The organism is Parasediminibacterium paludis (assembly GCF_042651445.1).
Lineage (GTDB): Bacteria > Bacteroidota > Bacteroidia > Chitinophagales > Chitinophagaceae > Parasediminibacterium > Parasediminibacterium paludis.
On sequence record NZ_JBHSDC010000029.1, the window covers coordinates 230,686 to 288,356 of the forward strand.

A 57,671-nucleotide genomic window follows, 5' to 3' on the forward strand; every position below is an offset into this window, starting at 1 on the left:
CAAGCAATTGTAAACCCAGTTGCAAGTGTAGCTGCTGGATGGCTAATTTTATTGATCACTGGTGATGTAATTTTAAATAGTAGGCTTATACAAAGAGGCTTGATAGGGGGTGTAGTTGGTTTGTTCTTAATTGGGTCTTTTTCAGATTTGTCAACAGCAATATTAATTCAAAGAGCCAATCGTGATAACAATACTGTTGAAGAAAAGATTACAGCAACTTTCAATACTTTTTTAGATAAGAAAGCAATAGATGAATATTTGAAAGAACAATCAGTATCTACTTCATTAGTTGTAAATACAAATGAGTGGCAAGAAAATTATATGCGAAACCCATTTCTAATTCGTTTTGTACAAATAAAATTTGATGATAACTTATTCATGCGCTTAGGTGGGTATGATGATTTGGCAAAGAATAAATTACGACAGGCTACATATGATAAAATATTAGCTACTTTTCCAACACCTGTTTTAAAATTATTTGGTTCTACAATAGATAAAGATTACGTGAATTCATTTTCAATAGCCGATTTAATGACTGTATTAAGTGGCGATGGCTTTCTCGGCGGTTTTTTAACAGGTTCAATAACAGCAGCTTCCTATGCTATATTTGGGTGGAATTATGTGTTTGTACTTTTTTTTATTTATCTGCTTTTATTTTATATTTATGGTGGTTTTGCTTCTCATAGTTTAGGATATAATAATAAAGAAGAAAGAATATCTACTCTCGCATTAGTGTTTTGTTTTTCCCTTTTCTCAAATTTTTCGCTTGATGGGATAACTAACCTCATTCCAGTTATTTTACGCGGCGTATGGCAATCCATGTTAATTTATTACCTTGCTATTCGTTTAATTATAAAATTAAATATAAGTTGATTCTTATTCTCTAGTTATTACTAATTCTGATCATTCTATCTCAACGATAAATAAATGCAAAAGAAAATAATTGTATTTGACTCTCATCCTGTGCAATACAGAGTTCCAGTCTGGCAACAACTTCATAGCTTAAAAGTGGTAGACTTGACGGTTGTTTATGCATCAGATTGCTCAATACAAGGACACGCTGATGAGGGTTTTGGTATCACTTTTTCATGGGATGAACCCATGTTATCAGGCTATGATGCTATCATTTTAAATTGCGTGCGAGGTAAACCGTTAATGGGCTGGGCTTCTTTGACAGGTGAAGGAATTGCTAAAATATTAGATGAGCAAAAGCCAGATATTATTTTTTTAACAGGATTTAATTATAGGTATGATTGGGTAGCTTACTGGGAAGCTTATAAAAGAAAAATTACTATATGGGTACGTTGTGAGACACAGGATAATGCCACAGTTAGACCAAAGTGGAAAGCTTTACTACGTTATCTTTTTTATTATTTTTTGTATAAAAGAATAGACAAGTTTTTTTATATTGGCGAACTAAATAAAGCGCACTATCTCAAGCATGGTGTTTCAAATAGCCAGCTAATCGCTGCAAGATATTGTACTGTTGATAGATTTGTTGAAATGAGTTTTGACGAAAAACATACTACAAGGCAAAAAGCACGTGCTGAAAATGATATTGATGAAGATCGCATCGTGATTGGTTTTTCAGGTAAGTTAATACCCAAAAAAAATCCTGATATCATATTTGAAGCCATTAAATTCTTGCCTAATGTATTGCAAGCCAAAATAGTCATTTATTTCCTTGGGAGCGGTGAAATGGAAGTGAGTTTAAAAGAATGTGCTAAAACTGTAAAGGCTACTTACGGGTGCGATACAAAATTTATTGGATTTGTAAATCAAACACAATTAGCAAAGCATTATTTAGCGATGGATATGATGATCTTACCGTCGAGAAGAATGGGGGAGACTTGGGGGCTTGTTGTAAATGAAGCTTTGCAGGCAGGCTGTTGCGTAATCGTTAGTGATGCAGTAGGTAGTAGTGCTGATTTTAAAGGATTAGAACGGTTTAGAATATTCAAAGAAGGTAATGCCGAAGAACTTGCAATTTATATAAAAGAGCTTGCCGAATATGATAGGTCTTATAATTGGGCGACTAGTAGTTTGAAAAATTACAGTGTCGAAAACGTAGCAATGAGTATAGCTATTTAATAATTTATTTAATTTTCAGTTATCCAGAATATGATTTATGAGTAATATTAAACTTTCAAAAGGTAAAAACTGGATAGCAGGTTTAGACACAATTCGATTTGCGTTAGCGTTTATTGTAGTATTGTCTCATACTAATATTATTGGACCATTAAAACATCATTTCAGTCAATATTTATATTTGAAATATATTTTAGGAATAGCTGGAAGCTTGTTTTTTGGAATAGCAGCTGTGATTGCATTTTTTATTATTTCAGGTATTGTTATACATTTTCCATATCGAGACGGGAAAAAATTAAATATCTCTGAGTTTTACTTAAAAAGATCATTAAGAATTACTATTCCAATGATTATTATTGCCATCATTGCATACAATTTTAATATTAGTGAATCTGAAATGCCCTTTTGGAGTTTATACTGCGAGTTAATATATTATGCACTTTACCCTATTTTCTATTTTCTAATTATAAATAAAAAAATCAATTCAAAAATAATAATTCTGGCTTCATTTGGTTGTTCCTATTTTTTTTTATTGATAGAAGGTAGTGATATAAAAGCGTTTTTATACCAAACTCAAAAATTTGCAACCTATTTTCATCACTTTGGAATAAGTGCCACATGGCTTTTAGGTTTACCATGTTGGTTGTTAGGAGTTTTGATTGCACAAAATTTAAATTATATTATTAAAAATGAAGTAACCCAAAAAAGAATTATATTAATTAGGTTCATAACATACCTTTCTTCCGTAATTCTAAATATACTATATTCTAATTTTGGATTAAGTCAAACCCTATCAATGGGATTGTTTTCTTTGCTCGCTGCTTATTGGATATCACTTGAGATCTCATATTGGAACAAAAAAAGTACAAACTTATACTTAGAAAAATTTGGAAAATGGAGTTATTCACTATATTTATGTCATATGATTCCCTTGGCGGTACTTGCTAGGTTAGGTATTCGCTCTAGTTTTTATTTGGTAGTTCTACAGATTCCTTTTATCCTTTTGATTTCGTACCTATTTTATCTTTTGATAGAAAAGCCATCGCATAATCTAATAAAAAAAATTAGACTCTAAAACGCACTTGATAATGCTACCAAAATTTGATTCTAGAATAAAGATTTTAGTGATAGGCGACATTATGGTTGATCATTATGTTTATGGCGACTGCAATCGAATTTCTCCTGAAGCGCCGGTACCTGTTGTAGAATTTAAAAGCGAACAATTTACTTTAGGTGGTGCAGGTAATGTTTTAAAGAATATTATGGCGTTTGGCGCTAGTGTGGACATAATAAGTGTAGTTGGCAATGATAGTAATGCAGTCATTGTGTTTGATGAGCTAATCAATATGGGAATTTCTACTTCTGGTATTGTGAAAGATCCAAATCGATGTACTACTATTAAATCGCGGATATTATCCATCAATCATCAACTAATAAGGTTAGATAAAGAAAACATTAAGCCAATTGATAATAGTATTGTACAGAGAATTATAAATATGCTAGAATCTACTATTCATCAATATTCTATTGTTTTATTGTCTGACTACAATAAAGGGCTATTGTCTGAAACACTTTTAGAAAAATTGCTTAAATTATGCCATGCTGCTAAAGTGCCAACTTTATTGGATCCTAAAGGGTTGGATTTTAAAAAATATGAAGGTATCTCATTAATAAAACCAAATAAAAAGGAAGCGACACTAGCTACAGGTATTACGATAGACTCACAGGAAAGCTTAAAGCAGGCATGTTTTAAAATTCAGGCAATTACAAATTGTAAGGAGGTTATTATAACAATGTCGGAAGAAGGGATGGCATATTACACCGAAGGCATTTTAGAATTAATACCAACTAAAGCTCTCGACGTAATTGATGTCACTGGTGCTGGTGATACAGTACTAGCAGCTTTGGGGTTGTCCTTAGCTAATAATAGTACCTTGAAAGAAGCTTGCGAATTTGCAAATCAGGCTGCAGCCATAGTAGTGAGCAAAGTTGGAAGTGCTACTGCAAGTTTGAAAGAAATAGAAGAAAGGTTCTCGATACAAATAAGTAAATTTAAGGTCAATACTAATGAATAAAAATGCAGCAATTATTATCACAGGTGCAGCTGGCTTCATAGGCTCTTGCATGGTGAAATTTTTAAATGTAAATGGTTATAATAATCTTGTTTTGGTAGATGCTTTTGGGATAGGAAAAAAGCGACAAAACTGGGTATCTAAAAAGTATGTATTGCTATTAGAGAGAGATATTTTTTTTGACTGGTTGGATAAAAATAACCCAACTATTGACCTTATAATACATTTGGGTGCTCGAACAGATACCACTGAATTTGATTATTCAATTCATGAAGCACTTAATGTTATTTACTCCCAAAAAATTTGGAAGTTTAGTGTTAAAAATCAGATTCCATTAATCTATGCTTCTTCCGCTGCTACTTATGGTAATGGCGAGCATGGTTATAACGATAACCATAGCGTACCATTTGCACTAAAACCTTTAAATCCTTATGGTGTAAGTAAAAATGAGTTTGATAAATGGGCTATCAATCAAAATGATGCACCACCGTTTTGGGCTGGTCTCAAATTTTTTAATATTTATGGTCCGAATGAATATCATAAGGCACGGATGGCTAGTGTTATATGGCATTCTTTCAATCAAATTAAAGCTAATGGTTTAGTGAAATTATTCAAAAGTCACAACCCTAATTACAAAGATGGGCAGCAATTACGTGACTTTGTATATGTAAAAGACTTGGTGAAAGTGATTTTATGGATGGCAGAAACAGGCTTTCAAAATAGCCAATTTTCTTCTAGTAGTAAATCTGAATTTAAACTTAATTCTGGCATATACAATCTAGGTACAGGACAAGCGCGTAGTTTTTTAGACTTAGCTGTGGCTACTTTTAGGGGATTAGACTTAGACCCAAGGATTAAGTTTGTAGATATGCCTATTGACTTAAGGGATAAATACCAATATTTTACCGAAGCCAATATGGCGAAACTAACTGAAGCTGGCTACACAATACCATTTTACTCGTTAGAAGAAGGCGTAGATGATTACGTGAGACATTACCTAGCTACAGGTAAATTTTATTAGCATTATATTATATTTTATGGAGGATCTTGTTAAGAATTTGTTTGAAGAACATATTTCTGTGGCGGAGTTATCGGCAATTTCACTAATTACAAAAATTAATGAGGCTTGCTTACTAATTGTAGATTGCATTGCTAAAGGCAATAAAGTGTTACTTTTCGGTAATGGGGGAAGTGCTGGCGACGCACAGCATATAGCCGCTGAATTTACTGGTCGATTTGTAAAAGAAAGAATAGCATTGCCTGCCGTCGCCTTGACAACTGATACCTCTGCATTAACCGCAATCGGTAATGATTATGGTTATGATAGAGTCTTTGAACGGCAAGTAGAAGCATTAGCAAAAGCTGGTGATGTTTTAATTGGGATATCTACTAGTGGTAATAGTGCCAATGTATTAAGAGCTTTTGATGCTGGTAGAAAAATAGGTTGTATTAATGTCGGACTATCTGGTAGAGAGGGAGGCGATATGAATAAAGTTTGCGAAGTGAATATTGTAGTACCGTCTCAAATAACCGCAAGAATACAAGAAATGCATATCTTAATTGGTCATATTATCTGTACAGCAATAGATAATAACAATTAGTATTTATTCTTAAGTAATAACAATATGGCATCAGATACAATAATGATTTATAGAATTGGTAGTTTAGGCGATACGTTAATGGCATTACCTGCTTTTAATAGAATTCGTGAATTATTTCCTTCAGAAAAAATTGTATTACTGTCAAATAAACCTGTTGTTTCCAAAGCAGCTGCAATCGAACTCGTGCTAGGTAACCATTTCTTTTTTGATGAAATTATTAATTATCCTGTCAGTACTAGAAATGTTAAGCTTTTAATTGCATTGATATTTAAAATAAGAAGCTATAAGATAAAGCAATTATTTTACTTAACACCTTGTACTTCACGCAAACGATTTAAAAGAGATATATTGTTTTTTAAGTTAGCGGGGGTAAAATCTTTCGCAGCAATTCCTGAAATAGAAGCCGATTTTACAGTTACTAAAGATATAGATACTGGTTTATATGAATGGGAAGCAAAACGTATTGCTAGAAGATTAATACCTTCAGGAACATTTGACTTCAACGAGCAGAAATATTGGGATTTACATTTAACCAAATCCGAATTAGCTGCTGGCAATGGATATATCAAGCATTTACCTAAAAATTCCATTAATATTTGTGTATCGCCGGGAACTAAAATGCAGTCGAAAGATTGGGGCAGAGATAATTGGATGGCATTCTTAACTGCTTTATCAATAAGCTATCCTTCAGCCAACATTATTGTTTTAGGCGCCCAAGAAGAATCAGCATTAGCAGATGATTTATTAAATGGCATTACAAATTCTAAAATAAATTTATGTGGTAGAACCTCGCCAAGAGAATCTGCCGTAATTTTACAATCTGCTTCAGTTTTTATTGGACAGGATAGTGGTCCTATGCATTTAGCTGCTACTGTTGGTATTCCATGTGTTGCAATTTTTTCATCAAGAAATTTACCTATGCAATGGTTCCCTCGTGGCAATAAAAATGTAATAATTTATCATATGGTAGATTGCGCAGGATGTGATTTAGAAATTTGTATTAAACAAAAAAAGAAATGTATTCTGTCGATTACAGTTAGTGAGGTAATAAGTGCCGTTCATCATGTTTTATCAAATACAACGATTTAATTAATTCATTTGAAACTACTTTCAGTTATAGTCAGTATGGATCCTGCAAGTGGCGGCCCTGCTCAAGGAATCCGTAATAATGTCCCATTCTGGAAGCAGCAAGGGATTGTTCCCAGTATTTTGAGTTTTGATGCACCCAATGCGTTTTTTTTAGAAAAGGACTTAGGGATAGGTATTGGCCCAGTTAAAAATCCTTGGGCTTATGTGCCAAATGGCATGCATTGGTTTTTAAGTCATTTGGAGGATTATGATGTAGTATTAATACATGGCTTATGGTTATATAATGGTTATGCTGTTACAAAAGCAATAAAGCAATTGAAACGTTTGGGTAAACAAACACCCAAAGTATTTGTGATGCCCCATGGGATGTTAGATCCTTATTTTCAAAAAGCACCTGAACGAAGGTTAAAAGCGTTAAGAAATGTGATTTACTGGCATTTGATTGAAAAAGAAGTGATTAATAGCGTCGACGGGGTATTGTTTACCTGCGAAGAAGAAATGCAATTGGCTGCCACTACATTTGGCGGCTATCAACCTAAAGCCACTTACAATGTAGGCTATGGTATTATACCGCCGCCACTGTTTTCAGACGAGCAGAAAGCCGCATTTTATGACAAGTGTCCTGCGATTATCAATAGGCCTTATTTTTTATTTCTAAGTCGCATACATCCAAAAAAAGGGGTAGATATGTTATTGACAGCCTACGCATCGCTTGTAGATGACAGTACAAAACGAGGCGAGCTAGTACCAGATTTGGTAATTGCTGGGCCGGGTATGGATACCGAGTATGGGGAAGAACTAAAAAACTTAGAAGCCCAATATCCGCAATTAGCAGATAAAGTGCATTATCCAGGGATGCTTCAAGGCGCGGCAAAATGGGGGGCTTTGTATGGGGCAGCATTATTTGTTTTGCCAAGTCACCAAGAGAATTTTGGGATTGCCATTGTAGAAGCCATGGCTTGTAATACCCCAGTGCTGATTACCAAGCGGGTAAATATCTGGCAAGAAATAGCGCAAGGCAAAGGCGGCATTATAACAGAAGACAATATCCCATCCTTAATAGATGGGTTTAAGCAATGGATGGGTATGAACCAAGAAGCGCAACAGCTAATGGGTGCAAAAGCCTATACCACTTTCTATTCCCATTTTACGGCGGAAGCAACGAGCAAGAAATTTACAGAAGTGATTAGTAGGTAGGTGGGCGCTTCGCTTGGATGTTTTACCACATAGACACATAGTCACATAGGATGGGAGGAATTTAAGAAAGTTGTATGCTCTGAAGTCGATAGTCTACAAATGATAGAGAAGCAAGAACAGATGGCGACGTGCTTCGCAATGATGGTGGCGCTTCGCTTGGATGTTTTACCACATAGACACATAAGCACATAGGATGAAGGGGAATTTAAGAAAGTTGTATGCTTTGAAGTCGATAGTCTACAGTCCATAGACAATAGAAAAGCAAGAAAAGAAGGCGATGTGCCTCGCAATGACGGTGACGCTTCGCTTGGATGTTTTACCACATAGACACAAAGACACATAGGATGTAGGGGGATTTAAGAAAAGTGTATGCTTTGAAGTGGACAGTCAATAGACGATAGAGATGCAAAAACAGATGGCGATGTGCCTCGAAATGATGGTGGCGCTTCGCTTGGATATTTCACCACATAGACACAAAGACACATAGGATGTAGGGGAATTTAAGAAAGGTGTATGCTTTGAAGTCCATGGTCGACAGTCCATAGACGATAGAAAAGCCAGAACAGATGGCGATATTCATCGCAATAACGGTGCGCTTCGCTTGGATATTTACCACATAGACACAAAGGCACATAGGCTGAAGCGGAATTTAAGAAAGGAGTATGCTTTGAAGTCGATAGTCGATAGCAAAGCGAAAACAGATTGCTTCGTGCCTCGCAATGACGTTAAGTAAAATCGAGAACTTAAGAGTGCTTACCACTAAGTCAGAAGTTTAAATAAACCGCTTTCCTTAAGTGTAAAAAGAGAAAAATGAAATTAAACTAATTAGTATTCTCGAATAGAAGGCGCGTAGGCGGACAAATCGAAGATTCACGAACACGAAAGTCAAGCTAAAGAAAGTTCGTAAACGGCGGGATGCTTCGTGTTTGCCTAGACCTTTTTCTTTCTTTTTGTGGCAATGAAATGCTCTGCATTCACGAACACCATTAAAACAAAAAAGGAAACGTGAGCTACAAAAAGAAAAAAGTTTACCAAATAGGGTTCTCAAAAAACAATTAACCATCCCGATTAGATGCCGTTAAATCAAGAATAAAGGAAGCATAAATGCTTCACAAAGTGAATTACCAAAAGCAAACATCAAAAAGCCACTGGGGCAAGACAGATGGCGACCTGCCTTGCAAAAAAGGTAGCGTCTAGCTTGAATTGTTCACCAAATAGACACAAAGCCACATAGGAAACCATTTCAATTCCCTAAAAGATGCAATTTAGGATGGTGAATTTTAGAGCGGTTTACTATCGACTGACGACTGTGGTCTATGGTCTGGTATTAAAATCAGAAGGCGACGTTCACCCCAATGACATTAATTTAAATCATTCATGCATAACCAAGATACTTATACAGGGGCTTCCTTTTCTTTAGCTGATCGCTTAAAGCGACTGGTGTGGGGAATGGTTTACTTGGTATGCTTTAAATATAGTCCCCGGCCTTTACATGCTTGGCGTTCTTTTTTGTTGCGCTTGTTTGGTGCTAAGATTGGTAAAGGGGTGCATGTATATCCGAAAGTGGCTATTTGGGCGCCTTGGAATTTGGTGATTGGGGATGAAACTGGCATAGCAAACGGCGTGACCTTGTATTCGCAAGGGATAATCACCTTAGGTAAACGTGTGGTGATTTCGCAAGGGGCGCATTTATGTGCAGGGACGCATGATTTTACCAAAAAAGGGTTTCCGCTAATTACCAAACCTATTACCATTGGCGACCATGTTTGGATAGCTGCTGAAAGTTTTATACACCCTGGCGTTACGATACAAGAAGGGGCGGTTATTGGTGCCAGATCGGTGGTCGTGAAAGACATCCCTGCTTGGATGGTTTGTGCTGGCAATCCCTGCAAGCCTTTAAAAACAAGAATCTTAGAATAAATAATGCAAGCACCTTTAGACTTAACGATAGCCATACCTGTTAAAAACGAAGCCCGCAATCTGCCAGGCTGTATTGCTGCCATAGGTACTGATTTGGCCCAACAAATAGTGATTATCGATTCGGGCAGTACGGATGGTACAAAATCCATTGCTGCTGCGAATGGTATAGCACTGATAGATTTCGAATGGGATGGTCATTTCCCCAAAAAAAGAAACTGGTATTTGCGTCACCATACACCTACTACCAAATGGGTATTATTCTTGGATGCAGATGAGTATCTCACACAAGAATTTAAAACGGTATTGCGAGCAGCACTAACAGGCGACGACAGCATAGATGGTTATTGGCTGAATTACACCATCTTTTTTATGGGTAAAAACTTAAAAGGGGGTTATCCCTTAAAAAAATTGGCCTTGTTTAAAGTAGGTAAGGGTGAATATGAGCGCATAGATGAAGATCGTTGGAGCAAACTAGACATGGAAATCCATGAACACCCCATTATTGATGGAAAAATAGGGGAAATCAAAAGCAAAATTGACCATCAAGATTTTAGAGGCATTGCCCACTATATTACCAAACACAACGAATATGCTGCTTGGGAAGCTGCTAGATATATGAAAGCCAATGCCGACAGCGCTGCAAAACAAAACTGGACTTGGAAACAACAACTGAAATACAGAATGATGGCATCAGTTTGGATTGGGCCCATCTATTTTATAGGTAGTTTTATACTACTTGGTGGTTTTAGAGATGGCAAACGAGGCCTCGCTTTTAGCATGCTAAAAATGGCTTATTTTAATCAAATCTACATTGCGATAAAAGAGGCGCAACATCAGACAAGTTTACCTTAGAATGACAGCTAAAAAAATCCTCCTCATATCCTATAATTACGCACCTGAACTCACGGGCATTGGGAAATACAATGCTGAATTGTGTGAGTATTTGGCGAGTGTGGGTCACCAAGTAACGGTTATCACGGCTTATCCGTATTATCCCAATTGGCAAGTGTTGGAAGGCTATCAAAATAGATGGTACCAAAAAGAATGCTTAAATGAGGTAGAACTCATTCGTTGTCCCTTCTATATTCCTAAGCATCCTACAGGGCTAAAACGGATATTACAAGATAGTAGTTTTTATATTAGCTCGTTGGTGGTGGTGCTTTGGCAAATCATCTGTGATAAGCGCTATGATATCGTGATTACCCCCTCGCCGAGCTTTTTGTGTGGCTTCCATGGCTTATTCCTAACATCTTGGCGGCGGTTGACCAAATTTGTGTACCACATACAAGATTTACAAATAGATGCGGCCATTGACTTACAAATGATTAAGCAAGCTTGGTTGCAGCAAATATTGATAGGCATTGAGCGGTATATCTTAAACCATGCTACGCGGGTATCTACTATTTCTACGGGCATGCAGCAGAAAATATTGGCAAAAAAAACAAAGCTCACTGATGTGTTGCTCTTCCCTAATTGGGTAGATAATACACGGATATTTAAAACACTGGTTGATACTTCTATCATTGCGGGTTTGGGCATCCCCTTAGATAAAAAACTGTTTTTTTATTCGGGTGCTATTGGCGAAAAGCAAGGTTTAGAGATGATTTTGAATATTGCGCCTAGTATGGCGCATCGTTCGCCCGAAGTGGTGTTTGTGATTTCTGGTACCGGTCCTTATCGGGAGAAATTACAACAGGCAGTGATAGATGCCGCTATCCCGAATATCTTATTTATCGATTTGCAACCCATACCCATTTTTAACCAATTGCTCAATCATGCTTATGGTCACTTGGTGATACAAAAAGAAAGTGCAGGCGATTTATTATTGCCATCCAAACTAACGAATATCTTAGCAGTAGGTGGTCTCAGTATTGTAACAGCGGTAAAAGGTACCACACTGTACGATGTCATCGACGCCCATCAAATGGGGATATTGGTACCCCCAGAAAATGCAGCGGCTTTTGAAGCAGCGATTGTGGCTTGCGCCAATGGTAGCGATGGGATGGCAGAATCACTATCCAAAAATGCAGCAGCTTATGCCGCGCAGTATTTAGATAAAGCAAGGATTATAGATGGGTTTATGGCGCAGATAGCTTCCTAAAGCTCCGAAGCGGGAATTCACCACATAGACACAAAGGCACAAAGGATAGAGAGGAATTTAAGAAAGGTGTATGCTTTGAAGTCGATAGTAGACAGTCCATAGACGATAGAAAAGCAAGAACAGATGGCGACTTGCTTCGCAATAACGGTGGCACTTCGCTTAGATTTTTTACCACATAGACACAAAGGCACATAGGATGGAAGGGAATTTAAGAAAGGTATATGTTTTGAAGTCGATAGTCGACAGTCCATAGACGATAGAAAAGCGGGAACAGAAGGCGTCGTGCCTCGCAATAACAATAACTGAACATAAAAAATAATCGGAATTAAACAGCTTTGCTATTAATTACAAATCTCGCATAGAAGGCGCGCTGGCAAGGACAAATCGAAGAACGAGATTCACGAACACGAAAATCAAGCTAATGAAAGTTCGTAAACGGGCGGAGCCATCGGGTTGTCCTAGCCTTTTTTCTTTCTTTTTGTGGCAATGAAATGCTCTGCATTCACGAACACCATTAAAACAATAAAAGAAACGTGAGCTACAAAAAGAAAAAAGCTAACCAAATAAGGTTCTTAAAAAAAATTAACCATCCCGACTAGATGCCATTAAATCAAGAATAAAGGAATCATAAATGTTTCACAGAAAGAAGTACCCAAATTAAACATTAACAAGCTAATTGAGACATATAGATTGCTTCGTGCCTCGCAATGACGTTAAGTAAAATCAAGAACTTAAGAGTGTTATTTCCTAGATGTAAAGCCCTTTATAAGTCCAAGTACAGCAAAGCACTATCGCCGATAGTAAGCTTCTTCGCTATAGCGGTATACCTGTTTTTGCCCGCTTGGCTATGGAGCCTTGACTTTTTGGCTCCACCTTTTGTGTTAAGACAAATGCTTTGCATTCACGAATGCCAATAAAAATAGAAGTAACATGAGCTAAAAGGTGGAAAAGCTTACCAAATACAGTTATCAGACACCAAATAATCATCTCGAATTGATAATACAATAACAAGACCCAAAGAATTTGGAATGCATTACAAAATGAATTACCAAAATTGTCAAAAAAAAGCTACTGGCAACAAAAAGATTGCTTTGTGCCTCACAAAAACAGTGGCGCTTAGCTTAAATTTTTTAACACATAGCCACAAAGCCACATAGTATCAAGAAAAATTTAAGAATGCTGTATTTTAGAGCGTTCTAACCATCGACCAACGACTGTGGTCTCTGGACTGGTTTCAAGAACAGATGACGACCTGCCTCGCAATGACGGTGGCTGGGCGACAGGAGGAGGGCAGATTGCTTCATTCTTCGCAATGACGGGGAAAGCAAATTGCTTCGTGCCTCGCAATGACGGGGAGCCCAGCTGCAATTACTTGTAAGAAGATAGCACTATTAAGGTCTTCATTTTAGTTAACGTCATTGCGAGGCACGAAGCAATCTCTTTATCCTAAGCGGCTTTTCAGTAGGCATTATAGAATGACACACTTTTTGGATAATCATGGAAAGAGGAGGATGTATTTATATTATGTCTAGTAACAATAACAGTACTTTATATGTTGGTGTTACCAGTCAATTACGTCAAAGGGTATTAGCGCATAAAACAAAAAAATATCCAAATAGCTTTACAGCAAAATATCATTGTGTGAAATTGGTGTACTACCAAGGTTTTTATAGTATAGAAGAAGCCATTGCTGCAGAGAAGCGAATAAAAGCAGGTAGTAGACAGCAAAAAGAAGCATTGATCAATAGTTGCAATCTTACTTGGCGTGATTTGTGGGAGGACATTTGTGAATGGTAAGTAATGGCAGGTGGCGACGTTCCTCGAAATGAGGGTGTGGCTGGGCAACAAGGGAGAGCAGATGGCTTCGTGCCTCGCAATGACGGGGAGAGCAGATTGCTTCGTGCCTCGCAATGACGGAGGCTTTGCTGCAGAAGGAGAGCAGATAACGACCTGCCTCGCAATGACGGAGGCTGCAGATTGCTTCATTCTTCGCAATGACGGGGAGAGCAGATAACGACCTGCCTCGCAATGACGGGGAGGGTAGATTGCTTCGTGCCTCGCAATGACGGGGAGGGTAGATTGCTTCGTGCCTCGCAATGACGGGGAGAGCAGATTGCTTCGTGCCTCGCAATGACGGGGAGGGTAGATTGCTTCGTGCCTCGCAATGACGGGGAGGGTAGATTGCTTCGTGCCTCGCAATGACGGGGAGAGCAGATTGCTTCGTGCCTCGCAATGACGGAGGCTTCAAACAACCAATATTTTTCACAAGTTACTTCGGTGTTCTCGCAGTGAGAATTGGAAGTGGCTACTAAATATAGACATATATGAAAATCGCAGTGGTAGGTACAGGCTATGTAGGCCTCGTTTCGGGTACTTGTTTCGCAGAAACAGGTAATAAAGTAACTTGTATAGACATTGACCAAAGCAAGGTAGACAAACTATCGAGTGGGCAGATTACCATTTATGAGCCTGGGTTGGAGAAGATATTTTTACGAAATTTAAATGAAAAGCGCTTAACCTTTACCACGTCTTTAGCGGAAGGGGTGAAAGATGCGGCCATTATTTTTCTAGCATTACCTACCCCGCCCGGGGCTGACGGTAGCGCCGATTTAAAATATGTACTAGGGGTGGCGCATGATTTGGGCAAGATCATGACCGATTACAAAGTGATTGTTGATAAAAGTACTGTGCCTGTGGGTACGGCTGAGAAAGTACATGCAGCCATTGCTGCTAACTATACAGGGGAATTTGATGTGGTGAGTAATCCTGAGTTTTTACGCGAGGGGGTAGCCGTAGAAGATTTTATGAAGCCCGACAGGGTGGTGATCGGCGTACAAAGCGAGCGAGCAAGACAAGTCATGGCCGAACTCTATGCGCCTTATGTGCGCCAAGGCAATCCAGTGATTTTTATGGATGAAAAAAGTGCGGAACTGACCAAATATGCGGCCAATTCATTTTTGGCTACTAAAATTTCATTTATGAATGAAATTGCCCAATTGTGTGAACGTTTGGGTGCGGATGTAGACATGGTGCGCAGGGGTATTGGTAGCGATGATAGAATTGGTAAGCGCTTTTTATTCCCCGGCATTGGCTATGGTGGTAGCTGTTTTCCCAAAGATGTACAGGCTTTAATCAAGTCGTCGGAAGAAGTGGGCTACAATTTTCAAATATTAAAAGCGGTAGAGGCAGTAAACGAGGCACAGAAATTGCACCTGATACCGAAAATTTCAGCATATTTTAATCATGACATTAAAGGGAAACACTTTGCTTTGTGGGGGCTAGCGTTTAAACCGAATACCGACGATATACGCGAAGCACCTGCATTATACCTGATAGAAGCACTAGTAGCTGCTGGCGCTACCGTAACAGCGTACGACCCCGAAGCGATGCCAAATGTAAAAGCCGTGGTGGGCAATAAAATTGGCTTTGCAGATAGTCAATATCCCTGCTTAGACAATGCCGACGCATTGATTATTGCCACCGAATGGTCAGAATTTAGAACACCAGATTTTGACATTATATCTGAAAAACTCAACCACAAAGTTGTTTTTGATGGTAGAAACTTGTTTGATAAGCACCAAATGAAACAATTAGGGTACTACTACGAAAGTATTGGTAGACCTTAAATTGATAAACCCTAAGCGCTTTAACAACTGTGACAGTCCAAGACGCATGAGAGTAAATCTTAGCGTCAGGGAAAGCGTCACAAAGGATAGATAATTAGACAAGAGCTTATATATCAATTCCTAAAAAATATAACATGACTGCAGAAAAAACGAACCATTTTACCAACGCTTCTACCAGGGCGGATAACAACCTAACAAAAAAGCGGGTACTCGTTACGGGTGCCGCTGGATTTTTAGGCTCGCATTTGTGCGACAAATTTATTAATGAAGGTTACCATGTGATAGGCATGGACAACCTCATTACGGGTGATTTAAAGAATATTGAACATTTATTCCCATTGCCCAACTTTGAGTTTTATCACCACGATGTATCTAAATTTATCCATATTCCGGGCGAATTAGATTATATCCTACATTTTGCCTCACCCGCAAGTCCTATCGATTATTTAAAAATACCGATTCAAACCTTAAAAGTAGGGTCTTTGGGTACCCACAATTGTTTAGGCTTGGCGAAAGCCAAAAATGCCAGAATCATCATTGCGTCTACCAGCGAAATTTATGGTGATCCCTTGGTACATCCACAAACAGAAGAATATTGGGGTAATGTAAATCCAATAGGGCCAAGAGGGGTATATGATGAAGCGAAACGCTTTCAGGAAGCGATTACCATGGCTTACCATACTTTTCATGGCGTAGAAACCAGAATCGTCCGCATCTTTAATACCTATGGGCCTAAAATGCGCTTGAATGATGGTAGAGCTTTGCCTGCATTTATTGGGCAAGCTTTGCGTGGTGAAGACTTAACGGTTTTTGGCGATGGTAGTCAAACCAGGTCTTTTTGCTATGTAGACGATTTGGTAGACGGTATTTACCGCTTATTATTAAGCGATTATGCTTTTCCAGTAAATATTGGCAATCCAGATGAAATCTCTTTGCTAGATTTTGCTAAAGAAATTTTGACATTGACAGATGCAACAGTAAAAATTGCGTACAAGCCGCTGCCAAAAGATGATCCAAAGCAACGTCAGCCAGATATTAGCAAGGCAAAAGAAATTTTGGGCTGGTCGCCAAAAGTGAACAGAGCCGAAGGCTTGAAAAAAACCTACGAGTATTTTAAAGGTTTACCGAAAGAGGAACTATTTAAATTACCGAAAGAGTTTTAAGGTTTTTCACCACATAGGCACAAAGACACAGAGGGATTTAGTTTAAGGTCATATGGCTTTCTACTTGGTAATAAATGATCGTGGAAAGCACTATTAAGGTCTTAATTTTAGTGAACGTCATTGCGAGGCACGAAGCAATCTGTTGATCCAAAGCGGCTATTCATGATGATAGTTGAAACACTTTGCATATCATTATGAATTCTGTTGTTCCTTCCAATGACGGGGTGGTCATTCCCTTTTACATTCCCGATAGCTATCGGGATCACCTTTTTACCTTTTTCTATGTTATTTTCATTTGGTAAACCGAAACCCGTAACAGCCGATTTATCGTTTTTGGCAGTAGACATGCATTCGCATTTGCTGCCGGGCATCGATGATGGTTTGCAAACCGTAGCAGATACGGTAGCCTATATGCAAGCTTTACAAGCTATGGGCTATAAAAAGTTCATTTGTACCCCCCATATTTTAAATGGGGTGCACAACAATAGCCCCGAAACCATCTTGCCCCAATTGGCGATTGTTCGGGAAGCGCTTAAACAACATGGCGTAAATGTGGAAGTGGCAGCCGCGGCTGAATACATGATTGATGATGTATTTGAACAATATATCAAAGAGGGCAAGCCCTTGCTCACTTTTGGCGACCAATACATTTTGGTAGAAATGAGTTATATGGCGGAAGCGACGAATTTGTATTCGGTGCTTTACGACCTAACAATCAAAGGTCTACAACCCATATTGGCGCATCCAGAACGCTACAATTATTTCCACAAGCAGTTTGATCAGTATTACGAGATTAAAAACAGAAACACACTGTTTCAAGTCAATATATTATCCCTATCTGGCTACTATGGTAAGCAAGTAAAACAAACCGCAGAAAGATTAATAAAAGAAAAAATGGTGGAATTTATAGGTACAGACATGCACCACGCCAACCACCTAAAAGCCACCCAAGACTATACAACAAGTGCAGAATTTTATAAGTTGACCAAAGATATCAAATTGCTGAACAATACGCTGTGATAGGTGATAGGCGAGAGATGATCCCAATAGCTATCGGGAGTGAGAGGTAAGATAAGCAAGCATTAAAATAAGTCAAAAGGCGAAAGGAGCATACATCCTTTCGCCTTTTTTATGTGCTGTCATCTATAAAGTAGGCAGCTATCTGCCCTTTTGATCCGTCCTGCCCTTTGCAGTAAAAATTCCCCTTTTGGGGGACTGAGGGGGCCTCTATGTGCCTCTGTGCCTATGTGGTGAAAAAATGCCTATGTGGTAAATTCCCTTTTAAACCCCTTTAGGGGTGCTGAGGGGGTCTCGTTGTGCCTCTTTGTGCCGTCCTGCCGTTGTGGTAAAATCTTCTTTCTTTCTATGTGCCTCTGTGCCTATGCGGTGAAAAAAAACTACGTGGTGAAATCTTCTTTTTTTCTATGTGTCTCTGTGCCTATGTGGTGAAAAAACACCTATGTGGTAAAATCTTCTTTCTTTCTATATGCCTCTGTGCCTATGTAGTGAAAAAAACACCTTTTGGTAAAATCTTCTTTCTTTCTATGTGCCTCTGTGCCTATGTGGTGAAAAAAACGCCTATATGGTGAAAAAACACCTATGTGGTGAAAAAAACACTTATCCTTATTTAAGGATAACTGAATACCACGTAGCTTTTCCTTGACCGTTCTTTTGGATATATTGTTTCGCGACAAGCGTTTCAAGATGTTTTTTAACAGTATTCCGATTGGCATTGGTAATGGCTACAATATCACTATTGGTGATACTACCTCTTGATTGAATGAGCGCAATAATTTGTAATGACAGTGGCGGCAATTGTACCATCAACAGTTGCTCTTTTGCAATCTTGTTTTCCAGTCTTTGCTTTTGTTGTCTTAATGCACTCAAAAAAAACAACAGCCAAGGTTGCCAATCTGGTGTTTCGGTTTGTAGTGTGCCTTGCGTTTGTCTTAATGCAAGATAGTAGGCTTCCTTATTTTGCTCTATGACCGCTTCTAAAGAACTATAGGGTACATATTGATACCCTTCTTTGAGCAATAAATAGGTAGTTAACACTCTAGATAATCTACCGTTGCCATCCTGAAATGGATGTAAGGCCAAGAACGTAACAATGACAATGGCACTAATTAAAAGTGGGTGTAGTTGTTTGTCTGCAAAACACTGTCTCGCCCATTCAATGAGTTGTGCCATTCGGATAGGCGTTTCAAAAGGGCTAGCCGTTTCAAATATCACACCAATACTTTTGCCATCTTGGTCAAATGCTTCAACATGGTTAGACGTTTTTTTATAGCTGCCGCTATGCCAATTATCCTTTGTGCTATATTGGAGTAGCATCCTGTGAAGCTGCTGGATATAGTTTTCTGTTAAGGGAATGTCTTGATAATTCTGGAAGATAATCGTCATGACTTCAGAATAGCCTGCTACCTCCGCTTCATCTCTGGTTGTAAACTTTTGAACGTCTAGATTAGTCAGTAATAGGCTAATAGCTTGGTCACTCAGTTTACTACCTTCAATGCGGGTAGAAGAACCAATGCTTTCAATAGTAGCTACCCTTTTTAATGAGGTTAATGTCTCTGGCGCCAATTGTCCCAAAGCCCTCCATGCGCCTTTAAATTCATCTATCTCAGCAATAAGTGATAAAATCTCTGGCGTTATTTGGATTGTTTCGATATGCATATACCCATAATATTACCCATAAATACCCAAAACTACAATAAATACCCGTATTATTACTCGTAAATACCCATAAATCTCCATAAAGTGCATTCGAAACCGCTTTGAGCCGTTGTATCTCTGCGAACTTCATCCCCTTGTGGTAAAAATTCCCCTTTAGGGGGCTGAGGGGCCTCTATGTGCCTCTTTGTGCCGTCCTGCAGTTGTGGTAAAATCTTCTTTCTTTCTATGTGTCTCTGTGCCTATGTGGTGAAAAAAACACCTATGTGGTGAAATTCTCATTTAAACCCCTTTAGGGGGGCTGAAGGGTCTCGTTGTGCCTCTTTGCGCCGTCCTGCCGTTGTGGTAAAATCTTCTTTTTATGTGCCTCTGTGCCTATGTGGTGAAAAAAACACCTATGTGGTGAATTCTCATTTAAACCCCTTTAGGGGGGCTGAAGGGTCTCGTTGTGCCTCTTTGCGCCGTCCTGCCGTTGTGGTAAAATCTTCTTTCTATGTGCCTCTGTGCCTACGTGGTGAAAAAACACCTATGTGGTGAATTCTCATTTAAACACCTTTTGGGTGAATGAGGGGGTCTCGTTGTGCCTCTTTGTGCCATCCTGCCGTTGTGGTAAAATCTTCTTTCTTTCTATGTGTCTCTGTGCCTATGTGGTGAAAAAAACACCTATGTGGTGAAAAACCGCCTAGTGAAACGTTCCTACCACTTCAACAACGCACTAGCCCAAGTAAACCCACTACCAAATGCAGCCAAACATACCAAGTCACCCGCTTTAATCTTACCCGCCTCATAGGCTTCGCATAAAGCGATAGGCACACTTGCAGCTGTGGTATTGCCGTATTTTTGAATATTGTTAAATACTTGGTCGTCGCGTAAGCCAAGCTTCTGTTGCACAAATTGGGCGATGCGTAGATTGGCTTGGTGCGGTATCAGCATATCAATATCACTCGGTTGTAAACCATTGGCTTGTAAAGCTTCTACAATCACTTCTGGAAATTTCACCACAGCTTTTTTAAACACACTTGGGCCATCCATATATGGAAAGTTTTGTGCCGAGTCAATCATCTCATGGCTCATAAACATTTCACCAATTTCTGCTTCAGGAAAAGTGGCGTAGTTTTTCGCCGCCCAATGATTGGCATGGGTGCCGGGGTTGTACATAGCCAATATTTCAGCACTCTCCCCGTCGCTGTGCAAATGGGTACTTAAAATCCCTTGGTTGGCTGCTTCGGTGGGTTGCAACACTACGGCGCCTGCACCATCCCCAAATATCACACTCACATTTCTGCCCCTTGTACTAAAATCTAACCCAAAAGAGTGTTTTTCACTACCAATTACCAAGATATTTTTATACATACCCGTTTTAATAAATTGGTCGGCCACACTTAACGCATACACAAAGCCACTACATTGGTTTCTAATATCCAAAGCGCCAATTTCTTTCATATGCATGGCACGTTGTACCAATACCCCACAGCCTGGAAAATAATAATCTGGCGATAAAGTGGCGAATATGATAAAATCTATGTCTTGGGGTGTGATGCCTGCCCGTTGGATGGCAATGGTGGCAGCTTCTACCGCCATGGTGGTAGTGGTTTCTTCAGTGCGGTGGGCATAACGACGTTCTTTAATACCAGTGCGCTCTTGTATCCATTCGTCATTGGTATCCATATACTTGGTGAGGTCCTTATTGGTAACAATAGTACTAGGGACATACATACCGATCCCTGCAATTTTACTTAGTGGCATTGACAATCTGATTTAGTTGCAGCAACGAAAATAGGCGAAATGTGCTTCTAGCGCCGCGCTTGTTTGAACTTGCTCGCAGAATTCGCCAATACATGCAGATGTACTGCAATCTATTTACCACAAAGGCACGAAGGCACAGCGATACACAAAGTAGCATTTGACGCCGTTCGTTCGATGCGTAATAGATAATACACGTAGATGTACTGCAATCTATTTACCACAAAGGCACGAGGGCACGGCGATACACAAAGTAGCTTTTTAGGCCATGCGTTCGACACGTAATAAATAATACACGCAGGTTTACTTAAATCTATTTACCACAAAGGCACGAAGGCACAGCGATACACAAAGTAGTATTTGACACCGTTCGTTCGATGCGTAATAGATAATACACGCAGGTGTACTGAAATCTATTTGCCACAAAGGCACGAAGGCACAGCGATACACAAAGTAGTATTTGACGCCGTTCGTTCGATGCAGAATAAATAATACCAGCAAGTGTATGGTAATCTATTTGCCAGAAAGGCACGAGGGCACGGCGATACACAAAGTAGCATTTGAGGCCATGCGTTCGACGCGTAATAAATAATACCAGCAGGTGTACTGCAATCTATTTACCACAAAGGCACGAGGGCACAGCGATACACAAAGTAGCTTTTGAGGCCATGCGTTCGACGCGTAATAAATAATACCGGCAGTTGTACTGCAATCTATTTACCACAAAGGCACGAGGGCACAGGGATACACAAAATAGCATTTGAGGCCATGCGTACTAAATGTAGCATATGTCGCTCGCTGATTTGACAAATAAATGCAGAATTTTTGAATCCCTTATTCTTTGAACTATCTTGTCTTATAATCGGTGTGCTTGCACTATTTCCCCCTTTGGTGGATTGAGGGGGCTAGTTTTACGCTACCTTTGCAAACGCTTTACTAAATTATTATAATACGTGTCAGAAAAGAATTTCATAGATTATATCCGCATTTTCGCTAGAAGTGGGCACGGTGGTGCAGGGCAAACGCATTTTATGCGCAACAAACTAACGGCCATGGGTGGCCCTGACGGTGGTGACGGCGGTCGTGGTGGGCATATTATATTACGTGGCAATGCCAATTTATGGACTTTATTACACTTGCGTTATTATAAAAATGTATTGGCACAAAACGGGGAAAATGGTAGCAAGAGCAATTGTACAGGTAAAGATGGAGATGATATTTATATAGATGTGCCCTTGGGTACCATTGCACGTGACGAAGAAACTGGAGAGATTGAAGCGGAAGTATTAGAACACGGACAAGAAATTATTTGGATGCGTGGCGGCCGTGGTGGTTGGGGCAACCAACATTTTGCCACTTCTACCAACCAAGTTCCGGAACACTCACAGCCCGGCGAACCTGGCGTAGAGGGCTATAAAAACCTCGAGTTAAAAGTATTGGCCGATGTGGGCTTGGTGGGCTTTCCAAATGCGGGTAAGTCTACTTTATTATCAGTAATTACAGCGGCTAAACCCAAAATAGCCAATTATGCGTTTACCACCTTGGTGCCGCAGCTCGGCATGGTAGAATACCGTGATGGTAAAAGCTTTTGTATTGCCGATTTGCCAGGTATTATTGAAGGCGCCGCAGAAGGGAAGGGTTTGGGGCATCGTTTTTTGCGTCATATAGAGCGTAATGCCTGTTTGTTATTTTTAATTCCTGCCGATAGTGACGACCATAAGCGTGAGTTTGAGGTATTATTAAATGAATTAGAAGAGTACAACGAGGAGATGCTTGAGAAGGATTTTATTATAGCCGTGAGTAAAAGCGATATGCTAGATGAAGAACTAAAAGCCGCTATTAGTAAAGAACTGCCTACAGACGTACCGCATTATTTTATTTCTTCGGTGACCAATACAGGCTTGCTAGAACTAAAAGATGCCCTTTGGAATATATTGAATAAGCCTGCTTAAGTATTTAGAATTGCGTAAATGATAGAAGAGAGGATATATAGGCTTTTTGCTTATGTATCCTCTCTTTTTATTTTTAGCTAGTTGGCGTAAACGGTAGTCCCCTTTTTTGAGAAAAAACGAGTGTATTTAGATAGTAATAGCAATTGTATGTACCTGAATATAGGTATGTTAAAATGCTGTTACGGAACTGTTTGCGAAAATTTGCCAAATCCTTTGGGTTACTTTTTAGCCTACTCGGGTATTAAGGGTATCATTAGCAGATGTAAAAAACTTTTTTCCCTCTCTCCAACGATATGTCTTGTCTGCTAGCAATGAAAGAAACCTGTTAATTCCACGTTTGCGCCGCCATAATGTTACCCTTTTGCTTGGCTTGTGAATAACAATTTTATTATTAATTTTTTAAATTGAAACAGTTATGAACATGCAAACATTCAACAACATCGCAAAAAGAATCATCGTCCTAAACATGGTAGTAATCACCCTTTGCTGCGCAGTACAAGCAAAAGCTACTACCATCAATGCGACCAAGTTTCCAAACACAGTATTAGATAGCGCGTCAGCTCCTAAACTAGACCTTAAATATGTAGGTAATACCACCGACGGTTTAGAATTTGATGTGCGCTACAATAATATCAGTGGTAAGTACTTCTATTTTGTGATTAAAGATGGTAATGGTGTTGTATTATTTGAACAATCTTACAAAAACAAAGTCTTTTACAAAAAAGTACAATTGCCAGAAGTAGGTGATATTAAAGCATTATCGTTTACTATTTTAAATGATAAAGACGAAATTGTACAAACAAAAGAGGTAAAAATTACCACCAATTTTGTAGAAGATGTTTTCGTAAAAATCAACTAAACCGCTTTTACCAATTACAAAATCCATTACAATAACAACCAGCTAGGGGTAACTTTTATAAAAGTTACCCCTAGCGTTTTTACCAGTAAATACGAGTAACTAATTGATTATTAATGCTATTTTGCATCAAAAATGGGCATAAAGCATCCCTTTGATGTTAGTAACCACCTTAAATTTTCCCATTCTCAAACAAAATTCATTTAAAAACTTGCGGTTTTACCAAAAAGTATATTTTTGCACCCGTAACTAAAAAATAATTACAATGTCAGACATCGCAACAAGAGTGAAAAAAATTATCGTTGATAAATTAGGAGTTGACGAAGCAGAAGTTACCACAGAAGCTTCTTTTACCAACGACCTCGGTGCCGATTCTTTGGATACCGTTGAATTAATCATGGAATTTGAAAAAGAATTTAACATTTCAATTCCAGACGAGCAAGCTGAAACCATCACTACCGTTGGTCAAGCAGTTGCTTACTTAGAAGAAAACGCTAAGTAGTTTTCACTCGCTTTTCTTAAAGAATAATTTAAAATCCGCCTTACTTAGGTTTAAGCCAAGGTAAGGCGGATTTCTAACTTAAAGGCTTTCCCAATATGGCACTTAAAAGAGTTGTAGTAACAGGTATTGGTACGTTAACACCAATAGGTAATAATTTAGATGATTACTGGCGTAATTTGGTGAACGGCGTGTCGGGTGCTGATAAGATTACACTATTTGATGCTGCAAAGTTTAAAACACAGTTTGCTTGCGAGGTAAAAGGTTTCGATCCTGTGAACCACATGGATAGAAAAGAAGCCAAACGTATGGACCGTTTTGCGCAATTATCCATTGCTGCAAGCGATATGGCAGTGAGCGATAGTGGCATTTCAAAAGAAAATGTAGATGTAGATAGAGTGGGTGTCATTTTCGCAAGTGGCATCGGTGGTATTAATACCTTCCAAGAAGAAGTGATGAATTTTGCAAAAGGGGATGGAACGCCACGTTTCAATCCTTTCTTTATCCCTAAAATGATTCTAGATATAGCCGCGGGGCAAATATCGATGCGCCATGGCTTTAGAGGGCCTAACTACGCAGTGGTAAGTGCTTGTGCAAGCAGTACCAATGCCATGGTATCTGCATTAGACACCATTCGCCTAGGTAGAGCAGATGTGATTTTATGTGGCGGCGCAGAAGCGGTGATTTGCGAAGCAGGGGTGGGTGGCTTTAACGCCATGAAGGCCATGAGCGAACGCAACGATGACCCTACCACGGCTAGCAGACCTTACGATAAAGACCGTGATGGCTTTGTAATGGGCGAAGCGGCGGGTGTATTAGTATTTGAAGAATATGAGCACGCTATTAAACGCGGTGCCAAAATATATTGTGAAGTGGCTGGCGGCGGCGCCACTGCCGACGCGCACCATTTAACAGCCCCACATCCTGAAGGATTGGGCGCTAAAAACGTGATGCTTGCCGCCTTGAAAGATGCGGGCATGCAACCAGAAGAAATTGACTATATCAATACACATGGTACCTCTACCCCACTAGGTGATGTGGCTGAGGTAAAAGCCATCACCGATGTATTTGGTACACACGCTTATCAATTAAATATCAGTAGTACCAAATCGATGACCGGTCATACCTTAGGTGCGGCAGGGGTGATAGAAGCCATTGCTTGTATCCAAAGTGTGGTACATGATATCGTACCGCCTACCATTAACCATTTTACCGACGATCCAGATTTGGATAACCAACTGAACTTTACTTTTAATACCGCGCAAAAACGTATTGTTAACGCTGCCTTGAGTAATACATTTGGTTTTGGTGGTCATAATGCTTGTGTAATAGTTAAAAAATACGTGGCATAACGTGGTGGACATACTCAAAAGATTACTTAAAAAATCAACCACCCAATCATTTGAAGAGAATGTAAAAAATACCTTAGGCATCAAGCCTACCAATATGGGTATTTATTACACCGCTCTTAGCCACCGTAGCGTAAAAGATAGCCCTGAAGAAAATAACGAACGCTTAGAATATCTAGGCGATGCGATATTAAGTGCTATCGTAGCTGACTATCTATTTAAAAGATACCCATATAAAGGCGAAGGTTTCTTAACCGAAATGCGCAGCAAAATGGTCAATCGCCAACAATTGAACGATATTGCTGTGAAAATGGGGTTAAAGAAGATAACCCTTTTTAATAAATTCGATAATTCGCTGCGTAACAGCCAAATTTTTGGTAATACACTAGAAGCCGTTGTTGGTGCTATCTATTTAGACAAAGGTTACCGCAAAACGCAGCAATGGGTGTTAAAGCAAATTGTGATCCCACATATGTTTGTGGATGATTTAGAATTGATAGACATCAATCTGAAAAACAAACTCATAGGCTGGGCCAGTAAAAATGGCAAAGTGTTGACGTTTGACTTGGCCGAAGAAAAACTAGAAAGTGGTAGGCGCATTTTTATCATCAATACAGTGATTGATGGGGAAATCATTACCCAAGGTAAAGGCTTTAATAAAAAAGACGCTAGCCAAATAGCGGCACAAACCGCAATAGAAAAATTAGGCTTATAATATTAAAAGTCAATAATGCCATTCATCCACTCAGGATCTAAAGTGGCATTGTATTTTTTGTAGAAATTAATAGCAGGCGCGTTCCAATCAAGCACTTGCCAGCACATGCGTTTAAAACCTCTGTTTTTCGTTTCTTGCATTACGGCTTCAAACAATAACTTGCCTAGGCCTTTGCCGCGCATTTGCTCAGTAACCAATAAGTCTTCTAAATAAATACATTGGCCCTTCCAAGTGCTATAACGGATATAGTACAGCGCAAAACCTTGCACCACACCTTGTTCATCTTCTACTACAAATGCCCACCACACAGGATTAGCCCCAAAACCGCTCTCTTCAAAATGTTCCAACGTCACAATCACTTCATCAGGCGCTTTTTCATAGACCGCCAATTCTTGAATCAAGGCCAAAAGTCTTTGACAATCTGCTTTTACTGCGTTTCTTAGTGTCATATTTATTACAGGAATTGTTTATGAGAGGATAGTTATCAGTATCCCCTTTAAGGGTTAGGGGTCTCCATCAATTGCAATACCGCTTCGGCGCAGCCAAACGACAAGGTAAAACCACTGCCCCCATGGCCATAGTTGTGAATGATATTGGTATCGGTTTCTTGCGCTAAGCGTACCGTGGCTCTAAATGGTCTTAAGCCTGCCCAACTACCGATAATACGCTTGTGTTGCAATTCAGGAAATACATTACTGGCTTTCACCAATAACTGTTGCAAAGTGTCTGGCTCGGTAGTTTCAACGCCTACATGTTCTTCATAAGTACCGCCAATAATGGTGGCGTCTTGCCTAGGTACAATATAAGTGGGTGTATGATTATCTAGAAAAATAGCATCTGGAAAACCTGGTTCTACAAGTAATACTTGGCCACGAACAGGAAAAAGATGGTTATCCTTGCATAAGTCAACAGCACCTAGGCCTGCACAGTTGACCACCACATCGTAGGCGGTAGCTATCGTAGCTAAGTTAGTGATTGTTGCCTCTTTAAACACAACGCCTTTGTCTGTTAACAGACCTTGTAAATAAGGTAAAAACAATTGTGTTTCTACCAAGGGCACCATGGCTTGAAAGCCCTGTTGGTAGCCGGTTGGCAATTGTTCCCTAGGTACTTCTGTACAGGTATTGGGCGGCATAAACTCGATCCAATTAGCATCATCCACTATACCCGCTTTAATACCCTTGACGATTTTGATAAAGCTGATACCACTTGCTGGGTCTGCCGATAAATCTTTAAAGTATTGATAACTTGTTGCTACCCAACCAATACCTCTTTGGTCGCCACGAACATGGTAAGGAAACCAAAAGGCGGCGGCCCTATTGGAAGTGGTATGGGGCGAAAAAGCCTTTGCCAATACTGTTACTTGAAATCCTTGATTGGCTAGAACATAAGCTGTAGATAATCCACTAATGCCTGCCCCAACCACTGCTACTGTTTTACCCATTATGATGCCAATGCTTGTTCAAAATCGGCTAAAATATCAGCCACGTTTTCTATACCAACACTTAAACGGATTAAGCCATCGGTAATACCAAATTTAAGACGTTCTTCTCTTGGTACGCTAAAATGCGTCATACTTGCTGGGTGTGATAATAATGTATCTACAGTACCTAGACTAACAGCCCGCACACACATTTGTAATTTATCAATAAATTGTTTACCCGCATCTAAACCGCCCTTTAGCTCAAAACTCATCAAAGCACCAGGATGTGTCATTTGTCGTTGACACAAATGGTAATCGGGATGTGAGGTTAAACCATTATAATTCACTTGCGCTACCGCAGGATGTTGCTCTAAAAATTTAGCCACAATCATGGCATTGCTACAATGGCGCTCCATGCGGAGTTCTAAGGTTTTCATGCCAGTAATTAGTAAATAGGCATCAAAGGGATTGCCATTGCCTCCCAATAAGGCATGCCATTTCCACATTTTGGTTTTCATCAATTCAATGTCTTTACCAATAAGCACGCCACCAATAGCCGTACCATGACCATTTAAAAACTTGGTAGTGCTGTGAAATACAAAATCAACGCCATATTTAAACGGTTGTTGCAAATAAGGCGTGGCAAAAGTATTATCGACACTTACGAGCATATTTTGTGCTTTTGCTAGCTTGGTAATCGCATCAATATCTACACATTGAATGGTTGGGTTAGCGGGTGTTTCTAAATGCACCAACTTAATAGATGGATTGTTTTGGATAGTCTCTACGGCAATATTTAAATCACGCAAATCGGCGATGATAATATTAATACCGCTTTGCGCCAATACTTTGTGCATGAGTTCGTAAGTGCCACCATATAACGAAAAATGTGATAATATACTATCGCCACTTTGTAAATTGCCCAAAAATAAAGTAGCCATCGCTGCTTGTCCGCTAGCGTGTAACAAAGCTTTTAACTGCAAAGGTTGTCCCGCTGCATCGGTTAGCCCAAAAGCCTCTAACGCCGCAATGGTTTCTTCCGCATTTTTAAAAGTGGGATTGCCCCAACGGCTATATATTTTTTCTTTATCAAGGCTGGCAAAGCGCTCCATACCTTGTTCTGCTGTATCGAATGTAAAGGTAGAAGTGGCGTAAATAGGGGTGACATGTGAAGATTCGGCATGGTGATTGTCTGCACCATGAATAGCAACGGAACTAATACCTGTTAATGGAAATGTTTGGCTCATACATTAATTTGTCTGTGAAAATCAAATGTAACACTATGGACACACATTTGTTTGCTTAATTGATTAGTGGTCTTCCCTAATTGGCAGCGTATTTTGTGAACAATCGGCTTACAAATACCCTAAAAATGACATAATTAACAAACATTTCATCCACAGCCAATAATAAATACTTTATACTCTCACTATCATTCCTTTACATTTGTAAATTGCATTTTTCGCAGGCTGCCTGGTTTTAGCTAGGCAAAACATCAATCTTATCAACTAAAAAAATGGCTTTACCGTATCTCGTTAAACATATTTATAACAATGGTTCGGAAGAAGTAATTCGTCGTGGCAAGAAAATACATGCTTTGGGCAATGTAGAATTAATAGAGTACGATGAGTTAATGGCATCTGTCAATTTTCGGGTGAAAGACGATAGCTATGCTACTTATTACAAAGTGTATGTATCGCAGTTTAAAGATCCTACTACATTAAAACTGCGCTGTACTTGTCCTTATAACCTCAGCGAAATTTGCCGCCACAAAGCGGGCACCCTGTTTACGTTGCAAGAAATGCTGGATAAAAACATGCTGGGCGAACGTGAATTGGTATACGATCAAAAGCATACTGTGGTAAAAATGAAAATGCTGGATTTAAAGATGATCCGCATGCTCTCATCACCAGAAAGTTTTATCACGGCCGAGAATTTTTTACAAGATAAAAAAGCCAAAATAGTCAGCGCCAAAGACGAACGGGTAACCGCTAATGTAGAAATGGGCGGCACGGTGTACAACCTCGTTTTACTGAAAAATGAAGAGCGCAATTTTGATACGAGCTGTACTTGTAATAGCGATACCAAACACCCCTTATGTGTCCATAAAGCCATTGTGTTTTTACAATTACTAAAAGCCAAGGGCGCGAATTATTTCGATACCATCCGCAATTGGGACGCTGTTAAAAATAAATTATTGAGTATTTATGGCTACAGCCTCAGCGACGATTTAAAAGGTAAGTTTGAATTTACCTACACGGATGGCAAACCATTTTTGCGTGTATTAGATACTTCTATCAAACGCGTGATTACCGTAACCAATACCGTAGATGTAAAACCAACCGTGGTAGAGGAAGTACCAAAGCCACAAAGCAAAGTAGATGCCACCAATGAAGCCTTTGAAGCCACAGAAATTAAGGAACAAGTGCTGGCAAATAAAGCTGCATTTAAGTTGGGGGTTGTAATGACCACCAACGAACAGCAATATCCTTTCATACAAATAGATGCGGTTCAAGGCGAAACAGACGAAGACTTTTCTAAATACACAAGTAAGGTAGAGAGACTAGATTTAAACAAATTCATCAACACCGACGTGTTTAATGAAGATGATAAAATGATGGTACAGCTATTGCGGAAATTATTGCCTGTAGAAGTTAATAAATACCTGAACCGCAACTCGCCTTTTAGTGGTATTTGGGAAAATATTGTACAGCAGCATACCGATGAATTGCCCGAAGAAACCCGCAACCTCATTAACGAGTATTTACAACCTAAGTATAAGAAATTATTGGCCGATTTATCTGGTAGTAATTTTGTGTTTTATCTCCCTTTTAAGAAAAGCTTTACCACCGCAAACCTTGAATTAGCAGAGTTTTCAGCCGAAAACATCTTGCCTACGTTTGCCGTAACTTATGAGGAAGGGAAATACACAGTTGAGTGCAATGTAAAATTGCCTTCGGCAGAATTAAATATCACCGAAAATGAATGTGCTGGTGTGATGTTGTTTCAATACCACAACCAATTTTTTACTTGGAACAGAAGTGAAGACATTTCAGTGGTAAGTAAATTTTTGCCTACCGGTAAGTTGGTCATTGATGCTGCCGATTGGGCCAACGAATTGCAAGCGTTTATTTTACCATTAACGAAAGACTATAATGTCAATTTTGGTAATCTTGAAAAAGAAGAGATACGGGATGTATTGCCAGACTGTAAAATACTCTTGAAAGAGAAGGGCGATTATCTGGTATTAGAACCAGTATTTAGCTACAAAGGCTACGAAATCAGACAAACGGATAAAGACAAGATTATATTGCCAGTTGCCGATAAAATTTTGGTGATTCAACGCAATGTAGAAGCAGAGAAAAACTTTATCCAAAAAATAGAAAATCTACACTCTAATTTTATTCGCCCGGCAGACAATTATACACTTGCCCTTAAAGGTGCTGATGTATTAAAGAACAATTGGTTTTTCTTGTTTATCGATGCGGTAAAAGACATGAATGTAACCGTGTATGGCTTTGATGCCTTGAAGCATTTTAGGTTCAATACGGCCAAGCCTTCTACCAAAATATTTATCAGTAGCAATACCGATTGGTTTGATGCCAAAGTCCAAATTAGTTTTGGCGAACAACAAGTAACGGTAGACGATATTAAGCAAGCCCTTGTCAATAAGCAACAGTACGTACAATTACAAGATGGCACATTGGGTATCTTGCCTGAAGAATGGATCAAAAAATATGCGCTCTTATTTAGAGTAGGGGAGGGTAAAAGCACTAGCATTAAACTGAGTAAATACCATTTTAGTGTAATTGAAGAGCTCTACAACGAGCGCAACGAGGAAGAATTATTTTTTCAGCTAGAAGAAAAATACGAAAAGCTAAAAGAGAATTATGCCATTAAAGATATCGAGCCGCCAGCCCACTTAAAACCCATTTTACGACCATATCAAGAAAGCGGTTTTCAGTGGTTAAACTATTTGCGAGAAGTGCAGTGGGGCGGTATTTTGGCAGATGATATGGGTCTTGGTAAAACCATACAAACCCTCAGCTTTATGTGCCACTTAAAAGAAGAATTAGGCTCACTGAAAGCTTTGGTAGTATGTCCTACTACCTTGATGTATAACTGGCAAAATGAGATCAGCAAATTTGCACCCAACCTCACCTTTTATATTCACCACGGCGGTAGCCGATTGCGTGAAAATTTACAGCAAGACCATATTGATGTCATTATTACCACTTATGGTACCCTACGTAGCGATATTAAGCAGTTTGTAGATATGAACCTCGACTATGTGGTATTAGATGAAAGCCAAGCGATTAAAAACCCAAGCAGTAAAGTAGCCAAAGCGGCATGCTTGCTACGCGCCAAAAACCGCTTATGCCTCAGTGGTACGCCTCTACAAAACAATACATTCGACATATTTGCCCAAATGAATTTCTTAAACCCAGGCATGCTTGGCAGTGTAGAATTCTTTAAACAAGAATTTGCTGTGCCTATCGATAAGTTTGGCGAGAAAGAACAGAAAGAACATTTGCGTAAGCTATTATATCCTTTCATTTTGCGCCGCACCAAAGAACAAGTGGCAAAAGACTTACCAGAGAAGCAAGAAATGGTGCTTTTCTGCGAAATGGGCGATGAGCAACGTAAAATATACGATGCGTTTAGAAACGATTTTAGAGAGAAAATTTTAGGTACGGTAGATGCACAAGGTGTTGGCAAATCGCAATTAACCATTTTGCAAGGCCTAATGAAGCTGCGTCAAATATGTGATAGCCCTTATATCATGAACGAGCCAGAGCGCTATCCGAATGTGTCGGTAAAGCTTGAAGAAATTGGTCGTGAAATCACTGAAAATATTGGCAACCACAAAGCATTGGTCTTCTCACAGTTTTTGGGTATGCTCGCTTTAATCAAACAACGCTTACAAGAACTTGGGGTAGCTTACGAATATTTTGATGGTAGCACTTCTGCAACCGACCGTGAGAAAGCCATTCAAAACTTCCAAAACAATGAAGAATGTCGGGTGTTCCTAATCTCACTCAAAGCGGGTGGTGTGGGTTTAAATCTTACAGCGGCAGATTATGTGTACATTGTAGACCCTTGGTGGAATCCTGCGGTAGAACAGCAAGCCATTGACCGAACCCACCGTATTGGCCAAACCAAAAACGTATTTGCGTATCGCATGATCTGTACCGATACCGTAGAAGATAAGATTTTAAAACTCCAAGAACGTAAAAGAGCCTTGGCGAGAGACCTCATCACCGATGATGACGGCTTTGTGAAGAGCCTTACAAGAGAAGATGTGGAATACTTATTCTCTTAATAGGAATATGGTCGTAATATGCCCATACAACCGACGTTGTATGGGCATTCTTGTTCTAGGCTGATAAAAATATTTTTGACTGCTTATCTACCGTGAAAATCTCTCCAGTCCCTTTCCGCTTTGCAGCGACTGTTAGATAAAATATAGTAAATGATGAGTATTTAATGGCAGCAATTGATGAAAATTCGTAGTAATTACTGCACTTATCGTAAAACAAAAGCTACCATCAAGTTAATTTTAAATACCATTTAAACCAGCCTGAGCGCATTGTTGATGCCAAATTTCAACCGTTTGTTAAGCTTATGTGATATTATTATTACCTAATAGTTAAGTTCGGTGAACGATTCTTGCGAATTTTATTTAAAACATAGTATTGCACCGTAACAACAAAGCAATCTATGCAAGCAAATCGACTCTTTTTTGTCAAAACCCTTTTTACGCTTTTCTTAATCGTTGGTATATTAAGTGCTTCATTTGCACAAACCATTAAAGGAAAAGTGTTCGACCGCAATACTGGCGAGGCATTAGCTGGTGCCAATATTGTATTGAAAAATACAAAATATGCCGCTATCGTAAACATTGATGGTAGCTATACCATTAAAGCTGTTACCCCAGGTACTTATACACTAGTAGTATCTATCGTGGGCTACCAATCGCCACAAGAAACAACCGTTGTAGTAAAAGAAAAAGGTATCACAGTAGTACCAGATTTTCAGTTGCTAACCAATGCTAAATCTTTGGTGGAAGTAGTATTAGTAGGTACTGCAGACAAGCGTTCTGATAACGCTGTTAGAAATATTGAAAAGAATTCCGATATCGTTCAGAATATCTTATCAGAAAAAACCATCCAGTTACTACCAGATGTTACAGTGGCGAACGCTTTACAACGTGTAAGTGGTGTAACCATACAAAGAGACAATAGCGGTGAAGGTAGATATGCCATTATCCGTGGTATGGCGCAACGCTATAATAATACATTGGTGAACGGTATTAAAATTCCTAGTCCAGATGACAAATACCGTTTTATTCCAATGGATATCTTCCCTTCTGAAATGCTTGAAAGATTGGAAGTGATCAAAGCATTAACACCGAATATGGAGGGTGATGCGATTGGTGGTACGATGAATTTAGTAATGAAAAGTGCACCTGATAGATTCTTGTTCAGCGCCAATGTTTCTGGCGGTTATTCAACTTTATTTTCGTCATCTAGACCATTTACCGCTTTCGACCACAGTACTATTAATAAATTATCTCCTTCGGAAATCAGAGGTAATAATTATGCTGGTACAGCAGGTGATTTCCCTTTAAACAATGTACACTATACCAACAGATCTTATCCTGTCAATAGTACCATGGGTGCTACGATCGGTGATCGTTTTTTGAATAAAAAATTAGGGGTAATCGTTTCTGCTAGTTACCAAAATTTTTATAAAGGCGCCAATTCTCAAAACTTAATACAAAGTGCACAGCCAGGTTACAATCCTACAGGCAATACACCAGTATTTACAGATGCTTATGAGCGTCAATACTCTACGCAAACCAACAGATTTGGTATTCAAAATAAAATAGATTATGTGTTCAACAGCAAGAACAAAATTGCTTTGTTCAATCTATATGTTCACCAAAATGAATACCAAACAAGATTTACGCCTGATACTACCGTAGGTACCAATTCATCAGCAGCTAGTAGATCGGTAGATGTATCTTATAGAAGCAGATGGCAAATACAAGATATTTACAATGCAACTTTGCAAGGTGACCACCAATTGTCTAGTCTTGTAAAACTAAACTGGAGTGCTGTTTATTCAATTGCTAAGAGCCAAGTGCCAGATATGGCCAGCTATAACTTTAATGCGAATGTAATATTAGACCCTAGCGGTAAAGTTACCAGAGTAGATTCTACAACTTATGGTACAGGCATGCATCGTATTTGGCAGCGCAATAAAGACCAAGATTATGCAGGTTATGTAAACCTTACTTACACACCTACTATTTTAAATACAAAAGTTGAATTTGAAACGGGTGGTTTGTACAGAGCGAAAACAAGAGATAATTTTTACAATGATTATAGCTTGAAAGCCATTTCAACAACCGTTCAGCCTTTCCATTCTATCGATCAAATAGGATTGGCATTTAGCCCCGCTGCTAATGGTACTGGTGCCGTAACTGCAGTGAATGCGAATACCTACACAGCGCATGAATATATTGCTGCTGCTTATATACAAGCTAAATTCATGTTGCTAAAACAATTGCAAATATTGGGTGGCTTAAGAGCTGAAAATACACAACAAGATTATACAACGGTAATGCCTTCAACCTTTGATGCTAAAAATGGCACCATTAGTTATGTTGATTTATTACCTAGTGTACACTTGAAATATGCATTGAAAGCGAATCAAAACATCCGTTTGTCTTATTTTAAATCTGTCAGCCGTCCAGGCTTTGGTGAATTAGTGCCTTATATTCTACCAGGTGAGCAATTTGATGAAATTGGTAATCCTTATTTAAAGCACGTACAAGCCGATAACCTAGACTTACGTTACGAATTATTCCCAGGTCATGCTGACCAATTATTATTAGGTGCTTTTTATAAGCAATTACAAAATCCAATTGAATATTTTGTAACAAGAAATGGTGGTCCAAGTGCTTTATTTATTCAACCAGGTAATGCGAATAATGCTACGAACTATGGTTTTGAAGCTGTGTTTACGAAATACTTCGGTAAATTTGGTGTATCTGCTAACTATACTTACACCCATTCTGAAGTTACCACTAATAAATTATTTTACCATTATGTGGCTGGTACTGGTGTTACCACAGATGTGGTATCTCAAACAAGACCATTACAAGGACAAGCAGACCACGTAGGTAATTTGTCTTTCTTATATAAAGATCCAAAAGCTGGTCTAGATGTTCAAATTGCGTTCTCATATACAGGTGATCGTATTGCGCAAGTATCGCAATACTATAATTTAGATACTTGGCAAAAACCATTTAGCTCATTGGATCTATCATTCGAAAAAAGATTGGCAAAACGCTTTTCTTTCTATGCGAAGATTAACAATCTAACCAATGAACCAAATAGACTATATCTAAAAACAGCGCCTTCTGTCATCAATCAATCGTTCTCAGGTGGTTATACCATTCCTTACCAAACCAATGCGAATTATACTATTGTACAAAGAGACAGCTATAAACTTGGTTTCTTAGGTGGCTTTAGATACAAATTTTAACAAACATTAATTATAATAATATTACACGTTATGAAAAAATTAATCATACCAATCTGTATCTTATTATCTGGAACTATTTTTTCTGGATGTAAGAAACTAGCAGAAGACGATTCTAATATCTATAAATACATATTACCAGCGGGTTCTACCGTGAGTGATGTCGCACCATTGTGTGGTTCTATTAAAGGGGTGATGTTAACAGGTAAAACCTATACCTTGGGTTGTGATGTTTATGTGAACAAAGGCGATACTTTATTGGTACAGCCAGGTGTGAAAATTATATCAACCAATAGTGCAGGGATAGTAGTAAGAGGCTCTTTTATCAGTTTGGGTACGAAAGAACAACCCAATACATTTACTGTAGCTGGTCAAATAAAAGATGCAACACCGGGTATTCCTTTGGCATCGGATAGTGCCCACAAAGGTTTTTGGCGAGGTATTATCGGCGATACATCATGCACCAATATGATTATCAAATGGACGCATATTGACTTTGCTGGTGCAGCTTATGGAAATGTTGTTGGCCCTGCTGTCAATCAAAAAGCAAGTACCTCTTATTGTATCTTATTCCAAAATCCAAATGGTAATTTTATTTTAGAAGATAGTTGGTTATGGGGTGGAACGGATGATTGTATCAGGGTATCTAATGGTAAAATACATGTATTCCGTAACACTTTTGAGAAATGTGGTGGTACTGGTGGTGACATCGTAAACGTAAAAGGTGGTACCGTGGGTACAATGGCCTACAACTTCTTTATTGGTACAGCCTACAATGGTCAAAAAGCATCCAATAAAGGACAACCTATTGGTGCGCAACAAACAAATATTGTGATGTACAACAGTACATTCGTAAACGGTGGTTTGCAAGTAATACCTGGTCAAAGAGGTTCTTGCATCAATTTTGAAGAAGGTTCTAAAGGCGCATTTTTTAATAATGTGGCTGTTAACTGCCGTGTAGGTTACCGCGTAGTAAACAATCCAGTGGCCGATACGTCAAATCTTACCTATGGTAACAACTACCAATACGCCGATTCTTTAAGTATTGCCAACCAGTTCTTTACGTTTGGTCCTGTTTGTACAAGACCACAACCTACAGATTTACCGTTGCCATCTACTTATTTACCTGCTAATTATACATATGGCGCTACCTACGATGGTACACCAGTAGTAAAGGTATTGAGTCCACAGTTTGTTAATTTTCCTTTACCAGAGCCTGTATCGCCTTGGTCAGTGTCTGCTATTGGTAATGCCAACTTTAGATTGCAACCAGGTTCGCCGTTAATTGGTAAAGGTAACACAACCATTGTACCTCTAGTAGTAGTACCTGTAGATCCAGTATATGGCGCTTCAGAAGTAACACCGCCGGGTGCAGATTTAGGCTGCTACCAAACCAACGGTAGAGGCAACCAACACTAATTAGTAAATCAATTATATTAAAAAACATCGAAGGTTTACTTCGATGTTTTTTTGTAAATACGCTTATTTTATTTTGTTATGAAAATCTATCAAACCCTTGCAATACTGCTATTTCTAAGTATTGGCATACTGTTGTCCTGTTCAAAAAATAATAGCAATAATGGTGGTACGCAGCCAAATAAGGTTGACACTACCCCACTTCCAAATACGGTGGCTAAATGGGATACTTTACGCGTAATGGCCTATAATATTTTATATTTCGGCGATGGCTGTCAAGGTACCACCCCTGTATTAGATGGCTATTTTCAAACCATTATGAAATATGCACAACCAGATATTTTGAGTTGTGAAAAAGTAGAGGCATTTTACCCAGTGGCAGGCGCATTTGGTAATGTAGCCGATGAATTATTGAATAATGGCTTAAATACCGTATTCCCGAACCAATATGCGTATGCTACGCCAACAAATGCGAGCAATGGTAAAAACATGAATATTCTGTTTTATAACAAGCAGAAACTTAGCTATGTAAAAACGCAAACCTTGGTGACTAATGTGACGGATTTTAATATCTATAAATTGTTTTACAATGATGTCAACCTATCCATTACACACGATACTACTTTTCTATATGTGGTATTGAATCATACACAATCTGGCTCGTCTAGTGCAATCAGAGACCAACAAGTGGCACAGGAAATGACGGCATTACGTACCAAATTTTTATATTTTCCTAATCTAATTAATATGGGCGATTTTAATACAGCAAGCAGTTTGGAAGCAGGGTATCAAACCATTGTTACTGGTGCAGATAGTACCACCGTTATGAGCGACCCGCCTTATGCCCCAGACGGATTATTAAAATACCCTGGCAATTGGGATTTAGCGCCCAGTTCTGTTGCGCCTTATCTTACCACGTCTACTAGGGCTTCAGCAAGTATTCCAAATACTTGTGGTACCAGCGGTGGCGCCAAAGGTTGGTATGACCATATCTTTATATCACCATGGCTTATTAAGGGATCTAATTATATGACCTATATCCCTGGTTCTTATCAAACCATCGGTAATGATGGCAACCGATTGGGCGTGGATATCAATGCATCCATTCCTACCGTTAATACCGCTGCCCCAACGCCAGTGATCAATGCCTTATTTCAATTTTCTAATAAATATCCTGTGATGATAAAATTGGCAGTAAAAGCCAATAGAAATGCGGTAAGTTTAACAGATCCTGTAGAAAGAAATTAAGCCATTGATTAAACTGTCGGCTAGTACACAATCAGGTGGCAGATTCCCTTGCTACTAACTTGGGCTAATGATGCATAACCACAAAAAGGTAATAGTGACAATAAAATGCGGTTGTGTATTAGAAAATACACAACCGCATTTGTTTAGTACATTGTCTATAAATTAAAAGTCTCTTTTTTTACCGTGACTACTGCATGTACTATAATACTTTTTGTCTTGATAAATTGCTTATCACAAATAATCCCAAAGCGGTAGTCATTTTGATCTATTACTATTGCTTTATAAATGTAGCTGTTTCGCCACTTGCTAATTTAATAATATAAGTACCTACTGGTAAGTTTGCAACGCTAATATTATTAGACCTACTATTAATAAAACCAGTTGATACAACCTTTCCATTGGTAAGCATAATAACGAAAGCTAGTTTGTCTGTTACAGTATTATTGATAGTAACCGATAGTTGGTTGTTAACAACTGGATTAGGATAGATACTGAGTTTTTTATTATCAGCGGACAATACCACTGAACGCACATCGCTTAAGGTATATTTGCCATCTTTGTCTACTTGTTTTAAACGGTAGAAACTCTCGCCCTTGCTTGGCAAACTATCCACAAATGAATAGCTGGACTTACCACCTGCTATTTTACCTTTTGATGTCCAGTCAATAGTATTAGTACTACTTTCTACTAAAAAATAATCATTATTAATTTCATTAGCGGTTGTCCAAGCTACTAATACATTACCCTGTGATGGTGTTGCTGTAAAGGAAACCAGTGTAACAGGTAGTAAATTGGTACTAATGATGACGATGCCATCACCTGCATTATAACCTTGCGTGTGTGTTACATTCGTTGCTGTACTTAGGGTATAGCTAGAACCGCCCGCACCACTACTAAAGCTACCGCCGCCGCCGCCATAATAGCCGCCGCCACCGCCGCCGCCTACGTTACCACTACCGCCATTACCACCTACACCCAAACTACCATCTCCGCCTTTTGTATAGCCTGAGAATAAACCCCCAATACCGCCTGCACTTTGAGTACCACCTGTAGCTGCCCTTGAAACACCATTAACATTTCCCGAAGCCCCAACAAGACCACCGCCATCTCCGCCACTGCCGGTAGAAACATTATAATCATTAGCACCGCCACCGCCGCCAGCTACCACAATTCTATTACTTAAGCCAGTACCCCCTCTTCTAATATCTGATGCGCCGCCGCCGCCGCCAGCACCAACATTATATGCATCTGAACCATTTCCGCCACCATTAAATCCACCATTACCTGCGGTGGTAGAAGAAGTCCCATCATTACCTTTTCCACCCACATAAATATTGAGTACTTCGCCAGGGGTAACGCTTACCGTGGCTACGACACGACCACCCTTTCCCGCACCCGCCGGAAAGCTAACACCATTTTTATAGGGAACACCACCACTAGCACCTCGTACATCTACCGTGATGGTTGTAACACCAGCAGGTACAGTATAGGTTTGTACACTACCCGTGTAATTGAAGGTAGTTTGCGCTAGGGAAGTACCACAAAACTGGGTACCTACCAACAATAGAAAAACTGTAAAGCGTAAATTTTTTAGTTTCATAGACCTTGTTTTTAGTTTTAATTGCAAAATAATACAAGTATTTATACAATAAATGCAGTAACGATTTTTTAATTGACAAAGTTGGATGCAAAAGGTTTAACGAAAGAATGAGAGAAAACTAAGATATAGGCTAGGTGTCCCACATAGCCTTGGCTAGCAGTAAATTAAGTATGGTGAACAGCTGCTATTCATAATTAATTAAAACTATGTCTATAAGCCAAAGGGGTAATACTGGTTTTGTTTTTAAATAATTTGCTGAATGATTGTGGGTATTCGAAGCCAAGTTGGTAGGCAATTTCACTAACCGATAAATTGGTAGTGGTTAAAATTTCTTTTGCCTTTTCAATTAGAGCATGGTGAATATGCTGTTGCGTATTTTGACCAGTTACTTGACGCAGCATATCGCTTAAATAGGCGGCCGAAACATGCAATTCTTTGGCTAATTTTTCTACAGTGGGTAAGGTCATGTTGGTATTCGTAGTGAAATAACGATCTAACAATTGTTCAAAATTTACCAATAAATCATTGGTGGCCATTTTTCTAGTTATAAACTGCCTACTGTAAAAGCGGTTGCAATAATTTAACAATAGGGCAAGGTTTGATACAATAACATCTTGGCTAAAATGATCCAGTCTTGCGTCAATTTCATGTTGAATATTTTGCACTATGACTTGAATGGTTTTCTCCTCTTCGGCAGAAAGATGTAATGCTTCATTAACATCGTAAGCAAAAAAACCATACTGCTTAATAGTGGTTCCAAGTGGATATTGCCGAATTAAGTCTGGGTGAAACAACAATGACCAACCATCTTTATTTCTATCCGCTGCCCCTTCAATGCCGATGATTTGTTTTGGGGCAATAAAAGACATCGTACCCTCATCAAAATCGTACTGGTTTTTGCCATATTTCAATAGGCCCTTGAAACTTCTTTTGATAGAAATATTATAAAGGTCTAGCAGTAATCTTTGCCTATTTGCTAGTTCTGTCGTAGGTACGCTTTCGTGTTGGATAATCGTAATTAATGGGTTAGCAGGGCTTGTTAATCCCATATAACGGTGTAGTGCTTGGATAGAACTAATTTTTTCGATATTTGGTAGATGTGTCATAGCAGAAAAGCGTAGGCAGTAGATAATGGTGCCTACGCTTGGTGTATAAATTTAAGCATTTAGAAAATCAATCCCTGCACTTCTATCCGCAGTCATAATGTCAAGCACATTCCCTGGATATTCAACTGGCAGTTCACTTACCGCATGCAGTTGTTGTAATGCTTCCGCTGTCAACGCCACATCTACAGCTGCTAAGTTATGCTGTAGTTGTTCTAATGTAGTAGCGCCAATGATGACGGTACTTACAACAGGTTGGTGCAATAACCATGCTAAAGCGAGTTGTGCAACAGACACTTGTAGCTGCGCTGCCATTGGTATCAACACTTCTATAATATCATAAGCCCTTTGTTCATGAAATGGCGGAAATGGAAAATGCGTTAGTCTGCCGCCTTCTTTTGGTTCGTTCCTTCTGTATTTACCCGAAAGTAAACCACCACTTAAAGGGCTCCAAACCATCAAGCCTACTTTTTGGTCTTTCAATGCTGGTAGTATGTCCCGCTCTATATCTCTTACATTCAATGCGTAATTGGCTTGCAGTGAAACAAACCTATCTAAATGATGGTATTGCGAATAAGCTAGTCCTTTCATTAATTGCCATCCTGCCATATTGCTAGCGCCAAAATACCTTATTTTACCACTTCTTACTAAGTCATCTAATGTTTTAATGGTTTCCTCAATGGGAGTTAATGGGTCTACCGTATGAATTTGATAGAGGTCAATATAATCTGTTCCTAGCCTTTTTAAACTTGCTTCCACTTGTTGGATAATATGCTTTTTCGAAAGCCCTCTATCGTTTTCTCCCTTGCCCATTGAGCCTCTTACCTTAGTGGCCAATACCAAATCATCTCTGTTGATAGAAAGGTTGCTGATGGCTTTGCCAATCATCACTTCTGAAAGCCCTTCTGAATAAATATTGGCAGTATCAATAATATTAACCCCCGCCTCAATCGCTGTTGCTATCTGTTTGTCAACAGCAGCTTGGTCAAGATTGCCCATATAACCAAAAAATCCTTTTCCACCATAATTCATAGTGCCCAAACAAAGTGTTGATACCTTTAAGCCGGTATTGCCTAAAATTTTGTACTTCATATTTAATGTTGTGTTAGTGAACTGCAAAGCTGACTAAAGCACGCACAGTTACTGTATCTTAAATGCAGTAGTTTGTGTTCAAATCGCTGGTGGTAGGATATATGGGCTTGCATAAAACACAACAGCCACCCATAGGGTGGCTGTTGTGTTAACATAATTAATAAAAACTTATTTAAACTGCATCGACAAAGAAATAATATTGGATACCAATTCGGTGCTTTGCAAGTAGTGGCCATAGCGCAGTTCGAGCGAGCTTAAATGGGTTTTTAAAATACCATCTGGCGGTGTAATTTTTATACCTGCGCCAATATATTGGCTAGATAATGCCGAGAGGGCATAGTTGCTCGTAAAATATTGATCGGTGTTTTTATGCGCTAAATAAGGCGCAAAATAGTCCGACGCTGTTTGTGTGTAATACCTGTAAAATGGCGATACTGAAAAAAACGGGGTAATTTTTACTGGTATTTCTATCTCTGCCGTATGCGCCAGTAAACCCCAATCATCTTTATAAAAACGGTAATAACTACGGATGATAAATCGATCGCCTGCAAAATAATTTAGACGTAAACCAATAGGTAATTTAAATCGGTTGGATGGTAGTTTTTCTACTTGTTCACTGCCATCAGAAAAAAATACGCGGTGAAATGGTAAGCCTAAATAACCGTTTTGGTCTACAATATCAGTGGTAATGCTAGCTTGTAATCTTGAATTAATCACTTGAGAGAAGGTAAACGAACCTGACAAAGTATTACGTGGTGAGGTTGGAATACTATAGCTAGAACCGCCACCACCGCCGCCAATCGTTCTACCACTAGCTGTAGTAGTGGTGCTGGTAGAAGTGCTGGTACTACTAGTAGGGATTAATTCTGATGGATATATTAGGGTTACTTTATCTAAATAAGCACTCACTTTGACGTCAAATTGACCATCGTTTTTGGTTTTAACGGAGGCAGAAGCATTCATACCAAACGAATGGTAGTTGTACTCGCCAGAATAAGAAACGCCTAACCCAAAACTAGTGCCTTTTGCTTCATTTTCTTTTAACCAATCTAACGATGGGTAAATACGGGTGCCTTGCGTTTTTGAAGCGCCAGACTTGGCCACATAAGCTTGGGAAGCGGCTGTGTGGTGGTCGAATCCTAAACCCAAAGTCAACGAGTGTTTGATATTGCTCATATCTCTACCAACAAACTTTAAATTAAGTCCGTTAGATAAATCTACAACGTGTTCGTCGCCAATACCACCTCTTACAGCAGAGTGATTGCCATCCTGTACATAATAGCTGGATACTAAATTGGTTTCTTCAAGCTTTAATGGCTTGGGTTCATATATAGAGTCGGGTACGGTTTGGGTAAATGCTTTGAAGCAAAAGAAAAATAAACCCACAACCGATAAACAGATTTTTTTCATGTGTTTTTAGTTGAGCTTGTTAATGGCTACATAGCGTAGTTAAAAGTTTTGGTAACAAAAATGCCTAGTTACAGCCGCAGCCGCCACCGGTTTTGCCACCATTAGCACCAGAAGCGCCTTCGCGGTAGGTCATCGCATTAAGTTCATTGTGTTGTACATTTCTGCTAGATAATGCCATTTCTGAATCATTGATTCTACTTTTTTGATACGCTTTTACATGGGTACAAGCGGTTGCTGATACAATCACAATAAGTGATAGTATTGCTAATTGCCAGCGGTTAGTGCTTTTTGTCATAAAGGAGGGTGTGTTAATTTAAATGTATGTTTTTGGAAGTATATAATCGGTTGTGATCGTCGATAACAATGGCTTCAATATTGTGTATTTGATTAATCATATCTAGGCCAGCTTCAATACCCATAATAGTAACAGGCGTTGCCATAGCATCGGCTATTTCAGCATTGGTAGAAATAATGGTAACGCTTTTAATACCCGTTACCGGTAGGCCAGTGCGTGGGTCAATAGTGTGCGAATATTTTTTGCCATCTACCAGAATATATTTTTCATAATTGCCCGAAGTAGCAACCGCCATATTGGTAATAGCCATATATGAAAATATTTGCTGCGCACAATCAGGATTGGCAATACCAATGGTCCATTGATTACCATCAGGTTGATAGCCCCAGGTGGTTAAATCGCCAGAGGCGTTAACAATCCCACTAGTTACACCTGCGGCTTGCATCACCATTCTGGCGCGTTCGGCCGCGTAACCTTTGCCAATACCCCCAAAGCCAATCCGCATACCTTTTTCTGCTAGATATACAGTGGTATTGGCGGCATCCAATACTATATTTCTATAATTAATTAAACGTACCATTTGTTTGGCTACAGCCTTGCTTGGTAAGCTTTTCATAGTGGTATCAAAATTCCACAATTGTTTATCTACCGAGCCATAGCTGATATCAAAAGCGCCTTGTGTGACTTTAGAAATGCGGATAGAGCGTTCAATTAGGTCAAATATTTCTTGGCTTACCTGCACAGGTGCAATACCTGCATGCTGATTGATTAAATTGGTTTCGCTGCTATCTCGATAGGTTGTTAATAAAGCTTCAATACGTTGTATTTCCGCAACCCCAATGGCTATGGCTTCATGCGCCCAAGCGGCATCGTGGTGCACAACACTGATCTCAAACTGGTTGCCCATGAGTTGCATGCTTTCCTTAAATGTTTGAAGCGCAGTGACCATACGGTTTAATGTTTGTCAGTATCAATTGCCGCTGCTATATCTGCAATAAATTCATTGATGGTAGCTTTAGGATAACCATCCCATGATTTAACCACTTTTCCTTTATCGTTCAACAACACTGTTAATGGAAAACTGCCTTGTGTATTATATTTATCAGCGATACTATTATTGATAGCCTGTTGGGCACTACTAAGTTGGTTCTTTTTTTGTCTTGGAAAATCAGCATTTACCAATACTAATTCGGTACTAGCGTATTTTTCAAAAATGGGATTATCAAAAATATCACGGTGCATTTTAATGCAAGGGCCACACCAATCAGATCCAGAAAAATTAAGCAATACATACTTGTGTTCTTTTTGTGCTTGGGCAAAAGCATCGTTAAGATTATGCTGCCAATTGGTAAAAGCAGATAAACTGACAAATAGTACGATGGTGGCTACTATACGTTTCATGTTGCTAAGAGTAATGTATAAATAATGTAGATAGCAAGATTACGCTTATTGATGCCCAGCAAATGTTAAAACTTGCTTAAGCACATACATCATTTTTACAGCAATATACTATTTATTAAGAGGCTATTGTCATACTGTTTAATGAATATTGCTAACCTGCCTCCACAAAGGGTTATTATCCCTATTTACCAAATAACAAACGTTTATTTGCACCCTCTTAAGCAAGTTATTAACCCGCCATGATGCATCGCTATTTTGTTATCAATAAACCCTATCATATGGTATCGCAGTTTATTAGTTCGCATAAAGTGCGCCTGCTTGGTGATGTAGATTTTGATTTTCCAGAAGGGACACATGCTATCGGCAGATTGGACAATCATTCTGAGGGCTTGTTATTGCTTACGACCGATAAAAGGGTTACCAAACTATTGTTTGAAAGTCAAATACCGCACAAAAGAACCTACTTGGTAAAAGTGCGCCGCGAGGTAAGCCCTGAAGCCTTGTTGCAATTGCAAACAGGTGTTTCTATTATCATTAAAGGTGGGGTCAGCTATACCACGCCGCCCTGCGATGTACAAATTGTTACGCCACCAGCCGATTTATTTGTGGGCGGCTCTCGGCAGCGAGAAGATTTGCCCTATACTTGGCTATCTATTACTTTAACCGAAGGTAAATACCACCAGGTGCGTAAAATGGTGGCTGCGGTTCACCATTCCTGTGTTCGCCTCATTCGCACAAGTATTGAAGGGATAGAGCTTGGCAATTTGCAGCCAGGAGAAGTAAGAGAAATGGCAGCAACCGATTTTTTTGAACAATTGCATATTGATAGGTGGCAAGAGACAAAAACTAGCGATGAGAATAATTTATAACTTGTTTGTAGGCCTTTTGATGTAGTTAAATGGACCTTTTTCGCGATGGTATGCGCAATTTGCATGATATAGAACGGCCGCTTTGTAGTACTACACACTTTTTTGTGTAGTACTACGCTCAAACCCCCCTTTTTTTAGGATAATTTAATACGGCTTGATATAGCTTCTTGTTACCTTCACAGTGTTTAAGAACCAATGAGTTGGCTCATAAAATACCCTTCTAAATGACTCTGAAAGACTTTATTTTCGATGATACCAATCATTTGATTGGCCTACAGCAGCATGCTTTTTTTGGTAAAAGCGTATTCTTAATTTTAGTAACCAAAAATTTTTTAATTGGCTTAGAATTAAATAAGAGCCTCAGTGTTGAAAATACGCCTACCTTATGGGCACAAGCAACGCCAGAGAAAAATACCCCACGAGGTTCTTTCTCAAATCCCTATTCCTACCTTAAGGAAAAATATGTGCGTGCGGTAGAAAAAAAATATTTATTCGATCAAAGTATTCAGTCGATAAGTAGTCGCAACTTTAGAATCGATAGGATAGATATTGAAAATGTGCATTATGAACCTGTTAAAATTGCAGGTTTCGATTATCCCCATGAAGGCAGACTGCATATTCGCTATAAAAAACGTGACAAAACCAGTAGAGGTAGTAGAACCAAACACGAAGCCTCTTTTATCATTCTTGGTGAACAAAAGGCAGCAGAAATAGCAAGATATATCACCAAGCAGCCCGCCGAAGAGATGGCTTTATAAAAATTGAACGCAATAATACTTATATGAGGTGTAGTTGTTGAAACTACGCCTCACTTATTTTCGCCTCCATCTCATCTAATTTTACTAGACGCTCGTGGATGAATTGGTCGAGTTCGTCGCCTAAGTCCGCCCATTGATGCTTGGCGTCTGCCATCAGTTTCTTGCCTTTATCGCTAGATAAAAATAACGCTATGGCTGCCCCTGCGGCTGCGCCCAAAATAAGGCCTCCTAAAAACTTTTTATTGCTCATACTATAACGCTTTACATACATTTACTAGAATAATAACTTGGCACAGTTTTGCATAAATCGTACCAAACACAATTTACATGGAAAATAATCAGGACTATAAAATCAATCGCTATTTCTTTTTAGCAGTAATCATTGTTTTTGGCGCAGTATTACTTTGGTCGTTAATGGAATTTTTTACAGCGTTTCTAGCTGCGGTCATGTTTTATGTATTGAGTAAACCATTGATATATTGGTTGGGCAAACAATGGAATTGGAAGCGCAATAAAGCGGCGATTTTAGTGATTATCCTGTCGTTCTTTATTATCCTTTTGCCCATAGGGATCTTTGCGACAATGATTTATAGCAAAGTGATACAAGTGGCAGCAAAACCCGATGAAATCATAAAACCTATCAAGCATTTTGGTGACATCATACAACAGCGCTTTGGCGTAAATATTATCTCGGTAGAAAGCTTAGCCAAGATTCAAAGCTTCGGAACGCAAATCGTGTCTACTGTGTTAAATGGTAGTTTTAATTTTTTCACGACCATCAGCATGATGTATTTTTTTCTGTATTTTATGATTGTTAATGCAGGCAGACTGGAAGCGGCTTTAATATTGTATTTGCCCTTTAAGCGTAATAAAATGGCGCTTTTTGGCGACGAATTAAAAGCCCAAACCTTTAGCAATGCGGTAGGTGTACCGTTAATATGTGTGATGCATGGTTTACTCGCTTTTTTGGCTTATTTCATTGCTGGCGTCAGCGATGCAGGCTTTTGGGCAGTGGTTACTGGTTTTGCTTCTGTTATTCCTCTAGTGGGAACAGGCTTAATTTGGCTACCCACCAGTATTTATTTATTGGCGCAAGGTCATACTTGGCAGGGTATTTTTGTCATCGTTTGGGGCTTATTGGTAATTGGTACGAGTGATAATGTGATCCGTTTTGTATTGGCCAAACGGATGGCCGATGTGCATCCTATTGTCACCGTCTTGGGGGTGATTATCGGGTTAAGGTCGTTTGGGATTACAGGTTTAATTTTTGGTCCCTTGATTATTTCTTATTTTCTAATTCTTCTTAAAATTTATTACGTAGAGTACCAAAAGCCAGAAACAGACCGTAAACGAACGCTCTTGCCAAGTTATTTACAGTTTAAGCCTTCAAATACCAAACGAAAACAAGACTAGTGTGCTTGCTTACTAATGGTGTCAATGGCCGCCACAATGGTGGTACACATAGCAATCAATTCTTCCTTGGTAATAATAAGGGGTGGTGCGATGCGCATGCTTTTATCGTTAAACAAAAACCAATCGCTTATCAAGCCATTGGCAATACAGGCTTTGATCACCGCATGATTGGTGGTAAAACTATCAAACTCAATAGCCATCCACAAGCCAGCGGTACGCACTGCTTGTATCATCGGGTGTTGAATATGTTGTAATAACAGTTGTTCTTTTTCAGCGATAGCAGCAATATAGTTACCTTCCAGCAACACTTGAAAAGCGGCCATTCCCGCTGCACAGCTAACAGGATGCCCCCCAAAAGTAGTAATATGACCTAGCACAGGATTACTGGTTAGCGTACCCATCAGGCGCTTATCAGCGATAAAAGCACCCAATGGCATGCCACCGCCAAGGGCTTTGCCTAAAAGTAAAATATCTGGTACAATGCCATATTGCTCAAAAGCCCACAAGCTACCAGTACGCCCGAAACCTGCCTGAATTTCGTCTAAAATTAATAATACACAATGTGCATGACATTTTTCTCTCACTGCTTGTAACCAAGTCGCAGACGGTTTTACAATGCCAGATTCTGCCTGCACAGTTTCTAAGATAACACAAGCCACACTGCTATCTATGGCAGCAAGCAAATCCTCGCTATCATATTCATAATGGTAAATATTTGGTAAAAGCGGCCTAAAAGCGGTTTTAAAATACTCATCGCCCATCACACTCAATGCACCTTGTGTGCTCCCATGGTAGGCTTTTTTACAACTAATAATCTTGCTTCGATTGGTAATGCGCTTCGCCAATTTCATGGCACCTTCAGTGGCTTCTGCACCGCTATTGGTAAAGTACACGCAGTTGAGGGAAGGTGGTAAATATGCTGTCAGCAAAGTGGCATATGCTACTTGCGGTTGCTGAATATATTCGCCATACACAATCAAGTGCATATACTGAGCGGCTTGCTCCTGAACGGCCGCCACTACTTTAGGATGACTGTGCCCAATATTGGCAACACTAAAACCACTGATCATATCAAGATAGCGCTTGCCATGGCTATCATAAAGCCAAATACCCTCAGCCTTTGCCATTTCTAAGCCGATAGGTGCTTCAGATGTTTGGGCTACATGGTTTAAAAATTGGTTACGAAGCGACATGGTAGTTTGAAATTTGGGATTTGTAGTTGCCAGTTTAACACAATAAAAACGTATAAGATAACAAAGTTAACTTAGGAAATAGTTACTACCCTTTCTATTCATGCGATAATCATTTTTTCTAGCTACTTTTAACTTCAATCTTCAAATTAAAAATTAAATCACATGGCTTATATACTTACCGTACTGGATAAAACACCTGCTTTTGGCACCAATTGTTTTGTAGCGCCCAATGCTACTATTGTGGGTGATGTCGTAACAGGTGATGATTGTAGTGTATGGTTTAATGCCGTGATTCGTGGCGATGTTAATACCATTACCTTGGGTAATAAGGTGAATGTACAAGATGGGGCAGTGATACATTGTACTTATTTGAAAAACCCAACAGTGATTGGCAACAATGTATCGATAGGACACAACGCACTAGTACATGGTTGTACCATAAAAGACAATGTACTAATTGGGATGGGGGCAATTGTGATGGATAGATGTATTATCAATAGCAATGCGATTATTGCTGCTGGCGCAGTAGTTACCGAAGGTACCGTGGTAGAAGCAGGTACCATTTACGCTGGTGTACCAGCAAAAAAAATAAAAGAGATTTCTAAAGAATTAATTAGTGGCGAAATAGATAGAATAGCCAATAATTATGTGAAATATGCCAGTTGGTTTGAAGCATATAATGAGAACAAATAAAGTATTTTCGCTGTTAACACTGAAAGGTTAGCGATTAATGAAACATACATACCTACCAATATGAAGCAGATACTGACTGCCTTCGCCCTAATAATCTGCTTAGCAAGCTGTAGCATTTTTCGCAAACGACCTTATGTACCACCTATTGGTGCAGAGAAAATTTTTGCTTTGCAACAGCCGGGCTACAAGCCTAAAACACCCTATGAAAAAGCAGAATACAAAGCCATGCTAAAGCAGTTGAAAAGAGATAGAAAGCTCGCTAAAAAGCAGCAAGGTTAAGACCAAGTCTTTTCTTCAATGGTATCCAATATTTTTAGATAATTCGCATATCGATCTATCGATATGGTACTGTCGTTCACGGCGTCTTTAATGGCACAATCTAGCTCGTTGGTGTGCATACAATTATTGTATTTGCAATTATTAAGCAAAGCATTCATTTCAGGGAAATAGCCACTCAATTCTTGCTTCGTAATATCTACCAAACCTAGTTCTCTGATGCCAGGTGTATCTATAATTTTACCGCCAAAGGGTAGGTCAAACATTTCAGCAAAAGTGGTGGTATGCAAGCCTTTTCCGCTCCAGTCGCTTACTTCTTGTGTGCGTAAATCTAGCTCAGGAAAAATCGCATTAATAAAAGTAGATTTACCCACGCCACTATGCCCACTCAATAAAGTAGTTTTATCGTGCATTAAGGTTTTGATGGCATCTAAACCTGTACCTTTTTGTACGCTAGCCAATATCACGGTATAGCCAATGGCTTCATAAATAGCTTTGAGTTCAGCAAAGCGGTCAAGCTCTTTTTTGCCATAGGTATCGGCCTTGTTAAATACAATAATGGCAGGTAAATGATACATTTCACAGGCAATCAAAAAGCGGTCGATAAAACCAGTAGATGTTTTAGGATCTTTGAGGGTGGCAAACAGTAGGCTTTGGTCAAGATTAGAGGAAATTATATGATGTTTATTTTTGTTGTGTGGACTAAGGCGCGCCACATAATTTCTACGGTCATAAATATTGGTAATCGTGCCAGTATCTTCCAGCTCGTTTTCCATCTCTACATCCACTTCATCACCCACAGCAATGGGATTGGTAGACGTAAGCCCATCAATTTTAAACACGCCTTTGATACGTGCATTCAATACCCGCCCCGCTTCAGTTTTGACGATATACCAGCTACCTGTACTCTTATACACTAATGCTTTCATTACTGCGAAGATAACTATTAACCAAGCTTTATAATAAAACAGCAACAGGGCCGATGGGCGTTTTTCTTTGCATGGCAGTCTGTTGGCTGCCTTATTGGAAGCAATTGCCAGCATGAGGATGAGTAGGTGATTGATCGAATTTCTGTACGAGGTCTGAGAATTTGTTACAAGATCAAAAAGCAATCCAACACAAATCATTCCCGAAGTATCGCAATCATGCAATGTTTGGTCGCAAGCAAGCACCACACAGGTAAACAACCCACAAGCACCTTAAGCAAAACAACCATTAAAGCTACAATAAATGATGATATCACATGAATTTGCGTTGACAAATACCATTTATATTTAATAATTATACAATGCTTGTTGGCGCTTTTAGAAGGCCTACTTTCTATTTACGGTTGATAACGCTTCAAAGTGGCATAAGTCCAGAGGCCACCAACCAAATCAACACTACCAATGACTGCCAACATCAAAGATTGATGGAACACAAACACAAAAACAATGGTCATCAAAAAGAAAAATAACCTGCCAATAACGGTGGCCTGATAAAAAGCCATTTGATGGTGTGCAGACGCATAGAAATAATAAATGCCAGTGGTAAAAGTGAATAGCCCCAGCATTCTAATCCAAATGTCTTTGGTGTCTGCAAAACCAAACCAATGTAGAAGAAGATTGGGTACCAATACAAGCCCTAGCCCCATTAAAAATAGGTAGAAGCTATAAACACGTATGGAAATTGCAGTTTGGGTCATGTCATTTTGATTTGTCTTGAATTTTTCGCGTGATGGTGACTACCAATGCTCTTGGTGTAAAGCGCACCGATTGAGCCATTATCCAATTCATAAAACCATGGATAGCAACAGTTTTGCCTTTTAGCATAGCTGCGTAGCCATACGCGGCAACGGCTTTGGAACTAGGTAATTTTTTCCCTTTTACCAAATTGCTGTCCTCCATCGCAGCAACTGCCTGAAAGCCACTCTCTGTTGCGCCCGGGCAAAGCGTGGTCACGGTAACGCCTTTGTCTCTTACTTCATTATCTACAGCCTCAGAAAAACTAAGTACATAAGCTTTGGTAGCAAAATACACCGCCATGGTGGGGCCAGACTGAAAGGCAGCTGTAGACGCCACATTCATGATTTTACCTTGTTTACGTGCCACCATATCCTGCAAGTACAGTTGGGTTAAATGCGTCAGAGTGGTCATATTTAAATTAATCATTTGCAGTGTTTTGTTCCAATCCGCATCTACAAACATGCCATAATCACCAAAGCCTGCATTGTTAATTAAGTAGTCTATTTGAATATTTTGCTGAGACGTTTCAGCATAGACTTCTTGGGCTGCATTGAGTACAGATAAGTCTTTTCCTATGGTGTACACTTTTATGTTGTACTGATGTTCAAGCGTAGTTTTTAGTGCATCTAGCTTTTCCTTACTTCTTGCTACTAAAACCAAATCGCCACCTTTTGAAGCATGGATATTGGCTAGTTCTAAACCAATACCGTTGGATGCGCCTGTAATAAGTGCTGTTGCCATAATGAATGATTTTGATGATTGGTTACAAAAATAGCGGGATACGTTTATACCCACAACCTTAGAGTATAGTCTATACTTGTAGTTTATTTTTCAACAGTGTATCTTTGCAAAATGTTAATAAACGAATTAGCGAAACAAACAGGTATCACTGTGCATACCATTCGGTTTTACGAAAAATCAGGCTTGATAAAAGGGAAACGCGATCAACAGGTAACGTCTAACAATTATTTTCATTACGATGAAGAAACAGTTGAGAAATTAGCATTAATAAAAGATGCGAAATCAGTAGGGTTTACCATTAGTGAAATTGGCCAATTGATGGATGCTTGGTACAACAACCAAATAACAATGGCTGAAAAATTGGCTGTATTAGATGAGAAACTAGCAGCTATTGAAGACCGTATCAAACAACTAAAGGGCATGAAAAAAATGATCAGTCAATTTAAGAAAGATGTAATAGAAGACAATTGTTAATACGACGGTTCATCCTTCGTAGGTAAGGTATGTATAAGGCATAGATACAGTATAGATAAAGTATAGATAAGGTATAGATGAGGTATAGATAAAGTATGAAATAGCTCATATACAGGTATAAATAAAGTTACCAAAAAATGGTAGCTCTACCCCAAAGCTTTGAATAAATCTCAAAACAAAATCAGATAAAGTAAAGTAGTGATGGTAACCAAAATGGCTAACCGTATAGTTAATATTGTCTGTTGATGATCCCCCTCGCCATTGCATTCACTTTTCCCACCTTAAGGAATAATATGGGTGCTACTAGCTTCGCCTCACAGTACCAGAGATCATAAAAAAAGCGACTAGTTGTTACACTAGCCGCTTCTATAAATAGTTGTACGAGTATCTTAAAAGCTGTATTTATTATCTGCTATCATCTTAGCAGCGATGCGTCTTCTAGCATCTTTACTATTAAATGGTTCTACCTTGGTAAAGCGTTTTAAGCCTATATGCATCATGCGTAGTTCATCGCCCTCAGCAAAGCTGTTAAGTGCATCTTTGCCCGCTTTATTAATCTTATCGGCAGCATCGTAAATATAGGTTTTTACAATATCTGCTTGTAGAGTAGTAGTGGCTTCGCCGTTTCTGTCGGCCAGTTTCATTAATCGTAGCAAAGCACTTTCAGCGTGGAAAGTTTCAATAGCCATATCTGCTATGTTCATCAGAACTTCTTGCTCTTTATCTAAGCTCATCATCAGCTTTTGCACCGCAGCACCTGCTACCATTAAAATAGCCTTTTTAAAGTTGGTAATATATTTTAATTCTTTTGCAAAAGCCCCTTCGTCTTCGCTACCAAAGTCAGGAATACTCATCAGTTCTTTCTGTACGTTCATTGCAGGGCCCATCAAGTCTAGCTTGCCTTTCATGGCACGTTTAAGTACCATGTCAACCGTTAATAGGCGGTTAATCTCGTTTGTACCTTCATAAATACGATTGATACGGCTATCTCTATAAGCTTTACTAATTAAGTATTCATCGCTAAAGCCATTACCACCATGTATTTGTACGCCTTCATCTACTACAAAGTCAAGCATTTCGCTACCATATACTTTTAGCATTGCACACTCAATGGCAAATTCTTCGGCTGCGCCTAAAAGGGCTTTGTTAAATGGTGTGCCACTTGCTTCAAGGGCTTTTTCGGTGTCGTCTATCCACTTCGCTGTTCGATACAAGGCACTTTCGCATACCCATAGCTTAATGCACATATCGGCTAGCTTGTGCCTAATAGCACCAAACTTAGAAATAGGTAGTTTAAACTGTTCTCTTGTATTGGCATATTGCACACTTGTATCGGCAGCACGCTTAGCACCACCAAGGGTGGCGGCATCTAGCTTCAAGCGACCAATGTTTAAGATATTAAAAGCAATAATATGTCCTTTGCCAATCTCGCCTAACAGATTTTCGACTGGTACTTTGCAGTCTTGAAAATATAATTGCACAGTAGAAGAACCTTTAATGCCCATTTTGTGCTCTTCTGGTCCTTGAGTAAAGCCTTCAAAACCACGCTCTACTATAAAACCTGTGAATTTATCGCCATCAATTTTGGCAAATACGGTGTACACATCTGCAAAACCACCATTGGTAATCCAACATTTTTGTCCATTTAGTAAGTAGTATTTACCATCTTCACTGAGTACAGCCGTGGTTTTTGCACTAAGAGCATCGCTACCGCTATTGGGTTCGGTAAGCCCATAAGCACCTTTCCATTCGCCACTTGCTAGCTTTGGTATGTATTTCTGTTTTTGTTCCTCGGTACCGAAGTACAAAATAGGTAACGAGCCAATGCCTGTATGTGCAGCAATAGCTACGCTAAACGAGTAGCCACCACCAAGACCTTCGTTCACAATGGTAGAAGTAATAAAATCTTTACCCAAGCCACCCAAACTTTCAGGAAAAGAGGTAGATAATAAACCCTGTTCTCCTGCTTTTTCCATCAGCGAAGGCATCAAACCTGGCTCCATTTTATCTATGCGATCTAGTATTGGGTCTATCTCAGTATGTAAAAACTGGTGACACATATCCTTCACCATGGTTTGTTCCTCATCAAATTCTTCTGGAATGAAAGTATCTTGTGGTAAACTTTCCTTAATAATCCATTCACCACCTTTTAGGGATACCCCTTGCCCTTGTATGGGGGTGAAGAATAATTGAATAATGTGTTGCGTTTTCATATGTTTCGTTTTAATTAGAAGTTACATTAATTACTCCCTATCAGGCGTTGGGTTTATTCAGACCAAATTATCATACACCTGCTGAAATACCTTTTTCACTACTTCAATTTCATCTTTACTTACACCAACCAGCGCTTCGCTCATGGTTTGGTTGGCAAGGTCGATGGTTTGCTGCTGTAAACCTTTTGCATTATCGGTAAGACACACTAAATTAATACGCCTATCGGTTGAAGAAGCAGTCCGCTTCACCAATTGTTGTTTTTCTAAATTGTCTATCAATCTCGTAATACTTGGCTTGTCTCTGAAAGTGCGGTTACACAGTTCCTGTTGACTCAAACAATCTTCTTTCCACAAATGGTATAATACGCTCCATTGTTCTATCGTAATTTCAAGGCCTGCGGTTCTAAAGTTTTTTTGTAAGCGTCGGGCAACGGCGGTACTAGCCATACCGTTTATGACACTATACAATTCTCCTCTTCTAAATTGGTTGTTTGACATATAGTTGTTTATGCAACTAATCAAAGATAGAAACCTTTTTCAAATGCCCAAGCATTTAGTTGTTAAATTTTATGAGGTTTATTGGGGCTAAATTGTTTCTTTGTTACTATGATAGTATTTATCGTTATGATGGTGTTGCTGCTGATAATGTATTTATTTATCATGCTTACCTATCGCCATTGGTTTTTAAAATTAAAGGTGTACCAGCCACAACAGCCACAGCCAAGAACCAATTTTACCATTATTATCCCCGCTCGCAACGAAGCAGCCAACATTGGTAACTGCCTATCTTCTATTTTACAGCAAAACTATCCAAGTGATTTATACGAAATAATCGTAATAGACGATCATTCAACCGACGAAACTGCTGCCATAGTACAAGCATTACAAGCTAGCAATAATAATATACAGCTGATACAATTAGCCGATATTGTATTTGACCAACAACTAAATTCTTATAAAAAGAAAGCTATAGAAACTGCCATAGGCAGAGCTACGAACGATTGGATTGTGACTACTGATGCAGACTGTATCGCCCAACCCAATTGGCTTATTTTGTATAATGATTATATTGTAAGTAACGATGTCGTATTTGTAGGTGCACCCGTTGTATTTACAAACGATGGCTCGGTAT

50 protein-coding genes (2 of these 50 only partly in view) are annotated in these 57,671 nt (G+C 39.1%); 31 read left to right on the top strand and 19 right to left on the bottom strand.

The annotated features are described in order from the left end of the window. From ACFOW1_RS14860 to ACFOW1_RS14930, 15 genes are all read left to right on the top strand, one after another. Positions 1-873 carry the 3' portion of a hypothetical protein gene (locus ACFOW1_RS14860; protein ID WP_379015356.1) on the top strand. It extends 681 nt beyond the left edge of the window, so 873 of the gene's 1,554 nt are visible here — the last part of the coding sequence; the start codon falls outside the window, past its left edge; the stop codon is at positions 871-873. A gap of 54 nt (positions 874-927) precedes the next feature. Next, positions 928-2,091, top strand: coding sequence for a glycosyltransferase family 4 protein (locus ACFOW1_RS14865; protein WP_379015358.1), 1,164 nt, complete (start codon positions 928-930; stop codon positions 2,089-2,091). Positions 2,092-2,128: 37 nt separating this feature from the next. Then, positions 2,129-3,163: an acyltransferase family protein gene (locus tag ACFOW1_RS14870; RefSeq protein WP_379015359.1), complete on the top strand. Its 1,035-nt coding sequence runs from the start codon at positions 2,129-2,131 to the stop codon at positions 3,161-3,163. Positions 3,164-3,176: 13 nt separating this feature from the next. After that, positions 3,177-4,163 carry a D-glycero-beta-D-manno-heptose-7-phosphate kinase gene (gene rfaE1 / locus ACFOW1_RS14875; RefSeq protein ID WP_379015360.1) on the top strand — a complete coding sequence of 329 codons (987 nt, stop codon included), beginning with the start codon at positions 3,177-3,179 and terminating at the stop codon, positions 4,161-4,163. Next, on the top strand, positions 4,156-5,181 hold the full coding sequence (rfaD, locus tag ACFOW1_RS14880; RefSeq protein WP_379015361.1) for an ADP-glyceromanno-heptose 6-epimerase: 1,026 nt from the start codon (positions 4,156-4,158) through the stop codon (positions 5,179-5,181). Before rfaE1 ends, rfaD begins: the two co-directional genes overlap by 8 nt. A gap of 16 nt (positions 5,182-5,197) precedes the next feature. Then, the gene (locus ACFOW1_RS14885; RefSeq protein ID WP_379015362.1) at positions 5,198-5,761 is read left to right on the top strand and encodes a D-sedoheptulose 7-phosphate isomerase; all 564 of its coding nucleotides are present in this window, start codon (positions 5,198-5,200) and stop codon (positions 5,759-5,761) included. A gap of 24 nt (positions 5,762-5,785) precedes the next feature. Then, complete coding sequence (locus tag ACFOW1_RS14890) at positions 5,786-6,850, top strand: glycosyltransferase family 9 protein (RefSeq protein ID WP_379015364.1); 1,065 nt, start codon at positions 5,786-5,788, stop codon at positions 6,848-6,850. A 9-nt stretch (positions 6,851-6,859) separates the two neighbouring features. Then, positions 6,860-8,047, top strand: a complete 1,188-nt coding sequence (locus ACFOW1_RS14895; RefSeq protein WP_379015366.1) for a glycosyltransferase — start codon at positions 6,860-6,862, stop codon at positions 8,045-8,047. Between the two features lie 1,377 nt (positions 8,048-9,424). Next, positions 9,425-9,967: a WcaF family extracellular polysaccharide biosynthesis acetyltransferase gene (locus ACFOW1_RS14900; protein WP_379015367.1), complete on the top strand. Its 543-nt coding sequence runs from the start codon at positions 9,425-9,427 to the stop codon at positions 9,965-9,967. Positions 9,968-9,970: 3 nt separating this feature from the next. Continuing rightward, the gene (locus tag ACFOW1_RS14905) at positions 9,971-10,819 is read left to right on the top strand and encodes a glycosyltransferase family 2 protein (protein WP_379015368.1); all 849 of its coding nucleotides are present in this window, start codon (positions 9,971-9,973) and stop codon (positions 10,817-10,819) included. Between the two features lies 1 nt (position 10,820). After that, positions 10,821-12,068, top strand: a complete 1,248-nt coding sequence (locus ACFOW1_RS14910; protein WP_379015370.1) for a WcaI family glycosyltransferase — start codon at positions 10,821-10,823, stop codon at positions 12,066-12,068. Positions 12,069-13,565: 1,497 nt separating this feature from the next. Continuing rightward, positions 13,566-13,865, top strand: a complete 300-nt coding sequence (locus ACFOW1_RS14915) for a GIY-YIG nuclease family protein (protein WP_379015371.1) — start codon at positions 13,566-13,568, stop codon at positions 13,863-13,865. 527 nt (positions 13,866-14,392) lie between these two features. Continuing rightward, complete coding sequence (locus tag ACFOW1_RS14920) at positions 14,393-15,694, top strand: UDP-glucose dehydrogenase family protein (RefSeq protein ID WP_379015373.1); 1,302 nt, start codon at positions 14,393-14,395, stop codon at positions 15,692-15,694. A gap of 134 nt (positions 15,695-15,828) precedes the next feature. Further along, positions 15,829-16,857, top strand: coding sequence for a UDP-glucuronic acid decarboxylase family protein (locus ACFOW1_RS14925; protein ID WP_379015374.1), 1,029 nt, complete (start codon positions 15,829-15,831; stop codon positions 16,855-16,857). Between the two features lie 282 nt (positions 16,858-17,139). Continuing rightward, positions 17,140-17,877, top strand: coding sequence for a tyrosine-protein phosphatase (locus tag ACFOW1_RS14930; protein WP_379015375.1), 738 nt, complete (start codon positions 17,140-17,142; stop codon positions 17,875-17,877). Between the two features lie 603 nt (positions 17,878-18,480). Here the strand turns inward: ACFOW1_RS14930 and ACFOW1_RS14935 are convergent. Both ACFOW1_RS14935 and ACFOW1_RS14940 read right to left on the bottom strand, forming a co-directional pair. Further along, positions 18,481-19,533: a Fic family protein gene (locus ACFOW1_RS14935; protein ID WP_379015376.1), complete on the bottom strand. Its 1,053-nt coding sequence runs from the start codon at positions 19,531-19,533 to the stop codon at positions 18,481-18,483. 693 nt (positions 19,534-20,226) lie between these two features. Next, positions 20,227-21,276, bottom strand: coding sequence for a 3-oxoacyl-ACP synthase III family protein (locus ACFOW1_RS14940; protein WP_379015377.1), 1,050 nt, complete (start codon positions 21,274-21,276; stop codon positions 20,227-20,229). 950 nt (positions 21,277-22,226) lie between these two features. Between ACFOW1_RS14940 and obgE the strand changes: the two genes are divergently transcribed. From obgE to rnc, 5 genes are all read left to right on the top strand, one after another. Beyond that, positions 22,227-23,225 carry a GTPase ObgE gene (gene obgE, locus ACFOW1_RS14945; protein WP_379015379.1) on the top strand — a complete coding sequence of 333 codons (999 nt, stop codon included), beginning with the start codon at positions 22,227-22,229 and terminating at the stop codon, positions 23,223-23,225. 415 nt (positions 23,226-23,640) lie between these two features. Beyond that, positions 23,641-24,084 carry a hypothetical protein gene (locus tag ACFOW1_RS14950; RefSeq protein WP_379015380.1) on the top strand — a complete coding sequence of 148 codons (444 nt, stop codon included), beginning with the start codon at positions 23,641-23,643 and terminating at the stop codon, positions 24,082-24,084. 262 nt (positions 24,085-24,346) lie between these two features. After that, positions 24,347-24,583: an acyl carrier protein gene (locus tag ACFOW1_RS14955; protein ID WP_379015382.1), complete on the top strand. Its 237-nt coding sequence runs from the start codon at positions 24,347-24,349 to the stop codon at positions 24,581-24,583. Between the two features lie 95 nt (positions 24,584-24,678). Next, a complete protein-coding gene (gene fabF, locus ACFOW1_RS14960; RefSeq protein ID WP_379015383.1) occupies positions 24,679-25,932 on the top strand; it encodes a beta-ketoacyl-ACP synthase II in 1,254 nt (417 codons plus the stop codon). A 1-nt stretch (position 25,933) separates the two neighbouring features. After that, entirely contained in the window at positions 25,934-26,644 is a 711-nt protein-coding gene (gene rnc / locus ACFOW1_RS14965; protein WP_379015385.1) for a ribonuclease III, read from the top strand. A gap of 2 nt (positions 26,645-26,646) precedes the next feature. On the opposite strand, the gene ACFOW1_RS14970 is transcribed toward rnc, so the two are convergent. Genes ACFOW1_RS14970 through ACFOW1_RS14980 form a run of 3 tightly spaced genes read right to left on the bottom strand, consistent with a single transcriptional unit; the run spans position 26,647 to position 29,314 of the window. Further along, entirely contained in the window at positions 26,647-27,093 is a 447-nt protein-coding gene (locus ACFOW1_RS14970) for a GNAT family N-acetyltransferase (RefSeq protein ID WP_379015386.1), read from the bottom strand. 47 nt (positions 27,094-27,140) lie between these two features. Beyond that, entirely contained in the window at positions 27,141-28,088 is a 948-nt protein-coding gene (locus ACFOW1_RS14975) for an FAD-dependent oxidoreductase (RefSeq protein ID WP_379015387.1), read from the bottom strand. Beyond that, on the bottom strand, positions 28,088-29,314 hold the full coding sequence (locus ACFOW1_RS14980; RefSeq protein WP_379015389.1) for a trans-sulfuration enzyme family protein: 1,227 nt from the start codon (positions 29,312-29,314) through the stop codon (positions 28,088-28,090). The genes ACFOW1_RS14975 and ACFOW1_RS14980 overlap by 1 nt, the downstream gene beginning before the upstream one ends. Positions 29,315-29,583: 269 nt before the next feature. Between ACFOW1_RS14980 and ACFOW1_RS14985 the strand changes: the two genes are divergently transcribed. The 4 genes from ACFOW1_RS14985 (at position 29,584) to ACFOW1_RS15000 (ending at position 39,284) form a co-directional block, all read left to right on the top strand. After that, a complete protein-coding gene (locus ACFOW1_RS14985; RefSeq protein ID WP_379015390.1) occupies positions 29,584-33,390 on the top strand; it encodes a DEAD/DEAH box helicase in 3,807 nt (1,268 codons plus the stop codon). Between the two features lie 398 nt (positions 33,391-33,788). Then, entirely contained in the window at positions 33,789-36,623 is a 2,835-nt protein-coding gene (locus tag ACFOW1_RS14990) for a TonB-dependent receptor (RefSeq protein ID WP_379015391.1), read from the top strand. Between the two features lie 30 nt (positions 36,624-36,653). After that, positions 36,654-38,039: a hypothetical protein gene (locus ACFOW1_RS14995; protein WP_379015393.1), complete on the top strand. Its 1,386-nt coding sequence runs from the start codon at positions 36,654-36,656 to the stop codon at positions 38,037-38,039. 78 nt (positions 38,040-38,117) lie between these two features. Further along, positions 38,118-39,284 carry a hypothetical protein gene (locus tag ACFOW1_RS15000; protein ID WP_379015394.1) on the top strand — a complete coding sequence of 389 codons (1,167 nt, stop codon included), beginning with the start codon at positions 38,118-38,120 and terminating at the stop codon, positions 39,282-39,284. 271 nt (positions 39,285-39,555) lie between these two features. On the opposite strand, the gene ACFOW1_RS15005 is transcribed toward ACFOW1_RS15000, so the two are convergent. From ACFOW1_RS15005 to ACFOW1_RS15035, 7 genes are all read right to left on the bottom strand, one after another. Further along, complete coding sequence (locus tag ACFOW1_RS15005) at positions 39,556-40,884, bottom strand: glycine-rich protein (protein WP_379015395.1); 1,329 nt, start codon at positions 40,882-40,884, stop codon at positions 39,556-39,558. A 194-nt stretch (positions 40,885-41,078) separates the two neighbouring features. After that, entirely contained in the window at positions 41,079-41,990 is a 912-nt protein-coding gene (locus ACFOW1_RS15010) for a helix-turn-helix domain-containing protein (protein WP_379015396.1), read from the bottom strand. A 51-nt stretch (positions 41,991-42,041) separates the two neighbouring features. Continuing rightward, a complete protein-coding gene (locus ACFOW1_RS15015) occupies positions 42,042-43,079 on the bottom strand; it encodes an aldo/keto reductase (protein ID WP_379015398.1) in 1,038 nt (345 codons plus the stop codon). A 168-nt stretch (positions 43,080-43,247) separates the two neighbouring features. Further along, positions 43,248-44,489 carry a DUF3570 domain-containing protein gene (locus tag ACFOW1_RS15020; protein WP_379015400.1) on the bottom strand — a complete coding sequence of 414 codons (1,242 nt, stop codon included), beginning with the start codon at positions 44,487-44,489 and terminating at the stop codon, positions 43,248-43,250. A gap of 64 nt (positions 44,490-44,553) precedes the next feature. Then, positions 44,554-44,784, bottom strand: a complete 231-nt coding sequence (locus ACFOW1_RS15025; protein ID WP_379015401.1) for a DUF4266 domain-containing protein — start codon at positions 44,782-44,784, stop codon at positions 44,554-44,556. A 13-nt stretch (positions 44,785-44,797) separates the two neighbouring features. Further along, entirely contained in the window at positions 44,798-45,733 is a 936-nt protein-coding gene (locus ACFOW1_RS15030) for an FAD:protein FMN transferase (RefSeq protein ID WP_379015403.1), read from the bottom strand. A 5-nt stretch (positions 45,734-45,738) separates the two neighbouring features. Then, a complete protein-coding gene (locus ACFOW1_RS15035) occupies positions 45,739-46,185 on the bottom strand; it encodes a thioredoxin family protein (protein ID WP_379015405.1) in 447 nt (148 codons plus the stop codon). A gap of 242 nt (positions 46,186-46,427) precedes the next feature. Between ACFOW1_RS15035 and ACFOW1_RS15040 the strand changes: the two genes are divergently transcribed. Beyond that, positions 46,428-47,054, top strand: a complete 627-nt coding sequence (locus ACFOW1_RS15040; RefSeq protein WP_379015763.1) for a pseudouridine synthase — start codon at positions 46,428-46,430, stop codon at positions 47,052-47,054. Positions 47,055-47,278: 224 nt separating this feature from the next. Then, positions 47,279-47,812, top strand: a complete 534-nt coding sequence (locus ACFOW1_RS15045) for a hypothetical protein (protein WP_379015406.1) — start codon at positions 47,279-47,281, stop codon at positions 47,810-47,812. 43 nt (positions 47,813-47,855) lie between these two features. On the opposite strand, the gene ACFOW1_RS15050 is transcribed toward ACFOW1_RS15045, so the two are convergent. Continuing rightward, on the bottom strand, positions 47,856-48,083 hold the full coding sequence (locus ACFOW1_RS15050) for a YtxH domain-containing protein (RefSeq protein ID WP_379015407.1): 228 nt from the start codon (positions 48,081-48,083) through the stop codon (positions 47,856-47,858). A gap of 56 nt (positions 48,084-48,139) precedes the next feature. Between ACFOW1_RS15050 and ACFOW1_RS15055 the strand changes: the two genes are divergently transcribed. After that, entirely contained in the window at positions 48,140-49,225 is a 1,086-nt protein-coding gene (locus tag ACFOW1_RS15055) for an AI-2E family transporter (RefSeq protein WP_379015409.1), read from the top strand. On the opposite strand, the gene ACFOW1_RS15060 is transcribed toward ACFOW1_RS15055, so the two are convergent. After that, positions 49,222-50,418: an aspartate aminotransferase family protein gene (locus ACFOW1_RS15060; protein ID WP_379015410.1), complete on the bottom strand. Its 1,197-nt coding sequence runs from the start codon at positions 50,416-50,418 to the stop codon at positions 49,222-49,224. The two genes, ACFOW1_RS15055 and ACFOW1_RS15060, sit on opposite strands and share 4 nt — an antisense overlap. A gap of 162 nt (positions 50,419-50,580) precedes the next feature. On the opposite strand from ACFOW1_RS15060, the gene ACFOW1_RS15065 reads away from it, so the two are divergent. Next, positions 50,581-51,111: a gamma carbonic anhydrase family protein gene (locus ACFOW1_RS15065; RefSeq protein ID WP_379015412.1), complete on the top strand. Its 531-nt coding sequence runs from the start codon at positions 50,581-50,583 to the stop codon at positions 51,109-51,111. A 60-nt stretch (positions 51,112-51,171) separates the two neighbouring features. Beyond that, positions 51,172-51,390 (top strand): hypothetical protein, encoded by a 219-nt coding sequence (locus tag ACFOW1_RS15070; protein ID WP_379015413.1) that lies wholly within the window; start codon positions 51,172-51,174, stop codon positions 51,388-51,390. On the opposite strand, the gene rsgA is transcribed toward ACFOW1_RS15070, so the two are convergent. The 3 genes from rsgA to ACFOW1_RS15085 all read right to left on the bottom strand — a co-directional run bounded on the left by rsgA (position 51,387) and on the right by ACFOW1_RS15085 (position 53,852). Continuing rightward, on the bottom strand, positions 51,387-52,316 hold the full coding sequence (rsgA, locus tag ACFOW1_RS15075) for a ribosome small subunit-dependent GTPase A (protein ID WP_379015414.1): 930 nt from the start codon (positions 52,314-52,316) through the stop codon (positions 51,387-51,389). The two genes, ACFOW1_RS15070 and rsgA, sit on opposite strands and share 4 nt — an antisense overlap. A gap of 395 nt (positions 52,317-52,711) precedes the next feature. Further along, positions 52,712-53,071, bottom strand: a complete 360-nt coding sequence (locus tag ACFOW1_RS15080) for a hypothetical protein (protein WP_379015416.1) — start codon at positions 53,069-53,071, stop codon at positions 52,712-52,714. A gap of 1 nt (position 53,072) precedes the next feature. Then, entirely contained in the window at positions 53,073-53,852 is a 780-nt protein-coding gene (locus ACFOW1_RS15085; RefSeq protein ID WP_379015417.1) for an SDR family NAD(P)-dependent oxidoreductase, read from the bottom strand. Positions 53,853-53,963: 111 nt separating this feature from the next. On the opposite strand from ACFOW1_RS15085, the gene ACFOW1_RS15090 reads away from it, so the two are divergent. Beyond that, complete coding sequence (locus ACFOW1_RS15090) at positions 53,964-54,326, top strand: MerR family transcriptional regulator (RefSeq protein WP_379015419.1); 363 nt, start codon at positions 53,964-53,966, stop codon at positions 54,324-54,326. Positions 54,327-54,715: 389 nt separating this feature from the next. Here ACFOW1_RS15090 and ACFOW1_RS15095 read toward each other — a convergent pair whose 3' ends face one another. Continuing rightward, the gene (locus tag ACFOW1_RS15095) at positions 54,716-56,539 is read right to left on the bottom strand and encodes an acyl-CoA dehydrogenase family protein (RefSeq protein WP_379015421.1); all 1,824 of its coding nucleotides are present in this window, start codon (positions 56,537-56,539) and stop codon (positions 54,716-54,718) included. Between the two features lie 57 nt (positions 56,540-56,596). Next, a complete protein-coding gene (locus tag ACFOW1_RS15100) occupies positions 56,597-57,037 on the bottom strand; it encodes a MarR family winged helix-turn-helix transcriptional regulator (protein ID WP_379015422.1) in 441 nt (146 codons plus the stop codon). A gap of 108 nt (positions 57,038-57,145) precedes the next feature. On the opposite strand from ACFOW1_RS15100, the gene ACFOW1_RS15105 reads away from it, so the two are divergent. Next, positions 57,146-57,671 carry the start of a glycosyltransferase gene (locus ACFOW1_RS15105; protein WP_379015423.1) on the top strand. 614 nt of this gene lie beyond the right edge of the window, so 526 of the gene's 1,140 nt are visible here — the first part of the coding sequence; the start codon lies at positions 57,146-57,148; its stop codon lies off the right edge, out of view.

What these genes read in the sequence shown, in the direction of transcription:
- ACFOW1_RS15040 (WP_379015763.1), top strand. Translation starts at nt 46,428, where the DNA reads ATGCATCGCTATTTTGTTATCAATAAACCCTATCATATGGTATCGCAG.
- ACFOW1_RS14980 (WP_379015389.1), bottom strand. Translation starts at nt 29,314, where the DNA reads ATGAGCCAAACATTTCCATTAACAGGTATTAGTTCCGTTGCTATTCAT.
- ACFOW1_RS14955 (WP_379015382.1), top strand. Translation starts at nt 24,347, where the DNA reads ATGTCAGACATCGCAACAAGAGTGAAAAAAATTATCGTTGATAAATTA.
- ACFOW1_RS15065 (WP_379015412.1), top strand. Translation starts at nt 50,581, where the DNA reads ATGGCTTATATACTTACCGTACTGGATAAAACACCTGCTTTTGGCACC.
- ACFOW1_RS14935 (WP_379015376.1), bottom strand. Translation starts at nt 19,533, where the DNA reads ATGCATATCGAAACAATCCAAATAACGCCAGAGATTTTATCACTTATT.
- ACFOW1_RS15035 (WP_379015405.1), bottom strand. Translation starts at nt 46,185, where the DNA reads ATGAAACGTATAGTAGCCACCATCGTACTATTTGTCAGTTTATCTGCT.
- ACFOW1_RS15030 (WP_379015403.1), bottom strand. Translation starts at nt 45,733, where the DNA reads ATGGTCACTGCGCTTCAAACATTTAAGGAAAGCATGCAACTCATGGGC.
- ACFOW1_RS14985 (WP_379015390.1), top strand. Translation starts at nt 29,584, where the DNA reads ATGGCTTTACCGTATCTCGTTAAACATATTTATAACAATGGTTCGGAA.
- ACFOW1_RS15005 (WP_379015395.1), bottom strand. Translation starts at nt 40,884, where the DNA reads ATGAAACTAAAAAATTTACGCTTTACAGTTTTTCTATTGTTGGTAGGT.
- ACFOW1_RS15060 (WP_379015410.1), bottom strand. Translation starts at nt 50,418, where the DNA reads ATGTCGCTTCGTAACCAATTTTTAAACCATGTAGCCCAAACATCTGAA.
- ACFOW1_RS15015 (WP_379015398.1), bottom strand. Translation starts at nt 43,079, where the DNA reads ATGAAGTACAAAATTTTAGGCAATACCGGCTTAAAGGTATCAACACTT.
- ACFOW1_RS15025 (WP_379015401.1), bottom strand. Translation starts at nt 44,784, where the DNA reads ATGACAAAAAGCACTAACCGCTGGCAATTAGCAATACTATCACTTATT.
- ACFOW1_RS15010 (WP_379015396.1), bottom strand. Translation starts at nt 41,990, where the DNA reads ATGACACATCTACCAAATATCGAAAAAATTAGTTCTATCCAAGCACTA.
- ACFOW1_RS14950 (WP_379015380.1), top strand. Translation starts at nt 23,641, where the DNA reads ATGAACATGCAAACATTCAACAACATCGCAAAAAGAATCATCGTCCTA.
- ACFOW1_RS14940 (WP_379015377.1), bottom strand. Translation starts at nt 21,276, where the DNA reads ATGCCACTAAGTAAAATTGCAGGGATCGGTATGTATGTCCCTAGTACT.
- ACFOW1_RS14915 (WP_379015371.1), top strand. Translation starts at nt 13,566, where the DNA reads ATGGAAAGAGGAGGATGTATTTATATTATGTCTAGTAACAATAACAGT.
- ACFOW1_RS14990 (WP_379015391.1), top strand. Translation starts at nt 33,789, where the DNA reads ATGCAAGCAAATCGACTCTTTTTTGTCAAAACCCTTTTTACGCTTTTC.
- ACFOW1_RS14870 (WP_379015359.1), top strand. Translation starts at nt 2,129, where the DNA reads ATGAGTAATATTAAACTTTCAAAAGGTAAAAACTGGATAGCAGGTTTA.
- ACFOW1_RS14910 (WP_379015370.1), top strand. Translation starts at nt 10,821, where the DNA reads ATGACAGCTAAAAAAATCCTCCTCATATCCTATAATTACGCACCTGAA.
- ACFOW1_RS15055 (WP_379015409.1), top strand. Translation starts at nt 48,140, where the DNA reads ATGGAAAATAATCAGGACTATAAAATCAATCGCTATTTCTTTTTAGCA.
- ACFOW1_RS14890 (WP_379015364.1), top strand. Translation starts at nt 5,786, where the DNA reads ATGGCATCAGATACAATAATGATTTATAGAATTGGTAGTTTAGGCGAT.
- rsgA (WP_379015414.1), bottom strand. Translation starts at nt 52,316, where the DNA reads ATGAAAGCATTAGTGTATAAGAGTACAGGTAGCTGGTATATCGTCAAA.
- ACFOW1_RS14925 (WP_379015374.1), top strand. Translation starts at nt 15,829, where the DNA reads ATGACTGCAGAAAAAACGAACCATTTTACCAACGCTTCTACCAGGGCG.
- ACFOW1_RS15020 (WP_379015400.1), bottom strand. Translation starts at nt 44,489, where the DNA reads ATGAAAAAAATCTGTTTATCGGTTGTGGGTTTATTTTTCTTTTGCTTC.
- ACFOW1_RS14995 (WP_379015393.1), top strand. Translation starts at nt 36,654, where the DNA reads ATGAAAAAATTAATCATACCAATCTGTATCTTATTATCTGGAACTATT.
- ACFOW1_RS15080 (WP_379015416.1), bottom strand. Translation starts at nt 53,071, where the DNA reads ATGACCCAAACTGCAATTTCCATACGTGTTTATAGCTTCTACCTATTT.
- ACFOW1_RS15100 (WP_379015422.1), bottom strand. Translation starts at nt 57,037, where the DNA reads ATGTCAAACAACCAATTTAGAAGAGGAGAATTGTATAGTGTCATAAAC.
- ACFOW1_RS15000 (WP_379015394.1), top strand. Translation starts at nt 38,118, where the DNA reads ATGAAAATCTATCAAACCCTTGCAATACTGCTATTTCTAAGTATTGGC.
- ACFOW1_RS14975 (WP_379015387.1), bottom strand. Translation starts at nt 28,088, where the DNA reads ATGGGTAAAACAGTAGCAGTGGTTGGGGCAGGCATTAGTGGATTATCT.
- ACFOW1_RS15085 (WP_379015417.1), bottom strand. Translation starts at nt 53,852, where the DNA reads ATGGCAACAGCACTTATTACAGGCGCATCCAACGGTATTGGTTTAGAA.
- ACFOW1_RS14970 (WP_379015386.1), bottom strand. Translation starts at nt 27,093, where the DNA reads ATGACACTAAGAAACGCAGTAAAAGCAGATTGTCAAAGACTTTTGGCC.
- rfaE1 (WP_379015360.1), top strand. Translation starts at nt 3,177, where the DNA reads ATGCTACCAAAATTTGATTCTAGAATAAAGATTTTAGTGATAGGCGAC.
- ACFOW1_RS14865 (WP_379015358.1), top strand. Translation starts at nt 928, where the DNA reads ATGCAAAAGAAAATAATTGTATTTGACTCTCATCCTGTGCAATACAGA.
- fabF (WP_379015383.1), top strand. Translation starts at nt 24,679, where the DNA reads ATGGCACTTAAAAGAGTTGTAGTAACAGGTATTGGTACGTTAACACCA.
- ACFOW1_RS15045 (WP_379015406.1), top strand. Translation starts at nt 47,279, where the DNA reads ATGACTCTGAAAGACTTTATTTTCGATGATACCAATCATTTGATTGGC.
- ACFOW1_RS14920 (WP_379015373.1), top strand. Translation starts at nt 14,393, where the DNA reads ATGAAAATCGCAGTGGTAGGTACAGGCTATGTAGGCCTCGTTTCGGGT.
- rfaD (WP_379015361.1), top strand. Translation starts at nt 4,156, where the DNA reads ATGAATAAAAATGCAGCAATTATTATCACAGGTGCAGCTGGCTTCATA.
- ACFOW1_RS15090 (WP_379015419.1), top strand. Translation starts at nt 53,964, where the DNA reads ATGTTAATAAACGAATTAGCGAAACAAACAGGTATCACTGTGCATACC.
- ACFOW1_RS15070 (WP_379015413.1), top strand. Translation starts at nt 51,172, where the DNA reads ATGAAGCAGATACTGACTGCCTTCGCCCTAATAATCTGCTTAGCAAGC.
- ACFOW1_RS14885 (WP_379015362.1), top strand. Translation starts at nt 5,198, where the DNA reads ATGGAGGATCTTGTTAAGAATTTGTTTGAAGAACATATTTCTGTGGCG.
- ACFOW1_RS14930 (WP_379015375.1), top strand. Translation starts at nt 17,140, where the DNA reads ATGTTATTTTCATTTGGTAAACCGAAACCCGTAACAGCCGATTTATCG.
- ACFOW1_RS14900 (WP_379015367.1), top strand. Translation starts at nt 9,425, where the DNA reads ATGCATAACCAAGATACTTATACAGGGGCTTCCTTTTCTTTAGCTGAT.
- ACFOW1_RS14905 (WP_379015368.1), top strand. Translation starts at nt 9,971, where the DNA reads ATGCAAGCACCTTTAGACTTAACGATAGCCATACCTGTTAAAAACGAA.
- ACFOW1_RS15050 (WP_379015407.1), bottom strand. Translation starts at nt 48,083, where the DNA reads ATGTATGTAAAGCGTTATAGTATGAGCAATAAAAAGTTTTTAGGAGGC.
- ACFOW1_RS15095 (WP_379015421.1), bottom strand. Translation starts at nt 56,539, where the DNA reads ATGAAAACGCAACACATTATTCAATTATTCTTCACCCCCATACAAGGG.